Origin of the sequence: Sphingobium wenxiniae (assembly GCF_007830065.1) — a bacterium.
Taxonomy (GTDB): Bacteria; Pseudomonadota; Alphaproteobacteria; order Sphingomonadales; family Sphingomonadaceae; genus Sphingobium; species Sphingobium wenxiniae.
This window is the reverse complement of sequence record NZ_VLKK01000016.1, coordinates 1-57,671: the sequence shown is the minus strand read 5'-3', so window position 1 is coordinate 57,671 and position 57,671 is coordinate 1. Positions and strand designations below refer to the sequence as shown.

At 59.8% G+C, this 57,671-nt stretch carries 51 protein-coding genes (1 of these 51 running past the window's edge); 29 read left to right on the top strand and 22 right to left on the bottom strand.

Going from position 1 to position 57,671, the window contains the following annotated elements:
• Positions 1-669, bottom strand: the 5' portion of a protein-coding gene (locus IQ35_RS16450) for an aromatic ring-hydroxylating oxygenase subunit alpha (protein ID WP_145074957.1). Its footprint begins 216 nt before the window's first position; 669 of the gene's 885 nt are visible here — the first part of the coding sequence; the start codon lies at positions 667-669; the stop codon falls past the left edge of the window.
• Between the two features lie 217 nt (positions 670-886).
• On the opposite strand from IQ35_RS16450, the gene IQ35_RS16445 reads away from it, so the two are divergent.
• On the top strand, positions 887-1,570 hold the full coding sequence (locus IQ35_RS16445; protein WP_081659791.1) for a TetR/AcrR family transcriptional regulator: 684 nt from the start codon (positions 887-889) through the stop codon (positions 1,568-1,570).
• Between the two features lie 35 nt (positions 1,571-1,605).
• Here IQ35_RS16445 and IQ35_RS16440 read toward each other — a convergent pair whose 3' ends face one another.
• A complete protein-coding gene (locus IQ35_RS16440) occupies positions 1,606-2,499 on the bottom strand; it encodes a crotonase/enoyl-CoA hydratase family protein (RefSeq protein WP_145074969.1) in 894 nt (297 codons plus the stop codon).
• Here IQ35_RS16440 and IQ35_RS16435 point away from each other — a divergent pair.
• From IQ35_RS16435 to IQ35_RS16425, 3 genes are all read left to right on the top strand, one after another.
• Complete coding sequence (locus IQ35_RS16435) at positions 2,494-3,417, top strand: enoyl-CoA hydratase/isomerase family protein (RefSeq protein WP_145074954.1); 924 nt, start codon at positions 2,494-2,496, stop codon at positions 3,415-3,417. The genes IQ35_RS16440 and IQ35_RS16435 overlap by 6 nt on opposite strands.
• A gap of 1 nt (position 3,418) precedes the next feature.
• Positions 3,419-4,273: an IclR family transcriptional regulator gene (locus tag IQ35_RS16430; RefSeq protein WP_021246192.1), complete on the top strand. Its 855-nt coding sequence runs from the start codon at positions 3,419-3,421 to the stop codon at positions 4,271-4,273.
• Positions 4,274-4,370: 97 nt separating this feature from the next.
• Positions 4,371-5,405, top strand: a complete 1,035-nt coding sequence (locus tag IQ35_RS16425) for a cyclase family protein (protein WP_145074950.1) — start codon at positions 4,371-4,373, stop codon at positions 5,403-5,405.
• A gap of 157 nt (positions 5,406-5,562) precedes the next feature.
• Here IQ35_RS16425 and IQ35_RS16420 read toward each other — a convergent pair whose 3' ends face one another.
• Positions 5,563-5,787: a hypothetical protein gene (locus IQ35_RS16420; RefSeq protein ID WP_021246194.1), complete on the bottom strand. Its 225-nt coding sequence runs from the start codon at positions 5,785-5,787 to the stop codon at positions 5,563-5,565.
• A gap of 220 nt (positions 5,788-6,007) precedes the next feature.
• On the opposite strand from IQ35_RS16420, the gene IQ35_RS16415 reads away from it, so the two are divergent.
• The 8 genes from IQ35_RS16415 to IQ35_RS16380 are packed head-to-tail and all read left to right on the top strand — an operon-like array spanning position 6,008 to position 15,194.
• Positions 6,008-6,844: an SDR family oxidoreductase gene (locus IQ35_RS16415; RefSeq protein ID WP_021246195.1), complete on the top strand. Its 837-nt coding sequence runs from the start codon at positions 6,008-6,010 to the stop codon at positions 6,842-6,844.
• Between the two features lie 28 nt (positions 6,845-6,872).
• Positions 6,873-7,667 carry an enoyl-CoA hydratase-related protein gene (locus tag IQ35_RS16410; RefSeq protein WP_145074947.1) on the top strand — a complete coding sequence of 265 codons (795 nt, stop codon included), beginning with the start codon at positions 6,873-6,875 and terminating at the stop codon, positions 7,665-7,667.
• A gap of 30 nt (positions 7,668-7,697) precedes the next feature.
• On the top strand, positions 7,698-8,852 hold the full coding sequence (locus IQ35_RS16405) for an acyl-CoA dehydrogenase family protein (protein ID WP_021246197.1): 1,155 nt from the start codon (positions 7,698-7,700) through the stop codon (positions 8,850-8,852).
• Positions 8,852-10,030, top strand: coding sequence for an acetyl-CoA C-acyltransferase (locus IQ35_RS16400; RefSeq protein ID WP_145074966.1), 1,179 nt, complete (start codon positions 8,852-8,854; stop codon positions 10,028-10,030). Before IQ35_RS16405 ends, IQ35_RS16400 begins: the two co-directional genes overlap by 1 nt.
• Positions 10,031-10,062: 32 nt before the next feature.
• Positions 10,063-11,226, top strand: a complete 1,164-nt coding sequence (locus IQ35_RS16395) for an acyl-CoA dehydrogenase family protein (RefSeq protein ID WP_145074944.1) — start codon at positions 10,063-10,065, stop codon at positions 11,224-11,226.
• Positions 11,227-11,237: 11 nt separating this feature from the next.
• On the top strand, positions 11,238-12,179 hold the full coding sequence (locus IQ35_RS16390) for an NAD(P)H-dependent flavin oxidoreductase (RefSeq protein WP_145074941.1): 942 nt from the start codon (positions 11,238-11,240) through the stop codon (positions 12,177-12,179).
• Positions 12,180-12,230: 51 nt separating this feature from the next.
• Positions 12,231-13,832 (top strand): class I adenylate-forming enzyme family protein, encoded by a 1,602-nt coding sequence (locus IQ35_RS16385; protein ID WP_145074938.1) that lies wholly within the window; start codon positions 12,231-12,233, stop codon positions 13,830-13,832.
• Between the two features lie 24 nt (positions 13,833-13,856).
• On the top strand, positions 13,857-15,194 hold the full coding sequence (locus tag IQ35_RS16380; RefSeq protein WP_021246184.1) for an MFS transporter: 1,338 nt from the start codon (positions 13,857-13,859) through the stop codon (positions 15,192-15,194).
• Between the two features lie 184 nt (positions 15,195-15,378).
• On the opposite strand, the gene IQ35_RS16375 is transcribed toward IQ35_RS16380, so the two are convergent.
• Genes IQ35_RS16375 through IQ35_RS16360 form a run of 4 tightly spaced genes read right to left on the bottom strand, consistent with a single transcriptional unit; the run spans position 15,379 to position 19,655 of the window.
• Positions 15,379-16,701, bottom strand: coding sequence for an acyl-CoA dehydrogenase family protein (locus IQ35_RS16375; RefSeq protein WP_242003377.1), 1,323 nt, complete (start codon positions 16,699-16,701; stop codon positions 15,379-15,381).
• Positions 16,595-17,278 carry an SDR family oxidoreductase gene (locus IQ35_RS16370; RefSeq protein WP_158636688.1) on the bottom strand — a complete coding sequence of 228 codons (684 nt, stop codon included), beginning with the start codon at positions 17,276-17,278 and terminating at the stop codon, positions 16,595-16,597. The genes IQ35_RS16375 and IQ35_RS16370 overlap by 107 nt, the downstream gene beginning before the upstream one ends.
• An 8-nt stretch (positions 17,279-17,286) precedes the next feature.
• Positions 17,287-18,840 (bottom strand): AMP-binding protein, encoded by a 1,554-nt coding sequence (locus IQ35_RS16365; protein WP_145074935.1) that lies wholly within the window; start codon positions 18,838-18,840, stop codon positions 17,287-17,289.
• 14 nt (positions 18,841-18,854) lie between these two features.
• Positions 18,855-19,655, bottom strand: coding sequence for an enoyl-CoA hydratase/isomerase family protein (locus tag IQ35_RS16360; protein WP_021246180.1), 801 nt, complete (start codon positions 19,653-19,655; stop codon positions 18,855-18,857).
• Between the two features lie 621 nt (positions 19,656-20,276).
• Here IQ35_RS16360 and IQ35_RS16355 point away from each other — a divergent pair.
• A complete protein-coding gene (locus IQ35_RS16355) occupies positions 20,277-21,617 on the top strand; it encodes an MFS transporter (protein ID WP_021246179.1) in 1,341 nt (446 codons plus the stop codon).
• Positions 21,618-21,828: 211 nt separating this feature from the next.
• Complete coding sequence (locus tag IQ35_RS16350; RefSeq protein ID WP_145074932.1) at positions 21,829-22,587, top strand: TetR/AcrR family transcriptional regulator; 759 nt, start codon at positions 21,829-21,831, stop codon at positions 22,585-22,587.
• Positions 22,588-22,637: 50 nt separating this feature from the next.
• Here the strand turns inward: IQ35_RS16350 and IQ35_RS16345 are convergent, their stop codons facing one another.
• On the bottom strand, positions 22,638-23,771 hold the full coding sequence (locus tag IQ35_RS16345; protein WP_158636687.1) for an acyl-CoA dehydrogenase family protein: 1,134 nt from the start codon (positions 23,769-23,771) through the stop codon (positions 22,638-22,640).
• Between the two features lie 164 nt (positions 23,772-23,935).
• On the opposite strand from IQ35_RS16345, the gene IQ35_RS16340 reads away from it, so the two are divergent.
• From IQ35_RS16340 to IQ35_RS16320, 5 genes are all read left to right on the top strand, one after another.
• Positions 23,936-25,060, top strand: a complete 1,125-nt coding sequence (locus IQ35_RS16340) for a glycerol dehydrogenase (RefSeq protein WP_021246167.1) — start codon at positions 23,936-23,938, stop codon at positions 25,058-25,060.
• Complete coding sequence (locus IQ35_RS16335) at positions 25,053-25,784, top strand: SDR family NAD(P)-dependent oxidoreductase (protein ID WP_021246166.1); 732 nt, start codon at positions 25,053-25,055, stop codon at positions 25,782-25,784. The genes IQ35_RS16340 and IQ35_RS16335 overlap by 8 nt, the downstream gene beginning before the upstream one ends.
• Before the next feature lie 35 nt (positions 25,785-25,819).
• A complete protein-coding gene (locus IQ35_RS16330) occupies positions 25,820-26,335 on the top strand; it encodes a 2,4'-dihydroxyacetophenone dioxygenase family protein (protein WP_206751998.1) in 516 nt (171 codons plus the stop codon).
• A gap of 18 nt (positions 26,336-26,353) precedes the next feature.
• The gene (locus IQ35_RS16325; protein WP_021246164.1) at positions 26,354-27,535 is read left to right on the top strand and encodes an acetyl-CoA C-acyltransferase; all 1,182 of its coding nucleotides are present in this window, start codon (positions 26,354-26,356) and stop codon (positions 27,533-27,535) included.
• Between the two features lie 241 nt (positions 27,536-27,776).
• Positions 27,777-30,197 (top strand): TonB-dependent receptor, encoded by a 2,421-nt coding sequence (locus IQ35_RS16320; protein WP_145074926.1) that lies wholly within the window; start codon positions 27,777-27,779, stop codon positions 30,195-30,197.
• A 12-nt stretch (positions 30,198-30,209) separates the two neighbouring features.
• On the opposite strand, the gene IQ35_RS16315 is transcribed toward IQ35_RS16320, so the two are convergent.
• On the bottom strand, positions 30,210-30,947 hold the full coding sequence (locus IQ35_RS16315) for a TetR/AcrR family transcriptional regulator (RefSeq protein WP_145074923.1): 738 nt from the start codon (positions 30,945-30,947) through the stop codon (positions 30,210-30,212).
• Between the two features lie 217 nt (positions 30,948-31,164).
• Between IQ35_RS16315 and IQ35_RS16310 the strand changes: the two genes are divergently transcribed.
• From IQ35_RS16310 to IQ35_RS16300, 3 genes are all read left to right on the top strand, one after another.
• Positions 31,165-32,436 (top strand): CaiB/BaiF CoA transferase family protein, encoded by a 1,272-nt coding sequence (locus tag IQ35_RS16310; protein WP_338420274.1) that lies wholly within the window; start codon positions 31,165-31,167, stop codon positions 32,434-32,436.
• 169 nt (positions 32,437-32,605) lie between these two features.
• Positions 32,606-33,385, top strand: a complete 780-nt coding sequence (locus IQ35_RS16305) for a FadR/GntR family transcriptional regulator (protein ID WP_021246160.1) — start codon at positions 32,606-32,608, stop codon at positions 33,383-33,385.
• A 119-nt stretch (positions 33,386-33,504) separates the two neighbouring features.
• The gene (locus tag IQ35_RS16300; RefSeq protein WP_081659785.1) at positions 33,505-34,512 is read left to right on the top strand and encodes an enoyl-CoA hydratase/isomerase family protein; all 1,008 of its coding nucleotides are present in this window, start codon (positions 33,505-33,507) and stop codon (positions 34,510-34,512) included.
• A gap of 308 nt (positions 34,513-34,820) precedes the next feature.
• Here IQ35_RS16300 and IQ35_RS16295 read toward each other — a convergent pair whose 3' ends face one another.
• The 6 genes from IQ35_RS16295 to IQ35_RS16270 all read right to left on the bottom strand — a co-directional run bounded on the left by IQ35_RS16295 (position 34,821) and on the right by IQ35_RS16270 (position 40,830).
• A complete protein-coding gene (locus IQ35_RS16295; RefSeq protein WP_145074917.1) occupies positions 34,821-36,599 on the bottom strand; it encodes an acyl-CoA dehydrogenase family protein in 1,779 nt (592 codons plus the stop codon).
• Between the two features lie 36 nt (positions 36,600-36,635).
• A complete protein-coding gene (locus tag IQ35_RS16290) occupies positions 36,636-37,304 on the bottom strand; it encodes a TetR/AcrR family transcriptional regulator (protein WP_021246157.1) in 669 nt (222 codons plus the stop codon).
• Positions 37,301-38,290, bottom strand: a complete 990-nt coding sequence (locus IQ35_RS16285; protein WP_031291804.1) for an NAD(P)H-dependent flavin oxidoreductase — start codon at positions 38,288-38,290, stop codon at positions 37,301-37,303. Before IQ35_RS16285 ends, IQ35_RS16290 begins: the two co-directional genes overlap by 4 nt.
• 159 nt (positions 38,291-38,449) lie before the next feature.
• A complete protein-coding gene (locus IQ35_RS16280; RefSeq protein WP_021246155.1) occupies positions 38,450-39,292 on the bottom strand; it encodes an alpha/beta fold hydrolase in 843 nt (280 codons plus the stop codon).
• Entirely contained in the window at positions 39,289-40,107 is an 819-nt protein-coding gene (locus tag IQ35_RS16275; RefSeq protein ID WP_031291802.1) for an enoyl-CoA hydratase-related protein, read from the bottom strand. Before IQ35_RS16275 ends, IQ35_RS16280 begins: the two co-directional genes overlap by 4 nt.
• Positions 40,108-40,113: 6 nt before the next feature.
• The gene (locus IQ35_RS16270) at positions 40,114-40,830 is read right to left on the bottom strand and encodes an SDR family oxidoreductase (RefSeq protein ID WP_021246153.1); all 717 of its coding nucleotides are present in this window, start codon (positions 40,828-40,830) and stop codon (positions 40,114-40,116) included.
• 141 nt (positions 40,831-40,971) lie between these two features.
• Here IQ35_RS16270 and IQ35_RS16265 point away from each other — a divergent pair, with 141 nt between their 5' ends.
• Complete coding sequence (locus IQ35_RS16265) at positions 40,972-41,295, top strand: 2Fe-2S iron-sulfur cluster-binding protein (RefSeq protein WP_021246152.1); 324 nt, start codon at positions 40,972-40,974, stop codon at positions 41,293-41,295.
• A 16-nt stretch (positions 41,296-41,311) separates the two neighbouring features.
• A complete protein-coding gene (locus tag IQ35_RS16260; protein WP_021246151.1) occupies positions 41,312-42,535 on the top strand; it encodes a cytochrome P450 in 1,224 nt (407 codons plus the stop codon).
• Positions 42,536-42,765: 230 nt separating this feature from the next.
• Here the strand turns inward: IQ35_RS16260 and IQ35_RS16255 are convergent, their stop codons facing one another.
• On the bottom strand, positions 42,766-44,448 hold the full coding sequence (locus IQ35_RS16255; protein ID WP_021246150.1) for a GMC family oxidoreductase: 1,683 nt from the start codon (positions 44,446-44,448) through the stop codon (positions 42,766-42,768).
• 440 nt (positions 44,449-44,888) lie between these two features.
• On the opposite strand from IQ35_RS16255, the gene IQ35_RS16250 reads away from it, so the two are divergent.
• Positions 44,889-45,101, top strand: coding sequence for a hypothetical protein (locus IQ35_RS16250; protein ID WP_145074914.1), 213 nt, complete (start codon positions 44,889-44,891; stop codon positions 45,099-45,101).
• A 165-nt stretch (positions 45,102-45,266) separates the two neighbouring features.
• On the opposite strand, the gene rpoZ is transcribed toward IQ35_RS16250, so the two are convergent.
• The gene (gene rpoZ / locus IQ35_RS16245; RefSeq protein WP_021246147.1) at positions 45,267-45,611 is read right to left on the bottom strand and encodes a DNA-directed RNA polymerase subunit omega; all 345 of its coding nucleotides are present in this window, start codon (positions 45,609-45,611) and stop codon (positions 45,267-45,269) included.
• A gap of 124 nt (positions 45,612-45,735) precedes the next feature.
• Here rpoZ and IQ35_RS16240 point away from each other — a divergent pair, with 124 nt between their 5' ends.
• Positions 45,736-46,938 (top strand): phospholipase D-like domain-containing protein, encoded by a 1,203-nt coding sequence (locus IQ35_RS16240; RefSeq protein WP_145074911.1) that lies wholly within the window; start codon positions 45,736-45,738, stop codon positions 46,936-46,938.
• A 5-nt stretch (positions 46,939-46,943) separates the two neighbouring features.
• Here IQ35_RS16240 and ald read toward each other — a convergent pair whose 3' ends face one another.
• The gene (ald, locus tag IQ35_RS16235; RefSeq protein WP_031291798.1) at positions 46,944-48,059 is read right to left on the bottom strand and encodes an alanine dehydrogenase; all 1,116 of its coding nucleotides are present in this window, start codon (positions 48,057-48,059) and stop codon (positions 46,944-46,946) included.
• Positions 48,060-48,377: 318 nt separating this feature from the next.
• On the opposite strand from ald, the gene IQ35_RS16230 reads away from it, so the two are divergent.
• Both IQ35_RS16230 and IQ35_RS16225 read left to right on the top strand, forming a co-directional pair.
• Positions 48,378-49,478 (top strand): glycosyltransferase family 4 protein, encoded by a 1,101-nt coding sequence (locus IQ35_RS16230; RefSeq protein WP_145074908.1) that lies wholly within the window; start codon positions 48,378-48,380, stop codon positions 49,476-49,478.
• A gap of 9 nt (positions 49,479-49,487) precedes the next feature.
• Positions 49,488-51,704, top strand: coding sequence for an amylo-alpha-1,6-glucosidase (locus IQ35_RS16225; RefSeq protein ID WP_242003376.1), 2,217 nt, complete (start codon positions 49,488-49,490; stop codon positions 51,702-51,704).
• Positions 51,705-51,864: 160 nt separating this feature from the next.
• Here IQ35_RS16225 and IQ35_RS16220 read toward each other — a convergent pair whose 3' ends face one another.
• Positions 51,865-52,551, bottom strand: a complete 687-nt coding sequence (locus IQ35_RS16220) for a LuxR C-terminal-related transcriptional regulator (protein ID WP_145074905.1) — start codon at positions 52,549-52,551, stop codon at positions 51,865-51,867.
• Between the two features lie 352 nt (positions 52,552-52,903).
• On the opposite strand from IQ35_RS16220, the gene IQ35_RS16215 reads away from it, so the two are divergent.
• Entirely contained in the window at positions 52,904-55,186 is a 2,283-nt protein-coding gene (locus tag IQ35_RS16215) for a GumC family protein (RefSeq protein ID WP_145074902.1), read from the top strand.
• 15 nt (positions 55,187-55,201) lie between these two features.
• Here the strand turns inward: IQ35_RS16215 and IQ35_RS16210 are convergent, their stop codons facing one another.
• The 3 genes from IQ35_RS16210 to IQ35_RS16195 form a co-directional block, all read right to left on the bottom strand.
• Positions 55,202-56,602, bottom strand: coding sequence for a lipopolysaccharide biosynthesis protein (locus tag IQ35_RS16210; protein ID WP_145074899.1), 1,401 nt, complete (start codon positions 56,600-56,602; stop codon positions 55,202-55,204).
• Positions 56,603-56,650: 48 nt separating this feature from the next.
• Positions 56,651-57,232 carry a LuxR C-terminal-related transcriptional regulator gene (locus tag IQ35_RS16205; RefSeq protein WP_158636685.1) on the bottom strand — a complete coding sequence of 194 codons (582 nt, stop codon included), beginning with the start codon at positions 57,230-57,232 and terminating at the stop codon, positions 56,651-56,653.
• 261 nt (positions 57,233-57,493) lie between these two features.
• On the bottom strand, positions 57,494-57,671 hold a 178-nt coding region (locus tag IQ35_RS16195), incomplete at its 5' end, for a transposase (RefSeq protein WP_199739975.1).

The following is a 57,671-nucleotide window of genomic DNA, read 5'->3' as shown; positions in this document are numbered from 1 at the left end:
GGTGCTAACCGAGGCTTCATCCAGGAACCCTGCCGTTTGATGGTGGGTCGTGTAAATGTGATAGCTTTCCAAGAAAGGCTCGAGCGCAACTTTCCAATTGGCGGGCAGCATGATTTGCTTATGCCATTTCGTGCGCATCTTCTGGAACTCCAAACAGTCCAGATAGGTCGGCACGGGATCGATGAACTGCGAAAATGGCTCGGGTTCATCGCTCATATTGACATAGATAAAGCCACCCCAGCTTCCGACATGGACTGTTTGCAAATCCATGTCCCCGTCGAACATTCCTGAACACCCTTTCCAATCTTCGGGATCTTTCAGGAATATATTTGCCCCAGCCGTATCCCACTCCCAACCGTGGAAGCTACAATGCAACTTGGTCAGCCTGCCGGCCCCACTGACCAGACGATTGCCACGATGGGGACAAACATTGTGAAAAGCGCGGATGGTGCCGGCCTTATCACGCAACACAACGATGGAGTCGCCCAAGATGTCATAGGTGATATAGCTGCCGGCATTGGGCAGATCTTCCTCGCGGCAGGCCATTTGCCATGTCGCCGGCCACACATATTCTGCTTCGAGACGGGCAAATTCCTTGCCATAATGTTCCTTGGGGACAAAATCGTCCCGAACTGCGGGCAACCCGTCAATCAACTCGTAGAATCCCATCCGATCCACTCCGTGTCCTGGACTGCGCTCTTGCGGCGGTCGCCCGATCTAAATGGCTCATTCGACAGCCTGGTCTGTCTTGAGTGCGGTACGCCGCTGTCGCGCTTGCGCTATTCCGCTGGTCGTCTATATCTGACGGAACACTGTCTCACTTTTCGGGTCACCGCACCAATTTTAGTTAGTCACCCTAATCTAAAACACATATGGGATATTTATCATGAGTGGCGATGCTGGCATCAAGGCGGGTCCGGGCCGGGGTTCCAAGACTGGGGCGGGTTCTTCCCGGCGCGCATCGCGGACTGCTGCTCCAGTCCCAACGAAGAGCGCCCTTCGATCGGAACTGAAGGAATTTACCCGGGAACGGCTGATTCTAGCGGCGCTCACTGCCTTTGCAGAAAATGGGTATCGCCTGACAACGGTGGACAGCATTGTCCAGTTGGCCGGAACGACAACGACGACATTCTATCGTCACTTTGCTAGCAAATATGACCTCATTGAACCGCTTCGCCAGCATCTCCAGGAACATGTGCAGGGCGTTTTGCAATTACTCGATTCACCCGAAGTCTGGACTCGGGAGGGATTACGCAAGTGGCTCGACAGCTATACCGCCATGTGGACGGACAATCAGGGATTGTGCGAAGCCTATTGGGAAGCCACACATGTCGAGCCGGATTTCGCACGGCGAGCCATCCCCGACATGGAAATTATGATAGACAGCCTCACCCACCTACTGGCTCCCCTGTCGAAAACGGAGCGTGAACCCTTTCGCGTAAAGCTGTCTCTGCTTTTGCTGCTTGCCGACCGCGCCGTGTATCTGGCGAAGATCAGCGAAGCGGATCTCGGTGAGGCCATTCTCGATGAATTCGCGCTGATCCTCTTTCGATCCTTTGCGTCCGATTGAAGGCTGGGACGCGGAACGCTCGATCAACCGCGCCTTTAACGGCGATCTGATCGCTCTTTCCACCAAGGATAGAAGGACGGCATGTCCGATGCTTTGGCGCTAAACAGGGCTTCGCGTTTCTCATTAAAGGCCGCAACGCCCTCTTTGCCGTCTCCAACGCTGGTGTAGAACATCGAAAGCGAGTCCACTTCGTGCGCCTGCGCCGGATCGGAAAAGGCCGAATTGCGATAGGTCATCTGCCGGATGAGAGCCAGGGAAACTGGGGAGCGTTTCTCCACCCATTTGCGGGCCAGAGCGCGCGCTGCCGGCAGCAACGCATCAGGTTCGAATATGGCTTTGACCAATCCGCCTTCCCTTGCTTCTTCCGCCGTTAGGATATCGGCGCTGTAAAACCATTCAAGCGCTTGCGGCAGCCCGACAATCCGTGGCAGGAACCATGTTGAACAGGCTTCGGGTGTGATCCCGATCCGCCCGAAGACGAATCCTATGCGCGCCCGGTTGGAGGCGAGGCGAGCATCCATTGCCAGTGTCATTGTGGCGCCGATACCGACCGCTGCGCCATTGATCGCACCAATCACAGGTTTTACGCAGTCATATATGGCGAGAGTCACTCTCCCGCCGGTATCGCGCACGCCCCGCTCGATCTCAGGTCTATGCGGTTGCTCGCGCATGTCTTTCAGCGTTGGATCGAGTTCCTCATTGAGACCAAAGACGTTACCGGCCACGCTGAGGTCCATACCGGCACAAAAAGCCTTGCCGGCGCCGGTCACAATCACGGCCTGCACGGCATCTTCTTCATTTGCCCACCGAAAAACGTCGACCAGTTCGTCGGCCATGGTCACGGTGAAGGCATTCATCTGCTCGGGCCGGTTCAAGGTGATGAGCAGCAGGCCTTCGTCCAGATCAGCGGCAAGTGTTTCGTAATGCATGGAAAACCTCGAAAGAATGCGGTCCAATTTGCTACAAATGCAAACGCGAACACGGTTTGGAAAAATGGCCTACAATCAAGCGAAAAGCGGGGGATCATTGCCTTTTCTGGCGTTCCCGACCAGAAGAGAGAAATGCACTATGATATTTTTCGATGCCTGACCGTTGATATCACGGACGGGTTGGCGATCGTGAGATTGAATCGCCCCAAGCGCCTGAACGCGATCAGCCGTACCTTTTTCGGCGAACTGGAATCGCTTTGGCCTCTCCTTTCGCGCGATCCTTCTGTTGATGCTATCGTCCTCACAGGAAGCGGCAAGGCTTTTTGTGTCGGCGGCGATATTTCGGAGATGGACGCCAGCGAAGGCGGTGCTCCGCTGTTCGATATGAATTCTCCCGCACAGACCAAGCGAGTCCTGCGGGGGATGCTTACAGTCGAGCAACCGCTGATCTGCGCGATCAATGGAGACGCTGTCGGCCTTGGCGCCACCATGGCGCTGGCGTGCGATATCAGCGTCATCGCGGCCGCTGCCCGCATCGGCGACCCTCACACCCGAATGGGCCTGGTGCCCGGCGATGGCAGTATTGCCTTTTGGCCGGCATTGGTTGGTCGTTCCCGCGCCAAGGATTTGCTCATGCGGGGCAGGCTGATCAACGGCGATGAAGCACATGCATTGGGCGCTGCCACGCATTTGGCGGCGGACGGCGATGCAGCTTTGACAAAAGCCATCTCCATTGCACGGGAACTGCTAGCTCTATCAACTGTGGCGATACGCTGGACGAAGTCTCTTATGAACCGTGAAATGCTTGCGGCCTTTGACGCGATCATCGACAGTTCGCAGGCTATGGAAATGCTCAGCACCCAGACGCCAGGACATGCCAAGGCCGTTCAGGACTTTGTGGCGCGCAAGAAAGCCTAGCATGGCGATGCCGACCAAATTATCGGGTGAGGATAGTCGAAGTGAAGGCGAAGGCCGACCGGGTTCCGGCAAAATCGTCGGCGCTACGATCAACACGATGCGTATCCTGCGACATCTCAGTCGTCTGGACCGTCCGGTCGGGGTGAGTTTCATCGCTCGCGACACCAACATCGTGCCGAGCACCTGCTTCAACATCCTCCGTACTTTGGTGAACGAAGGCTATGTGCGCTTTCTCCCTGATACGAAGACCTACATGATTGGCGATGGAGTCATCGGCTTGGCAAACGTGGGCATGGCCCACCATGATTATTTGGCGGCTGTTCAGCCAATGATGGAGCGCATCGCCCATAGCTACTCGGTCACCGTCACGATTTGGCGGCGAGTATCCTATCATCGCATGATTTTGCTTGCTTCGGCAGAGAATCGATCAGCGTTGCGTATCCAGATGAACGTCGGCCATCAGTTACCGCTTCTGATCGGCGGCATGGCGCGTATCATGGCACTCCAAAGCGATCTTAGCGAAGATGAGCGCCAAACTATGTATGGGGGCCTTCGGATACAGCGGCCGCTCGCCTACTGGGATTTCATCGACCAGGCCAAAGAGGCGTTGGATCGAGGCTGGGGTATCGACGACGGCTATTCGACCGCTGGCGTCACGGCTCTCGCAGCTCCCGTACGATTCGACGGCCCGCCGATCACGATGGTGTGCAGCGCGACAATGTTCCGCGATCAACATGATTCTGCAACGCTTACCCGGATTGGGCACGAGTTAATCGAACTGGCGACGTCGGTTGCACAGGTCGTACCTGCATCGGAACAAGCGCCCGTGTTTCCCCGGCCAATGAGTCAACGATAGCCGGCTTAGCGATGCTTTTCATTGAACTCAGCCTTTGATTGACCTCAGAATATTTCGCCCTAAACCTATTTTATCTCGACAATATTCAGGACAGGCAATGCTGGAAGACAAGCCCCGGAGACGATGGATACGACGTCCGGAGGCATCGAATTGGGGAGACTTTGGCGACGACGATCAACTCGGCCGGGTCAACCTCATCGATCGCCGGAAAGTCCTGGAAGGAATAGCCGAGGTCAAGGAAGGTTTGACCTTTTGTCTCAGCCTCCGGCTGGATCAGCCGAGCGCTGGCATTTCGACAGCGCGTAACCCACCCGACATACGACCAATCAGCCACAAGGGACATGCACGGTTCGACATGCTGCTGTCACCGGACTGGAATGATCTGGTGAACGACGACGTGGTGACTTTCTTTCCGCAATATTCAACACAGTGGGATAGCTTCTGCCACATCGGGCAACTCTTCGATGCCGATGGCGACGGTGCAGAAGAACCGCGCTATTATAATGGCTACACACTTGAAGGACTTCGCCCCGATCTTACTGGTGATGATGGTCAGTGGCCGGGAATGGCGCTGCGTCCGCTGGGAATAGAACATCTGGCGTTACACGGCATGCAAGGGCGCGGGGTGCTGGTCGATTGGCATGCACATCATGGCATCGAAAAACAGCGTATATCCTTCGCCCAACTGCGCGAAGTGATGGAACGGGATAAGGTGTCGGTCGAACGCGGCGATATATTATGCCTGCATTTCGGCTTTGCCGGCCTGATCGCCGAGCATGACGGGCAAGTGGATTCATCGGTGTTGCGTGCCACTGGGGCAGGCTTGGACGGGCGCGATCCCGACTTACTGCGGTGGATCGACGAGACCGGGATTGCAGCGATCGTAGCAGATAATTTTTCGGTGGAATATGTTCCGTCTACCGCATCACCGGATGCACATAGATGCGCGGGGCTGCCGCTTCACGAACATTGCCTGTTTAAAAATGGCATTCCGTTGGGCGAACTTTGGTACCTCAGCAAACTCGCGAGCTGGCTGAGGGAGAATGGGCGCTCGCGCTTCCTGCTGACAGCCCCACCGCTACGTCTGCCGGGCGCAGCTGGGTCTGCAGTAACACCCATCGCCACGGTGTAAAAAAGACTCAGCCGGATTCTGCCGGCTTAATGATGTCAGGTCGCGCTTATCCCACATATGGCGCAATCCGCCGTTGAGCGTGAACGTATCGGTGAGTTTGAAATCGGCCTGACCAAAGATTGACTAGCTCTGATTTCCACCCGTAGCTTCGCGATTGTTACGCGGAGCGCCCGAAATAATTGGCGTCACGGCGATCATGCCCGGATTCCTTGAAGAGGAATCCTCCGGGAATATAATGAAGCCGCTCATTTAGTGTATCACCAAGCAGTTGAAGCTCTTCGGTCCGTTGATCGACCGGGATCATGTCGACCGAATTGAGGATCGGGAAAGGCGAGCCATCGGGATCGATCCCTGCGCGGTTGCGAACATGCCGGTGCGCCACGATGTTCTTGCGGGCGGCAAAACCAAGGTCAAAAGTGGTATTGTTCGAGACTGTGCCGGTTTAGGCCCACGTTCTTGGGTCGGCGCATCGCGATTCCATATCACGGTTTTCTCTATAGAGAATATATAATTTCCATAGAGAAAATCGTTTGCAGGCGGATATCGATTAGGGCTAAATGGCCTTTACCCGTCGGTTACGGAGCGGGGGAAAAGAGGATTGCATGAGCCGGCTTCCAACGACGTTTCTCGCTCACAAGCGCATCCTTATAACGGGGGGCGGCTCGGGCCTCGGCCAGCGCATGGCCATTGGCATGGCCTCTCTGGGCGCGAAGATGATCATCTGCGGTCGCCACATGGAAAAGCTCCAGGAAACTGTTGCGCAAATCGAAGCAGCGGGTGGGAAATGCCAGGCATTTGAATGCGATATCCGCCAGCCCGAGATGATTGATGGGCTGTTGGACCAAATCTGGGCAGAAGCTCCGTTGGATGTACTGATAAACAACGCTGCGGGAAATTTCCTGGCACGTACGGAAACATTATCTCCCCGCGCTGTGGAGGCCGTCATTCGCGTGTCTCTGCTGGGCGGATTGTGGATGACGATCGCAGCGGGCAAGCGTTGGATCGACAAGGGACAGAGGGGCGTGGTCTTAAGCGTGCTGGCCTCCGGTGTCGGCAACGGTAGGCCTTTCACCGTGCCGTTGACCATTTCCAAGGCGGCTATGCTGGCGATGACCAAGAGCCTCGCGCAGGAATGGGGGCCCAAGGGCATCAGGCTGGTCGGCCTAGCGCCAGGGCTGTTTCCAACGCCCGCTACCGCTGCGCGCCTCCACCCCGACGTCACCGATCCCGAAGCAGAATTGGCCAAGGATATTCCGCTTCGTCGCGCCGGGCAGACCGATGATCTCGTCGATCTGAGTTCCTTCCTCGTGTCTGACGCCGCCTCTTATATCAGCGGCGAGATGATTTCGATCGACGGCGCAAGCGGCCTCACCGGCCCAAGGGCTGACCGGATGTTCGAGTGGACCGACGCGCAATGGGATACGCTGCGTAAAGGTTGATCCGCCCCGTTGTGCAGTAATTTGAGGGATGGAAAACATGGTCACACAGGTTCGTACATCGGTAGAAGATCGCATAGGCACCGTCCTGCTCGACGGTCCCGACCGGATGAATGCCATTTCTGTCGAGACGACGGACCAACTGCTTTTGACGCTCGAGGAACTTGGCAATTCGCCCGACGTGGGCGTGATCGTCATTACTGGATCGGGTCGGGCGTTCAGTGCCGGAGGCGACGTCAAGGTCATGCATGACATGACCTCGATGACCTATGAAAACTATCTCCACATCATGCAACCGACGCAGAGGCTGCCAGGCCTGATCCGCAGCCTGCCGCGCGTCGTGATCGCGCAGCTCAACGGCGTTGCGGCGGGGGCTGGGCTTGCTATCGCCGCCGCATGCGACATGCGGATTGCTGGCACGTCTGCGCGCTTCACCACGGCATTCGGCAAGGTCGGCTTTAGCGGTGATTGCGGCATTTCCTGGACATTGACCCGGTTGGTCGGCACGGCCAAAGCGCGCGAGATGATGCTTTTGGGCGAAATGCTGGGTGCCGAAGAGGCGCTGAAGCTTGGCCTGATCAATAAGCTGGTCGCCGATGACGCACTCGAGGCCGATACGCGCGCCATTGCCGCGCGTATCGCGAATGGTCCAGTCGTAGCCTACCAATATATGAAGGCCAATCTGCTAGCCGCCGAGACAGAACCGCTCCAGGCAGTGGTCAATCTCGAAGCCATGCACCAGACCCGCGCCTTCATGACTGACGATCATCGCGAAGCGATCGCTGCCTTCGCCGAAAAGCGTGCTCCGTGTTTTGCAGGGCGCTGAGCCTTCACCCCCTATTGCAAGGATAATTACGTGCACTTTGGCCTCACCGAAGAACAGGAGCAGCAGCGGGATGCGACCCGCAGGATTGCGGACAAGCTGTTTGCGCCGAACGAGGCGCTTTGGGAAGAGGACATCAATTACTCTCTCGTCGCTTTGCAGCGTTTGGGAGAAAATGGCCTTTTAGGCCTCAACCTTTCACCAGAATATGGTGGCTTGGGCCTACCCCCTCTCGATGTGGCCATCTGCATAGAAGAGATGGCAAAGGTTAGTCCGCAGGCATCATCCTTGATGGCACTGACAAGCATTGGCCAAGCTTATTATCTCGAGAAATTCGCTGACGAGAGCCTGCGGCAGAAATATCTTCCCGCCATATGTCGCGGCGAAGCCACGGTGAGTATCGGTATCTCGGAACCCGAGGCAGGTACAGCCGCCACCGCGATGAGAACCCGCGCCCATATTCAAAACGGCAAGATCGTTATCAATGGCCGGAAGCATTATGTTTCCAATGCGAAGGACGCCTCGGTCTTCATCATCTACGCGCGGCTCGACGATAAGCCCGGGGCGGGCGCCATCGGGGCGATACTCGTCCCCGCCGATGCGCCGGGCTTCAGGATCGAGCGCCTGAGCAAGAACATGGGCGGTAGCTACCAAGCCGACCTCACCTTTGACGATTGCACGGTTCCGGAAGATCATATCCTGGCAGGCCCCGGCGCTTTTGCGGCCCTTTCGCACATCTATAATCTGGAACGACTAGGCGGTTCAGCAGGCATGTTGGGCATTGCGACAGGTGCCTACGAACGTGCGTTGGACTATGTTCAGACCCGCGAGCAGTTCGGCAAGGCGCTCATCGAATTCCAGGCGGTCCAGCTCAAGATCGCCGATATGGCGACGCAATTGGAGGCAGCACGCCTCATGGTCTATCGCGCCCTCAGCCGAACGCCGGACGGTATGCCCACCGCCTATGACGCCTCCACCACCAAGATCTTCGTGAATGAAGTAGCGCGCAAGGTGACCGACGACGCCATCCAGCTTTTCGGCGGCGCAGGCTATCTTCAAGAAACGGGAATCGAACGGCTCTATCGTTATGTGCGCGGCTATTCGATCGCGGGAGGGACGCTTGATATTCACCGAACGATGGTCGCCGGATGGGTCTCGGGTCGGCATTTCAGCCAATGGAGTCAATGATGCGCGATATTGCCATCGTTTCGACGGCGCGAACGCCAATCGCCAAGGCCTATAAAGGCAGTCTCAACGGTACTCATGGGGCTTCGCTAGGCGCATGCGCGATCGCCAACGCTGTCGAACGGGCCGGTGTCGATCCCGGCGAAATTGACGACGTAGCGATGGGGTGCGCGATGCCCGAAGGTACGACCGGGACCAATATCGCCCGGCAATGCGTGCTGCGTGCTGGGTTCCCTGTGACGGTGACAGCCAGCACGATCGCTCGTGCGTGCGCCTCCAGCCTGTCTGCCATCGCGCAGGCAGCAAATGCAATAGCGATGGGCGACGCGGACATCATGGTGGCGGGCGGACTCGAGTCCATCACTTTGGTGCAGAACAATCATCAAAACGGATACGAAACCAAAGATCCCTGGCTCGAAAAGAACCGGCCCTCCATTTTCATGTCGATGCTCGAAACGGCGGAGATCGTCGCGCGGCGCTACGGAATCAGCCGCCAGACCCAGGACGCCTTTGCTCTGGAAAGTCAGCAGCGGACGGCGCGCGCGCAGGCGGAAGGCGCGTTCGACGCCGAGATCGTGAAAATGACCGTCACACGCCTCATCAAAGGGGTGAATGGCTTGGTCCCGGAATCCTATTTGCTGGAAAAGGACGAATGCAATCGCTCTTCGACTATATTGGACGATCTGCGGCGGCTAAAGCCGGTTCTGGGCGATGATTTAACGATTACCGCGGGCAATAGTTCGCAATTGTCCGATGGTGCTTCTGCATGCGTCCTGATGGATGCAAAGGCAGCGGAAAAACGCGGACTCTCCCCTCTTGGAATATTTCGCGGCCTCGCGACCGGTGGGTGCGATCCCGAGGAGATGGGCATCGCTCCCGTTTTCGCCGTACGCGGACTCTTGGCGCGGCACGGCCTCAAAGTACCGGATATCGATCTTTGGGAACTGAACGAGGCATTCGCCTCGCAGGCTGTTTACTGTCGCGACAGGCTCGAAATCCCAAGCGAGCGACTGAACGTGAATGGCGGCGCGATCGCGCTGGGACATCCTTACGGCATGACGGGATCACGGATGGTAGGACATGCGCTGCTCGAAGGCAAACGACGCAAAGCCCGCTTCGTGGTGGTGACGATGTGTGTCGCTGGCGGACAGGGAGTTGCAGGTCTTTTCGAAATCGCCTGACAGGGTTTGGAACAACGGAAGGATTATAAGACGTGGATTTCTCGGAACCCGAACATATCACAATGATCCGCGATACCGTGCGCAAGTTTGTCGCACGCGAGGCGAATAACGAGATCATCGCCAAATGGGACAAGGCGGATCATTTCCCGATGGAGATTCACCGGAAAATCGGCGATCTGGGCCTGGGCGCGCTCACCGTTCCGGAGGAATATGGCGGCGCTGGCTTCGATCTGATCGCCATGACGGCGGTGATCGAGGAATTGAGCAAGGCAAGCGGTATCCTTGCCGGCATGTATATCCATACCGCCTGCTATGGGGGGATGAACATCACCTCGTCGGGCTCACCTGAACAGAAAGCGCAGCTTCTCCCGCGCGTTGTCGAAGGGTCGATCTTCTTTGCCTACGCCTTGTCGGAGCCTGATGTCGGAGCCGACCTGGCGGCCACGAAGACGACGGCCCAGCGCAAGGGTGACAAGATCATCATCAACGGAGCGAAGCGCTGGTGCTCGGGCGCCACCATCGCTGATTATCTCCTGCTGCTGGTCAAATCCGACCCGGATGGTCCACGCTACAAGAATCTTTCTTTTCTGCTCGTTCCCCCGACGTTGCCTGGCATCAGCATCACGACGGTGGAAACCATGGGTCAGCGCGGTTCGCCGACCTGCGATGTAATATTCGACAATGTCGAGGTCGGACTGGACGCGATACTGGGCGGCGAGGCAATGTGGAACCAAGGGTGGTCGCAGCTCGCTGGTCCGGCGCTTGAGGCGGAAAAGCTGGAGGTTCCAGCGATGGCGCTGGGTGTCGCGGAAGCAGCACTTGCGGAAGCTTGGGAATATAGCCAGCAGCGCTCGCAATTTGGTCAACGAATCTGCTCCTTTCAATCGATACGGCACAAACTGGCAGATGCGAAGACCAAGGTTCAGGCCTGCCGAAACATGCTCTATTGGGCTGCGTGGCTTCTCCAGGAGGGACGGCCAGCCGCTGCCGAAACCGCCATGACCAAGCTCTTCGTCTGCGATACGTGCCGCGACGTAGTCCTCAGTTGTCAGCAGATTTTGGGGGCTTATGGCTACGCCGAGGGCTTCTCGATCGAGCGACACGTCCGCGACGTCCTGGTCTATCCGATCTATGGCGGATCGTCCGCGATTCAATTGAACAATATAGCCAATCGCCTGGGTTTGCCCAAGGCTTGATGGAGAGAGTGATGGCGATACCGGACAAGCTGCTGACCAATCTTGCAATACCGGCCATTGCGGCACCGATGTTCCTCGCATCTGGCCCTGATCTCGTGGTGGAAGTCTGCCGATCAGGCCTGATTGGAACGTTCCCAGCCCTGAATGCCCGCACCACGGGAGCCTTGGCGAACTGGCTGGACGAGATTGCCGAACGGCTTTCGGATTCTCCCGCGCCCGCTGCGTTCGGCATCAATCAGATCGTCCACAAGAGCAATCCGCGACTCGACGCCGATCTCAAAGTCACGGTCGATCACAAGGTGCCGTTGGTCATCACGTCGCTAGGCGCGGCCAAGGAGGTGGTCGACGCTGTCCACAGCTATGGCGGAGTTGTCTTTCATGATGTCATCAACAGCCGGCACGCGGAAAAAGCGGCGACGGCCGGCGTCGATGGCCTCATCGCCGTGGCCGCCGGCGCCGGCGGCCATGCGGGAACGTTGAATCCCTTCGCCCTGATCTCGGAAATCCGCTCCTTCTTTGACGGCACGGTGATCCTGGCAGGCGCTATCACCAATGGGCGGCAGATCGCGGCGGCGCGGTTGATGGATGCAGACATGGGCTATGTCGGCACGCGGTTCATCGCCACCCAGGAAGCGACGGTCCAAACTGATTATAAGGAGATGCTCACCCAGACGGGTGCTGCCGACATAGTCTATACTTCGGGAATATCGGGCGTGAATGCGAGTTTTATGCGGCCTAGCATCATCGCCGCAGGCATGGATCCGGATGATCTCCCGACCGACGCAAAACTCGACATGGGAAACGAAGGGCGTGCCTGGAGGGACATTTGGTCTGCCGGTCATGGTGTAGGCTCGATCCGCGACATTCCCACCGCAGCCCAACTCTGCGCGCGTTTGATCGGCGAATATCGAAAAGCGATGGCCGGAGCTGCGCACGATCCATTCACTCGATGATATTCTCTATCGAAGCCGGGAACCAAAAATAGATGCGGATGGGAGAGGTCGATGAACGCCATCAAAGGTGACTTCGGCTCGTTGGCCGACATACTGCGGAGGAATGCCGCCCACTTCAGCGACGTTCCTGCCGTTCTGTTCGAGGGGAAAGCGCGTTCACACCGCGATTTGCTCAGCCGCGCGCGCTGCATCGGGTCAGCCCTGGCGCAACGCGGCATTGGTCCCGGCGATCGGGTCGCCATCCTCTCTCACAATGCCATGGAATTTACGGAAATCTACGCGGCGACTGAGCTGGCGGGGGTTGTGGCAGTGCCGCTTAATCACCGTCTCGCGCAGCCCGAAATCGGACGCATCCTCCTGGACGCTGAGCCGGCGCTACTATTCTACCAGAGCGGCTTTGCCGACATGGTTGACGAACTGAAACCTGCACTCGGTTCGATTCGCCATTTTGTGCGCATTGCCGAGAACGAAGGTGACGCCGAAGACTACAGCACCCTTGTGAAACAAGGCGATCCCGCCTGGGAGGAACCCCGATTTGCATCGGGCGAGATTGCGCATCTTCTTTATACCAGCGGTACCACCGGCCGACCCAAGGGATGCCTCCAATCGCATCGTTCGAGTGCGTTTGCAGCCAATAATATCAGCGCGGTGATGCAAAGTGATTGCCATGATCGCGGGCTGCTCGTGATGCCAATTTGCCATGCGGGTGGCAAAAGATTCCAGATGGCTACGCACTGGCAAGCAGGATCATTGTACATGTTGCGCGCCTTCGATACCGAAAAAGTGCTGCGGACCATCGCTGAGGAGAAGATCACGATCCTGCATCTGGCGCCCACCATGATTCAAATGCTTCTCGAATATCCCGGCAGCGCGGATTATGATCTCGGGAGTGTCAAGACGGCAGTTTATGGCGCCGCGCCCATGCCTTTGCCGCTGCTCCGGCGCGGCATCGAGCGCTTCGGCCAGATTTTTGTGCAGATGTATGGGCAGACCGAAGGTGACGGCCTGGTTCTGGCCAAGGGATTTCATCAGACCACAGGCGAGAAAGAATCGGTCCGGCGCCTCACATCGATCGGTCATCCCACGCCTGGCGTCGAGCTGCGTGTCGCCGATGAGGACGATAACCCGGTTCCCGACGGAACGGCAGGCGAAATGCTGCTGCGCTCGCCGACCGTCATGGAAGGCTATTGGCGCGATGCCCAAGCTAGCGAGCAGACGCTGAGAGGTGGTTGGTTGCATACCGGCGATATCGTGGTGCGCGATCCGGATGGGTTCATCCATTTGGTCGATCGCAAAAAAGACCTGATCATTTCGGGGGGACTCAACATCAGTTCGCGCGAAGTCGAGGATGCCCTGATGGCACATCCCGATGTGTTGGAGGCGTCCGCGATCGGCGTCCCCGACGATAAATGGGGCGAAGCGGTACTGGCTTTGATCGTCTTGCGACCGGGCGCGGCTTTCGACGCCGCCGCCCTGACAGCTCTCTGTCGTCAGCATATTGCCGGTTACAAAGTGCCCAAGGCGATCCGGGCGGTGACGGAATTGCCACGACTGCCGACTGGCAAGATTAACAAGGTCGAACTACGCAAACGTCATGCAGGTCCGCCCGAAGCCGGAAGCCGGCTGGCGGTCGATCGACAGCGCAAGCCATAAGATTTTCTGGGAGATTGAGAAAAAATGGCGAGCCAATCGGAAGCGACGACGCCCGCTTATCCGGCCGCGCGCATTGGTTGGATGGCGGTCCTCATCTTCTTCCTGCTATACGTTCTATCCTTTCTCGACCGGCAAATCCTCAATTTGCTGGTAGGTCCGATCAAGGCATCGCTGGGGATTACCGATTTTCAGATGAGCCTGTTGCAAGGACCAAGCTTTGCGCTGTTCTACGCTCTGTTCGGTCTTCCCATCGGGTGGTTGGTGGACCGGGTTTCGCGACGGCATGTCATCTTTGCCGGTGTGATGATCTGGGCGGCGGCTGCCAGTCTCTCGGGCCTCGCGAGCCGTTTCTGGCATCTTCTGATTGGCCGGATCGCCGTAGGTGCAGGAGAGGCGGCGCTGGCGCCGGCAGCCTATTCCCTTCTCTCCGACCTTTTCCCGCGTGAGCGGCTTGCCTTCCCCATGTCCGTAATGGGAGCAGGATCCGCTGGCGGTGCCGCACTGTCGCTGTTCCTCGGCGGCATATTGATCGCAGCTATGCCCTCCGGCTTCATTACCGTACCTATACTAGGCACGATCGCCAGTTGGCAGGCGGTGCTTCTGCTGACCGGACTGCCCGGTTTTCTGCTGGCGCCGCTGGTTTTCCTGGTGCCTGATCGTCGCACCCGGAAAAGCTGTTCGAAGTTGAACACCACCTCACCCCAATCCCTCACGCCGCTGTTTCGTCGCTGGAAACTCTATTCGGGGCACTTTATCGGCTTCGGCACGGTTTCACTATGCGGCTATGCGATGGGCGCCTGGTTTCCCACCTTCCTCATTCGTGTCCACGGTTGGGATACCGGGTCCGCGGCCTATGCGGCCGGCCTCGTCCAGTTTGCCGGCGTACCTGGCGGCATGATTCTCGGCTTGTTCGCCGACCGCTGGTTTCGCAAGGGCCGTCACGATGCGCACTTTCGCATCTTTGCGATATGCCTGTTGGTCATGACGGCCCTCGTCACCTTAGCGATGCAGCTCTCCTACATGCCTGCCGTCATCGTCCTCATCTTCCTGCAATATATGCTGGGCGCCTTCACCGGGACCGCCGCAGCGGCGCTGCAGATCGCGACGCTGCCAGACCTGCGGGGCCGCGTGTCGGCGGCCTATCTGCTCGTTTTCAATCTTATCGGCCTTGGCCTAGGGCCGGTCGCTGTCGCCTTTTTCACCGACTATGTGTTCAAGGATGAAATGCGGGTGGGGGCTTCGCTCGCCGCGACTTTTATCAGCTTTGCTCCGCTCGGCGCACTCATGCTTTTGATGGCCGGGCGCGACATGAGGGGGATCATGCGCGAAGCGATTCAAGGCGGCCTTAAGCCGGAGGCCTGACCCAGTCATGCCCGGACCGATGACTCTAGGCATGTGTATGTGTGGACGCCCCCTTTTTGGACAAGGGAGAATTTGACACGCTGATCCGAGCCGGGTCAGGTCAGTCACTATCCACGCGGCGCAAAGGGGCGCCGATCATGATGCTGTCGGCGAAGATCCCCATCACTGCAATGTGTGCAGACAATCAGAGGCCCAAATACTGCTTCGCCAGGATGGTCCGCTGTATCTCGTTTGAACCGCCGTAAATGGTGACAGCACGGCGATATAAGAAATCCGCCAGCACTCCGGGCGCATAATCGGGTCCGAGTGCATCATCGGCGCCGTTCACATGCTTGTCATGAGGATAGACGATGGCGCCATAGTCCCCTAAAGCCTCGACCTGCATCTCTCCGATCTTTTGCTGCAGCTCGGTGCCGCGCACCTTCAGGATCGACCCGACCGGCAGGCTGAGATCGCCGCTTGATTTAGCGGTGAGGGCACGCAGCGTCATCCATTCGAGAGAATCGAGATCTGACTGCAACTGCTCTATCCGGGCGGCGAATGCCGGATCTTCGGCGAACGGGCGTCCCCGATACTTTCGATCCGCGGCAATGCGGCGAAGGAGCGCGAGGTTGCGTTTGTTGCGCGGCACTTCGGCGCTGAACGCGCGCTCATTCTCCAACAGGAACTTGGCGTAGGTCCAGCCCTTCCCCTCCTCCCCCACGAGATTTTCGGCAGGCACACGCACATTATCGAAGAACATTTCGTTGAGGTGATGCCCCTCGCCAAGATCGATGATGGGGCGAATGGTGACGCCCGGCGCATCGGCCTTGATGAGAATCATCGAAATGCCGCGCTGACGTTCTTTGGGGTCCGTTTTGACCAGGCAGAATAGCCAATTCGCCCATTGGGCGCCGCTGGTCCAAAGCTTGCGCCCGTTGACGACATAATGATCGCCGTCCCGGACTGCCGCAGTGGTGAGCCCTGCTAGGTCCGAGCCTGCATTCGGCTCGGAAAAACCCTGACCCCAGCTAATCTCGCCGCGCAGGAAGGGCACATTGAACCGCTCATGCTGTTCCTTGCTTCCGAACGTATAGATAACCGGCCCGATCATCTTGAGTCCGCCCGTTTCCAACAACGGGGCACCGGCGGCGAAACATTCCTGATCGAAGATGAACTGCTGCATGAGCGTCCACCCCGTACCCCCAAATTGCACCGGCCAGCTTGGCGCGGACCAGCCCCGGCCGTGCAGGATCGCAGTCCAGGCGCGTGTGTCCGCCTTGTCGGTATGATAGTTGGTGAGGCCGCGGCGGGCGATATCGGCAGGCAGGTTGTCGCGCACGAACGCCCGCACTTCCTGCCGAAACGCATCGTCCCTTGGGTCGAATTCAAAATCCATTATGGTCTCTCTGTCAGGAAATTCAGATTTTGGCCGGCGGCGTGCCGATCGGATCTTGACGGCGCAAAACCACAATCGGGCCAGAAAATTCGGCAGGCCGTTCAATAATCGCACAGGCGTGGCGGCCAATCTCTTCGGCTTTCAGCCAGGTGTCGTCCGCCTTGTGCCGGGTGCTCTCACCATCGACCATAGCAACAATTTGCAATTCGCGCACGATCCGGCTGGGTTGTTCCTTCGCCATTCCACGATACATCATCCGCAGCGCAGCCTGCCCCATCGAGATATGCACGCTTCCTGCGCGCACGAAATCGGCAGTCCCGCCGCCGATCCCCAGAAACACTCCTTGGGGGTTCAGCACGTCAAGCGCGGCGGTCAGCGCATTAAAATGAGTGATGACATTACCGGCGAACATGCCAAGCAGACCATCGGGCGTCCAATCCGACAAAGGCCGCACATCATTGGGCGCATTAACCGACACGATCACCGCATCAAGGCCGCCCAACTCAGTTCTGCCTGCATCCAGCAAAGCGGCGGCGGCGGCCGGGTCCGCGACGCTTCCAATAACCGGGCGCACTTGCCCGGCAGGATGCGCGGCGATGATCCGCTTCAGCCTGTCGGCGTCACGTCCAGCGGCCGCGACGCTCCAGCCGCGCTCGACCGCCGCATAGACAAGCCCCTGCCCGACATCGCCCGCCGCGCCAATCACGAGTAGCTTCATGCCATCGATCCTTCCGCCGACCAGCGCTGGCGAAGCGACAGCTTGTCAACCTTTCCATTGGCGAGCTTGGGCAAAGCTTCGACAAAGCTCACCCCTGTCGGCTTCTTGAAGGAGGCTAGAAAGAGGCGGCAATGCTCGATGATTTCCGTCTCGCCGAGCGTGGCCCCATCGCGAAGAACAACGACCGCGTGGACTGTTTCGCCCCACTTGGAATGGGGCACGCCGATCACCGCAGCCTCCGCCACCTGCGGATGCCTGAGTAACGCATCTTCCACCTCCCGCGAGGCGACATTTTCGCCGCCCGTAACGATCATGTCCTTTTTGCGATCGACGATATAGAGAAAGCCATCGGCGTCGAAGCGCCCGATATCGCCGGAATGCAGCCAGCCGTCGCGCCATGCCGCCAATGTTGCCACGCTGTCGTTCCAGTAGCCCCGGAACATCGCGCCGCCGCGATAGACGATCTCGCCCGTGCCGCCATGCGTCACATCGCGGCCGGCGTCATCGACGAGCATCACCTCGACTCCGGGATAGGGCTGCCCGACCGATAGCAGACGCGCCTTTTCCTGCTCCGAACCGTTGGGTTTGTGATGGTGGCGCGGCAGGCACGACACGATGCCCTCGGTCTGGCCATAAGCCTGGTGAAAAACCGGACCAAACAGTTCAAGCGCCTTGCGCAGGACCTCGCCAGGCATGGCCGCCGCCGAATAGAGGATCGCGCGCAAGCTCGAAAAATCGGCGGTCGCGGCCAGGGGATGCTCGACCACCATCTGCACCATCGTCGGGGCCAGATGGGCGATGCTGATGCGTTCCGCTTCCACTGTGCGGATGAAGACGGCGGGATCGAAGGAGCGCTGGATATGCACGGCAGCACCGCGCCATTGCCCGGCGCTGCTTACGCCCCGCGCGCCGACATGAAAGAGCGGCATCACAATCAGCAGCCGATCGTCGCTTGTGATACCGAGATCGCTGGCATGTTGCTCCGCCTTGCGGGTCAATTCGCGCGAACCCAGAATACAGCCTTTGGGACGGCCTGTGCTGCCGCTGGTATAGACCAGGTAGGCGATGTCCTCGATGGTCGAGGCGACATCGGGCACTTGACCGGCGGCGGCCGACATCACCTCCTCATATGGCTCCGCCCAGTCCGGCCCGTCGTCGAAGCAAATCCATGTGCCGATCGACGGAAGATCGGCCCGGATCTCCTCGATAAGCGAGGTATAGCTGCTCTCGAAGAATATCGCCGCCGGGGCGCAATCGCGCAACTGGACGCGAAGTTCATGCGCAGACAAACGGAAATTCACGGTCGCGGCGATGAAACCGGTCAACTCGCACGCACCGCATACCTCCATATATTCGATGCGGTTCATGGATAGCAGCGCCACCCGGTCCATTCGGGCGATGCCGCGCGCGCGCAACGCAGCCGCCAGTGCCTCGGCACGCGCCAGATAGGCGGCATGGGTCAGGCCTCTGCCACCTTCGACAAAGGCCAGACCGTCGGCATTCTGCCGCGCATTACGATGGATGATTTCTCCGAACCAGCTATCGGTCATGACGTGCGCCAGTCTTATTCGAAGTTCGGCTTGCGCTTCTCGATAAAGGCGTGGACCGCCTCGGAGAAGGGCTTGTCCTGCATACCGAGCATCTCATAAGCGATCGACACGTCGAAGGTGGCGTTGAAATGGTCCTTCACCGTTTTCTGCGCAGCGAGCTTTGTCCAGCGCACCGCATAGGGGGGCAACGCCGCCAGTTCGTCGGCAATCTTGCGTGCCTCGGCCAGAACCTGGTCCTTGGGAAAAGCGTAACTGCACAGGCCCATGCGCGCAGCTTCAGCGCCCCTGACGATCAAGCCGCGCATCAAAAACTCTTTCGCCTTCATGAAACCAAGCAGGATCGGGAACATCACTGCGCCGCCGTCTCCGGCAACCAAGCCCATCCGCGTATGCGTGTCACCAATCTTCGCATCCTCGGCGATGACCGTGATGTCGGAAAAGACAGCGATGTTGCATCCAAGGCCAAGCGCGTCCCCGTTGATCGCAGCGATGATGGGCTGCTCGACCGCCAGCATCGATTCCCATAGGCGGCGCGTGTGCCCTGCTGCGCGCATCGAATGGGCAAGATTGGCGCCCTCGACCTGAAGGCGCTGGTGCATCGCGTTGATGTCGCCTCCAGCCGAGAAGGCGACGCCCGCTCCAGTGAGGACAACGGCGCGCACTTCATCATCCCGCGCGATCTTGAGCCAGATGTCCTCCAATTCGGTATGGACTTCCAATGTCGCTGCGTTGCGTACTTCCGGGCGGTTGAGCGTGACCGTCGCAACATGCTTCTCGACCGCGACCAATATGTGTTTGTATCCGGTATAATCCATAAACTTCCGACCTTTCCGAAACCCTCTTCACATGACCAGAACAGCAATGCCATCGCGGGTCATCGAGGCCCTTCTTCAATGTAAAGCACTCCGCACCGCCTGCCGCGAACCTGCGCATGGACGCAGCACGTGCCGGCTACTTGGTAAAGACGGCCGGCCAAGATGAATGATAGCGAGGCGAACGGACGAACTGAAGGATATCTGGCTTAAACCGCTTGCCAACCATGCGCTTTCCTCTCAAAAAGACGATCTAATAATTTCTCTTAGAGATTGGGGATAGCGCCAGTGTCCGATCTTGTCACGTGACAATGCAATCAGGAAATTTCTGGCACTTATGTGATGGATATCCGCTTGAAAGGCTGGAGCCATGAATTTTATGCAGGAGATCAAACAATGATTTGGGGGGAGAATTTAAGCTGAATGATTGATAATCAGATGGTTTAGGCGTCGTCGCTAGCTCAGGCGTAGCGGAACGCATTCAATGCGTTCGTCGATTGGTTGCGGGCTGATCCCAGTTGCCGACCAGGGAAAAATATAACCGCTTCGGACTGCCGCGTAATCCGACGGCCCGAATTATAAGCGCCGGATTCTGGTCAGCTTGTATCCAGAGAGGAACCAAAATTGTCGAACAGCGCACACAGAAAAGTCGATCGCCTGACCTTGGCGGCCATCGCCTCGGTTAGTCTGCCGATTGCAACATTGACGGCGCCACTGGTTGTCTATCTGCCTGAATTTTACACCAATGCACTGGGCCTCGACCTTGCATTGGTCGGGACGATTTTTTCTGTCGTTCGGTTGGTCGACATCGCATTGGACCCTGTGCTTGGCAGTTTCATGGATCGGACGCAAAGCCGGTGGGGGCGTTATCGCCCGTGGCTTGCGCTTGGGACGCCCCTCCTCATGCTGTCAGTCGCGATGCTGTTTTTCGCCCGGCCGGGCGTGGGGCCGCTTCATCTGCTAACCTGGTTGATAGGCGCCTATGCAGCTTGGTCAATCATCTCTCTCTCGCAATTGTCTCTGAGCGCCGAGTTGTCCCCGTCGTATGACGAACGCTCCCGCGTCTATGGCTGGGTGCAGAGCGGCTCGATCATAGGCATCCTGCTCGTCCTGTCACTGCCGCTGGTCATCCAGCGAGGTCAATCGGACCAATATGCGACAATGTACATCATGGGCTGGCTTACCATTTGCCTCATGCCCCTGTGTGCGGGCTTTGCACTCATGCGCCTCAGAGGTTCATCGGCGGCAGGCCATTCAGAACATGGTTCATTGATCGAATATCTCAAACTGTTTCGCAACCCCATCGTGTTGCGCCTGCTTGGCGCCGACCTTCTGCTGGGCCTGGCCAGCGGAATGACCTCGGCAGTCAGCATCTTCTTTTTCACGAGAGCGCTCCAGCTTCCTCGCGCGGCCGTCGCATTCATGATTATCGCCCACATGCTCACGGCGTTCGTCATGGCTCCTGTTTGGACCAAGGTCGCACAGCGCTTCGGAAAGCACCGCGCGCTTAGCGTGTCCATCGGCGTTTATGTGCTCGGCCAGCTACTCTATCTTCTGTCGCCGCCGGGATCGATCGCCATGGCCTTCCTGGCTTCGGCGGTGGCCGGCTGTAGCTATTCTGCCTTCGTGATGTTTCCGCGCGCGATGATGGCCGATGTGGGCGACGATGAACTGCTTCGGACAGGGGTCAATCGGACGGCGCTCCTTTACGCTCTTCTGATGGGAACGTGGAAGGTGGGACAAGCCCTCTCCGTCGGCGCGGCCTTCGTCATTCTGTCACTCATGAGCTTCGACCCCCAGCGTAGTGTAATCAACACCGCCGCGGTTCATGGACTCTATCTGATATATGTCGGTGGCCCCGTCATCCTTGCGATGCTGGCGACGCTCGCCATGTACCGCTATCCGCTGACCTCAAGCCGCCATGCCGCGATCAGAGCCGAGCTTGAAGTGCGCACGGACCTGTGATTGCGGCGTCTGCGCGTGCGGCAGCATTGGTGTCGCGGAGTTGGAGCAATGAGGACGGGCTGGATGTTGGCGGGCTTGACAATGCGGCTGAAATTGCCTTGCCCTTTTAGCGGCTGTCAGGGTCCCGAACCACAGGGTTGAAGGGTGCTGCGCTGAAGTTTCCGGCGGCTTGCTTGCCGGATGGGCTGCTTAAACCCTTGCGGGGTCGTTGATGTTTCATCTGACAGATGGTCTTGAGCTTGAACTGTTGGGCCATGGCCTGAACCTGTCCCAGACCAAACGCAGATTGCTATCGGTCGGTGAAGTCATGATGGGAACGTCGGGACTGGACGGCGTCGCGCTCCATCGCATCGCGGCGGAGGCAGGGCAGGCCAATCGCTTTGCGGTCCAATATCATTTTCAGTCGAAAGCGGATTTCGTCAATGCGATATTGGCCACCAGGGTGGCTCAGGTAGAGCGGCGGCGCAGCGCCCTGCTCGCGCGCGCGCAAGACCGTAATCTTGCTGACGACCCGCGCGTGCTGCTGGAGCTTTTATACCTGCCTTATGCAGAGCAGGTGGATTCGACAGGGGCCTGCGTCTACGCATGCTTCTGTACCCAATTGGCCCTGCAACATGCGTTTGGACGCGAGGCCGTCAGGCACCCGCTGATCCATGCCGGCGACAATGTGACCACCGACATATTGCTGCGGATCACGCGCGTGGTCCCCCATCTTCCCGAAGATCTCGTGATCAGCCGGGTGCTGGTCCAGACGCGCCAGATGATGGCCGCCCTCATCGAGCATCATGCGCGAACATCCAACTATTATCGCTGGATACGCTCCCGGGAAGTCGTCCTCCTGGAATGTATCGACATGACCCATGCAGCAATAGCGACCGAAGCACGCCCCGAGGTCATCGCATGCGTCCAGACAGAGCATCGGCGCTGGCTCACCAAAAACCAGCCCGACCCAGAAAATTCCCCCGCATGACAAATCATGTAGGCCACCGCCCTGGGGCAAGGGCCAGCGGTTAGCATCAATTAAGCTGCCCGCTTCAGCTTTGCCATACGGTCGAGGTGAACGCCGACAGTCCCGAAAGCATTGTCGATCATAGTCAGCCGTTTGAAATAATGGCCGACAGAATATTCCTCTGTGATGCCAATGCCACCGTGTAGCTGGATCGCATTGCCGCCAACGAACTTGGCGCTGCGCCCGATCTGAACCTTCAGGGAAGAGATCGCCTGATCCCGCTCGGACGAGACGGCCGACAAGTGCGCCATCGCGCGAAATAGCTGAGACCGGGACATTTCGACCTCTATCAGCATATCCGCCATGCGATGCTGGAGCGCCTGGAAGTTCCCGATAGGTTTGCCGAACTGAACGCGTGTGTTGAGATAATCGCGGGTTATCCACAAGAGCCGCTCCATCGCCCCCACCGCCTCCGCGGCCAAGCCGATCGTAGCGTGAGCATAGGCCTGGGCGAGTATGGGAAACGCTTCCCCTTCCCGGCCCATGAGCGCATCGGCCTCGACGGTGACGTCCGTCAGCACCAGTTCAGAGGCCCAGCTGTTATCCGACAATCGCACGTCTGTGCGCTTTATGCCCTGTGCAGCGGGAGAAAGAACGAACAGGCAAAGCCCCTCCTCGTCACCCGGCAAACCCGATACGCGGGCCGACACGAGGAAATGGCTAGCAAAAGGCGCGCCGGCGACCAGCATCTTGCGGCCATTAATTGCCCAGCAACTGCCCCTGCGTTCGGCCCGCGTTTCCACCCAAGCCAGTTCCCCGAAAGCATCTGCCTCGGCATGAGCGAGCACAGGACGCGCATCGCCAGCGGCCAGCTTTGGCAAGAGTTCGTGCGCGTGGCGGCCGTTGGCCGCTATCAGAACTTGAGCTGCCAGCACAGCTATCGGGAGAAACGGCTCCAATACCAGTCCCTTCCCAAAGGCCTCGCATATGATGGCGTTTTCCATGATGCCGCCGCCGATGCCACCATGATCTTCGGGCAGCCCCGCCATTAACCAGCCCATCTCCGCGAACAAAGCCCAATGTGCCTCGCTCAGGCCAGTTCCAGCCACTAGCCGACGCCGGCTCTCAAAATCATATTCCTTTTCGATAAAACGGTCGACGCTATCCTTCAGCAACTGTTGTTCGTCGTTCAGGGTGAAATCCATGCGTGCCTCTCCTATCCTGCAATCCATCAAGCGACGGACCCTCAATCAGCCGAACCATCACATAGGCGTCGAGATGATGTCGCCTCCGTTGGTCCGTGACAATCGTCGCTCACAGCTTTATCCACCTAATAGATTCTATTAATTTCCTTTTGGGAGGAACGCCCATGGATAGCAAGCCGTTTGCGCCCGGTGTCCGTCTGTTCGCCAGCACACCCCGCTATTACCAGGGGCCAGATGCGCTGGATCGTCTGCCCGGCATTTGCGCACCGCTCGCGCGCAAACCCGCGATCGTCGTCGATGCCGATGTGCTCGCTTTGACCGGCACACGCCTCGCCAAGCTTTTCGGGGAAAGGCCCCATCTCATTCTCCCCTTCAGCGGAGAAGTGACACTTCCGGCCATGATCGATCTTGCGGATACCATGCGATTGGAAGCGGTCGATCTTGTCGTCGGCATGGGCGGCGGCAAGGCGCTCGACGCAGCCAAAGGCGCTGCTATTCGGGCGGACCTTAATTTCGTGACGGTTCCGACCGTCGCGTCGAATGACAGTCCGATTTCCATGGGCTTGGCGGCCTATGACGATCATCATCGGGTTGTCGCTATCGAGACGCACAGCCGCAATCCGGAAGCTGTGATTGTTGATACACGACTGATCGCCGGAGCCCCTGCACGCTTCCTTCTCGCCGGGATTGGCGACGCGGTGGCCAAGAAGTTCGAAGCGGAAGCGTCTCTGCGCGACGGCGGACTGACGGCCCATTTCACGCGCCAACTGCGAACCGCCGGCTATATTGCCGATGGTTGTTACAGCACGATTCGCGAACATGGCGAAGCGGCAATGGCAGCGGCGGGCACAGGCGAGCCGACAGATGCACTGGAGGCCGTGATCGAGGCCAATATTCTGATGGCAGGACTAAGCTTCGAGAATATGGGCCTCGGTTTGGCGCACGCAATGACGCGCGGTCTGGTCCGAACCGCCGTGGTGGATCGGGCGCCTCACGGCTTCCACGTCGCTTATGGCCTCCTGGTCCAACTTGTCGCGGAGGGACGCGCCGAAGCGATGATTGATGATCTGATCGACTTTTACAGGCGGATCGGCCTTCCCCGCAGCCTGATCGAGCTGGGACTTGACGCCATCGAACGGAAAACGCTGGTTCATGTCGCCGCGAATGTGACCCAGGCTCCGGCAGGTGCATATCTTGTCGTCCCCTATACGGCAGACGAGATTGTCGCCGCCATGCAGAATGTTGAAGCACGGTTTGCACCGATAGCAGGAGACGCGATCCATGCGTGACTTCACCAACAAGACCGTCCTGGTAACAGGCGGCACCGGCGGCATCGGCGGCGCGATCGCGATAGCCTTTGCCTCGGCAGGGGCGGACGTCATTGCCGCCGGCTGGGGCAAGGAGGAACTGGCTGCGCGGCGCAATGATCCTGATTTTTCGAATATCCGTATCGTAGAATTGGACGTGACGGACGAAGCCGCCGCCACAGCACTGGCGGCGGCGACGCCGAAGCTGGATGTCTTGGTGAATTGCGCCGGGATCGTGACGCGGCATGGCAACGGCTTTACACCCGAGGCATTTCAGAAAAATTATGACGTGAACATGCTGGGCACGCTGCGCATGTGCACCGCCTTTCTGCCCCAATTGGAAGCAAGCGGAGCGGGCGCGATCGTCAACACGGCATCCATGAACAGCTTTCTGGGCACGCCCACCGCGCCCGGCTATGCGGCAAGTAAAGGCGCGGTCGCGCAAGCAACCAAGAGTATGGCTATTGCCTGGGCGGCGAAAAATATCCGCGTCAATGCCGTGGCACCGGGCTGGATTCTCACTGCCATGGCCGCCGACGCCGCGAGCAACCCGGAGTTCTTCGAGCGGATCGAGAAGCGCACGCCCATGGGACGGTGGGGCGAGCCGCACCATCTTGCAGGCCCGGTGCTGTTCCTTGCATCGCCTGACGCGGCATGGGTTACGGGTGTAATTCTCCCCGTCGACGGCGGTTATCTCGCGGTGTGATTCCGCTATGTAATGGAAGTTTTAGGAGGAATGCGATGACCACATCAATGATCGGCCCCCGTCCCTTATATGCGATGCCGGGCGTGAGCCATGAATATATGGCACCGGAATTGGTAAACGACCTGCCCGAGGATCCTCGTGCATGGGTACCGCGTCCCGGCGGCGGTGAATTCCTGCCGCGCCTGTTCGACACGCTCACCGGCGTCATCGTGAACCTGAATCGCTATCGCAAGCCCGGCGTCCTCGGCCGTCACCTCCATGGTTCGCCCGTCTATGCCTATACAATCGAAGGAACCTGGCGGTACAAGGAGCATGACTGGGTGGCAAAGCCCGGATCCTTCGTGTTCGAGACGCCAGGAGAGGTGCACACGCTTGTCGTCGACGAAGCAACCATGGTTGGCTTTTTTGTCTGGATGGGCGGTTATCAAATCTATGACGAGAACGACAATATCATCGGCGCGCAAAACGTCCTTTCGCTGATTGACGTGTGCGATCAGCATTATCGCGAATGTGGCCTTGGCGCGGACTATGTGCGCCAGTTTATTCGCTGAATTCCGGAGAATAGTGAGATGGTGGACGCTGTAATCGTCTCGACCGCGCGCACGCCAATCGGCAAATCTTATCGCGGATCGTTAAACGCTACGCCGGGTGCGACATTGGGAGGTCATGCCATCGCAGCTGCCGTGGCGCGCAGCGGCTTTGCGCCCGGCGAGATTGACGATGTGCTGATGGGCTGCGCCGCGCAGGAGGCAACCACGTCCAGCAATGTCGCGCGCCAGTCGGCCCTGCGAGCAGGCCTGCCGGTGACGGTTCCAGGGACAACGATCGATCGAAAATGTTCGTCGGGTCTCACTACCATCTGCTTTGCCGCGCATCGCATCCGGTCGGATGGCGACGCAATTTTTGTCGCGGGTGGACTCGAGCAGTGCTCGATGGTGCAAAATAAGCATCGCAACCGCTACCGGAACAGGGATCCCTGGGTCGCGGAACATTATCCCGCGATCTATTGGGGGATGATCGAGACGGCAGAGGTGGTGGCAAAACGTTACGGCATCTCACGCGAGCGACAGGACGAATATTCCCTGCTTAGCCAGGAACGGACAGCAGCAGCCCAGGCCGCTGGCCGCTTCGACGATGAGATCGTACCCATCGCCACCGTACGAGATGTACTCGACAAGGCTGGCGAAATCGTGGGGAGCGAGAGCCTCACCCTGTCCGTCGATGAGTGCAACCGCATCGACACTACCGCGGAGGGCCTCGCCAAGCTGCGCACAGTTAACGCGGATGGTTCGATCACGGCAGGCAATGCGAGCCAGATTTCTGACGGAGCGTCGGCCTGTGTGATAACCAGTTCGCGCATCGCCGAGCAGCGTGGCCTCGAGCCACTCGGCATCTATCGTGGATTCGAGGTTGTCGGTTGCGAACCGGACGAGATGGGCATCGGACCCATCTTCGCCATCCCGAAACTGTTGAAGAAGCACGGGCTCACCGTCGAGGACATCGATCTGTGGGAGCTGAACGAGGCCTTTGCGGTCCAGGTAATCTATTGTTATGAAAAACTCGGCATCCCGCTCGAACGACTGAATGTAAACGGCGGCGCCATTTCCATTGGGCACCCCTGGGGTATGAGCGGCTCGCGCATGACAGGTCACGCGCTCATTGAAGGCAAGCGGCGCGGTGCCAAGCGCGTCGTTGTGACGATGTGCGTCGGCGGCGGCCTGGGAGCGGCGGCGCTGTTCGAGGTCGCCTAAGATTCACGCTGTGGAAACCAACGCTGACAGCGGAAACGCGTGCGCGCTCTCCATTGTTAGCGGTGGCCTGGCAGGGATGTCGGTGACGGCAAGGGCCATGCAAAGATGCATGGCCAAACACCAGCACATATGCGCTGGCCGCCCACCCAAAAGAAAAACTCCTTCATAAAAAAGCGAAGAACCCTCATAAAGCAAGCGCGCTCAAAAGCGTTCAAGAAAAAGTTCTAGGAGGGGAAAAATCATGACTTTAGTCAGATGCATATTGCTGTCCGGCTGCGCCACTTTGGCGCTTCACGGCACAACGGCTTTTGCCCAAACGGGTAACGCCGACACGAAAACGCACGCAAGCGCTGATCAAGCCGCCGAAAATCTCGGCGTTCAGGACATCGTCGTCACGGCGCGTCGCAAGGAAGAGGCGCTTTCGCGTGTTCCGATCGCCGTTTCCGCCTTTTCCTCAGAAACACTCGCCAAAAAATCGATCACGTCGATGGACCAGCTTACCCAATCGACGCCGGGTCTTATCTTTGGAAAATCCGGGGGCACCACCAATCCTCAGATCGTGATACGTGGACAGACGCGCGCAAATGTCGGCGATGCCGCCCAGCCTGTGTTGACTTATTTCGCGGATGTTCCGCTTCCCTATTTCGCTTCGATCCTGCCGGTCTACGATCTCGCCTCCGTCCAGGTTCTCAAAGGTCCGCAAGGCACTTTGTTCGGACGCAATTCCACATCAGGCGCGGTTCTCGTCTATCCCAATGCGCCGACCTATACCTGGGGCGGCTATCTCATGGGCGGCTACGGCAATTATGACAACAGGGAAGTGGAAGGCGCCCTCAACCTCCCCATAATGGAAGATCATATCGCCTTGCGTATCGCCGGACGTCGGCAAATTCGTGATGGCTATACGAAGGTTACACTTCCGGACGGAACCGTCCAGGATCGTGACAATCTTAATGACTATTATTATCGCGCGTCGCTCCTTGTCGAACCGTTTGACGGGCTGAAGAATGTCACTGTTTTCGATTCCGTAAAATGGAACCGCAACGGCGACGGCACCATTTTCGGCAATACTTATCCGACCGGTACGGCGCGCCTTTTCCCGGCCGCTTTCGATTGTGGAACATCGGCAAGTTGCGACATCGATCTTGCGGCTGCGCGCCAGAAGACGCTGGGCGTTCGGCGGGGCTTTGGTGATTTCCCGATCTATACGAATACTCTGGTCACCGGCCTCTCCAACACGACGACCCTGAATCTGGGCAACATCACGCTTAAGAATATCTTGGGACAGCGGCTCTCCAAATATCGCAATCTGACCGACACCGATGGGACGGAAATGTTGCTGACGTCGGTTAACACCGATAATAATATCCATCAGTTCAGCGAGGAATTTCAGGTCCAGGGCGATTTCTTTGATAATCGCGTTCATGCTATCGCCGGTATCTTCTATTTGAAAGTACATCCAGGTCGGCCCCAGTTCCAGACCTATGGCGCTTTCCAGCGACCGGGTGTGTCGCTGCCGACCAGCATCTCTGCCTATCGCCGCTCGACCAGCAAATCAGCATTCGGCCAAGTAACGCTTGACGTGACATCCAAGCTCAAGATTGACTTGGGCATTCGCTACAACAAGGACAAACTCACGGCGTGTAGCGCGGGCTACCAGATCAACGCCCCCTATCTCCCTGATTCCAGCGAGGTTTTGACGGAAGACGGCTGTTATAACGGCCAGAATATTACCAAGACTCAATTCGGCGTTACCTCCACTTCAATCGTCAAGGGCACGGTAGCATCCGCCGCGTCATCGGCAACCACCTGGAACATCGGCGTCAACTATCAGGTCACGCCCGAGCTGTTTGTCTACGCGACTGCACGCAAAGGCTATCGTGCCGGTGGCGTGAACACACCAGTGCTTGGCGGTCTGTTCCTGCCCTATCAGTCTTATGGTCCCGAAACCGTGCGTGATTATGAAGCGGGAGCGAAGTGGAAGTTCAACGTCGGCGGTGTCCCCGGAAATGTGAACTTCGATATCTTCACAGGTAAATACAAGAACTCACAGCGCGGCATCAACGGTTTGGCCGCGAACCAGGATGGCGACGGAGATCCTTTGACTGACCCCGCGCTCAGCACGCTGATCGTCAACGCCGGAACAGCGCGTGTTCGGGGTTTCGATTTCGATGCAACGGTTGAGCCAACAAGAGGCCTGACGCTGACGGGTTTCGTTAGCTACAATGCAGAGGAATATCTCGACAACGGACTTGCGGGAACGCCGTTCATCAACACCAGCGCATTCCCGCTCAATCCAAAGGAAGTCGCGTTCCAATATGCGCCGGAATGGACCTTTGGCGGCAGCATGACCGCGGAAAAGGAGGTTGAAACATTGGGGACGCTGGCTCTCAGCGTGGACGCCTATCACAGCAGCCGGGTCTATTTTACCAACGACAAGAATAATTATATTCTCAGCCAAAAGCCATATACGACCGTGAACGGCCGCCTCGACGTGCGTGAGATATTGGGTTCGAAGATCGACCTCGGTTTCTATGTCCGCAACATTTTCAAAAAAGTCTATAAGACGGGTGCATCCAACTCTGCAATTTCGTCAGGCTATGACTCCGTATTCTACGCCGAACCGCGCATGTACGGTGCCCAGATACGTATAAACTTTTGAACCCTCCCCGGTTCAAATCTTGCGGCGGCTCCTTACGGAGCCGCCGTCTTTCTGATCGGGAGTTTTAACGCGCGCGGGGGACTTTTTGCCGTGCGCGCCCTCGAGCAAACTGGCCCGCGGCTGAAGGAGAAAGGCAAGCACCCGCACTTGCCCTGCCCTGATCGTCGCCACGAGTTCATCTGGAATTTCTTCATGCTGATCGATGGCGACCAAGCGCTCCATCGAAGCGAAAATTACCGTGGCTTCTGCATTGGCGTCCGCAACGCTCAACGCCTCCACCTCTCGCAGGGCCTCAACGAAGAGAGGACGCAACCGGCCGAGCACCGTATCGGACCATGCATGACGGAGATCCTTGCAATCTGGATCGCCGAGATCCGCTTCCATGTCGCGATAGTGCAGAATGGCAGCTTCCTGGCTCCAGAACTCCGCCATCAACATGATATAGTCGCGGGCGTCGCTTTCAATGTTCGCCCGGTCTTGAAAGAAGCTGGACGCTTCAAAGGCCTTCACCATCCGTTCGGTGACCACCTCGGCAAGGGCCAGCAGAAAATCCCTTACATCCTCGAAATAAATGTAGAAAGTCGTGTGCGCCGCACCGGCTTCCTTGGCGATCGAAGCCGTAGTAAGTTCCACGGGAGACAGCGTTCTAAGCAAACGCCGCCCAGCATCCAGAAATCGTCGGCGCGTCTGCTCGCCCTTGCGACCCAGCGGTGTTCCGATTTGTGGCCGCATTGTACCGTCAGATGTCATGGCTGATCATTCTCATTTTCCAAATCGTATCACGGACACAGAGGAGATGTTGCGCTAAGCCACGTAACATACATCATCGCAAGTTCGATTTGTGCGGAGATCATCTCATCAGAGATATGAGACTCCCTTGCAAAAACCCGAAGGAGTGTCATGTTCCTCGGCAACAGGAGCGAGGAGCGCAAGGCATGAAGATAGAGTCCGGTTTAACGGAAACAAATTGTCTACCGGAACCCTCCGCCCATCATCGGAAAGTTTTGCCGTGACACAAGTTATGAAGGGCGTCCGCATCCTCGAAGTCGCGCAATTCGCATTTGTCCCTGTCGCCGCCGCCGTGCTGGCAGACTGGGGAGCGGATGTCATAAAGATAGAGCATCCGATCCGAGGCGACACGCAGCGAGGATTTCTCAAGCTCGAATCCTGCCCGGTCAATCCGGATCGCAATATAATGGTCCAACATCCCAATCGCGGGAAACGCAGCGTTGGCATCGATATCGCAACGGAAGCGGGGCAAAAGCTCATCTACGAGCTTGCTGCGACCTGCGACGTGTTCTTGACCAACTATCTGCCGGATCAGCGCCAAAAGCTGAAAATCGATGTCGAGCACATCCGATCTGCAAATCCCAAGATCATCTATGCGCGCGGCAGCGCGTTGGGCGATAAGGGCGATGAACGCAATAAAGGTGGCTTCGACGCCACGGCCTTCTGGGCCAGAATGGGGTCAGCATCAGCGGTCACTCCGCCTGAGCTGAGCGGTCCACTGACCCAACCCGGACCGGCCTATGGTGACACGATCGGCGGGATGAACATTGCTGGCGGCATTGCCGCTGCGCTGTTCCATCGCAGCCAGACCGGCGAAGCCATCGAGCTAGATGTTTCCCTTCTATCCTCTGGCGCATGGGCCACCGCGATGAGCATCGGCCTGGCTCTTGAAAACGATGCTGTGCCGTTCGAAGCTAAGATGCCGGCATCCGGGAGCGTAAAGGGCAACCCCTTTGTCGGCGTATTTCGCACCGCCGACGGCGAATATATCAACATCACGATCCTCACGCCCGGACCATTGATCGAGGACACTTTCACGCATCTTGGCATAGCTGAAATGGCCAGGGACGACAAATTCAGCACGGCCGAAGCACTCATGACCAACTGGGCGGAGGCGAGCGGCCACATCGTTGCCGCCATCGGATCGAAGCCGTTGAGCTATTGGGTCGAGCATCTCAAAACGTTGCGTGGTCAATGGGCACCATATCAGAACCTGCTTGCAGCCGGCAACGACCCGCAACTGATTGCCAATGAACTCGTCATCGACATTGAAACCGACGATGGCAGACCGCCCATCAAGCTGGTGAGCAGCCCGGTTCAATTTAATCATATGCCCATCGTTACGACACGCGCACCGGAGGCAGGGGAGCACACGGAAACGGTGCTCATGGAACTGGGTATGGAATGGGAAAAGCTTGAAGCGCTTAAGGAAGCAAAGGTGATCTGCTAGGACATCCGCGATCCTCTGAAACAGCCGAAATGCACTCCCGCTCCGACAGCTGAACGGGTCGGAATATAGGAACGTTGCCGCGCCATCCAGCCGGAAACAGCAGCGAATAGACTATGACTGAAATTCGACAGATTGACGCCCGCAGGGGGGAACCTCGTATAGAGGGGCTATGTACGAAAATAACCTTACCCGTTCGACCGCGCGCAAATTGAGGGAGCTTGCCCTTTCTGTTCCGGAAGGTCAGTTTCTCGGCACGGAAAAGGCGCTGCTAACCCAACTCCGCGTCAGCCGTCCGACCTTCCGCGAGGCCGTGCAGCATGTTGAAGCAGAGCGCATCATCATCCGTGTTCGCGGCATTAATGGCGGGTTGTTCAGTTGCCGTCCCGACATGGAAGGCGTGATATCTTCCGCCGCAAGCTATTTGCGATCGCGTGACACGACGCTGGGCGACCTCTTGCTGGCTGCCAATTCAGCCGTTGCCGATGCGGTCGGGGCTGCTGCGGGATGCACCGATGCCGATCTCAGCGTGGAACTGGCCGGTCTGATTGAGGAATCCGCCGCAGCCGAAACAGCCGATCAATCTCTCGCGGACTTCCAAAAAGACGAGCTTCGCGCTACCTATCTTATTTGCAAGATGTGCGGAAATCCAGCGCTTGATCTCATGATTCGCGTTCTCTACCGCGTGGGGGCGGCCGCATTCGCGGAGATTTTCGAAGGTCGCAATGATCTCATGCAACAGCGCCGCACGGCCCGGCTGAACATCTTGCGTGCCATCCAGGCTCATGACCGCGACAAGGCGCTGACCATCTGCCGGAGGAATGGAGATCTCTCGCGTAAACGCATCGCTCCTTTGTTATTGGGCCGGCAGATGCAGACCCTTCCACCGACCGAGTCCGACGATCTGAATGACAGAGCAGCAGATGCCGATAGGATTATGACAAGGGGCTAAGGCTGGTTTTGCGTCCATGGCGGTCGAGTAACGAACGACCATGTCATCGGTGATGTGACCACACACAGTCGAAAAATAGCCGCGCTGCCAGAAACGCTGGATCAAGGAACATTTGTGATATGTTCGAACTCCCGCTCGACTTTAGGCGATGGCCGCCTTTGGCCAGCGCACGAAAATCATTCGTAGCTCATACGCAAAGCCCGAGCCGGTATCCGGCTGAAATCGCGGCCCCTCTTAAATGGCTTCTATTTCACCGTATCATCGCAAGCGCGATGATTAGCTGTCGCATCCAGCCTTCCTGTCGCAATGCTGGCTGCGCGGATGCTAAGCCGACATCAAATCCGAATGGAGTGGTCATGCCCATAGATCTTGCGATGGATGGCAACGTAGCTATCATTACCATCAATCGACCGGAAAAGAAAAATGCGCTCACACTAGACATGCGGATGGAGGTCCAGGCGGTCTTTCAGCGGGTGCAAGATGATCCCGAGGTCAGAGCGATCATTTTTACAGGCGCGGGCGACGATTTTTCCGCCGGCTCGGACGTCTCGGAAATGGGCACCGGCGGCGTGCCCGGTTCGCTCCTCAAGATGCGCCTTCTCCACCGGATGCTGCGCGGGGTCAGCCACACCAACAAGCCGGTGATCGCCGCTGTAAAGGGTGTGTGCATTGGCATGTCCTGGTCGATGGCGTTGGCGTGCGACTTCATCGTCGCAGCAGAGGATGCACGCTTCCAGTTCGCGTTCCGCCATATCGGTCTCGCTCCGGACGGGGGCGCGTCTTTCCTTCTCTCACGCTACGTAAGCATCCAGCGTGCAAAGGAAATCATCTATTCGGGCCGGTTTGTCAGTGGCCGGGAAGCTGCGGATCTCGGCCTCGCACTGGAAGCGCTACCCGCCAACCGGGTTATGGAGCGCGCGCTGGAAATGGCGCGCAACTATGCCGCCGCGCCCACCGTCGCTCTCCAGATGATGAAGCGGCAGTTTGATGCATCAGCGGCGCAGAATCTGGATCAGGCGCTCGATTTCGAGGCGAATATTCAGCCGCTGATGGTGCAGACCGAGGATTTCCGGGAAGGCACCACCAGCTTCAAGGAAAAGCGCAAGCCGATCTTTAAGGGCGCCTGATCATAGTCCCGGCATAAGGGCCTCGCCTGCCGACCTTTGGAAGAACATGTCCACTCCAATTGCACTACGGCCAATTCTCGTCATGTATATAACTGGCGATCGCCGAAACCTGGCATATATGGATCGATAGGTTAGGAGCGGTTCGGTTTCGCAGGTCGCACACGACCTACCTCATCGCTCGAGGAGTTGCCACGGCGGTCGCATGATGGCGCCTCGAGGATGATCTGATCTTGAACCAAACCGACCTTAATCTCTCACATCAACGCCATCCTCCAAGACTGGTTTCCTAGCGCCATGTCGTTCTTGATTCATGCGCTCAATTCCTCATTTGCCAGCGCGAATAATAAATCTCTACCGCTGGCGAGAACAATTCTGGACAAGCTGACTTCCTGCGCCATGACATCCTCTATGAAGAACCGCGCGGTCGCGATCTTGGCGCGCAGGAATGGATCGTCACTGCCATCGGTAAGCCGGCTTGCCGCAATCACGGCCTGGCGAAGCAGAAGATATCCACCCAAGGTCACGGCGAACTGCCGCAGATAGGGGGTAGCCCCTGCTGCCGCTTCAGCCGGGTCGCGTGCCTGAAGGGCCGATGTTGTTTCGCGCAGCCGTCCGATCGCTTCCGTAAGCGGCGCGACAAGCGCAGCGGTTTCCACCCGCGATTGCGCCAGAGGCAAAAAGGACTGCATTTCGTCCAACAAGCGGGAGACAGGTTCCCCGTTGTCGAGACGCAGTTTGCGACCCACCAGGTCCAGCGCCTGGATGCCGTTCGTGCCTTCGTAGATCGGTGCGATACGGATATCGCGCAGCAACTGTGCCACGCCCGTTTCCTCGATATATCCTGTGCCGCCGAACACCTGAATGGCGAGGCTCGCCATCTCCACCCCTATGTCGGTCGCATAGGCCTTCGTAATGGGCGTGAGGAGATCGGCAAGGCCCTTCGCGCGGTGTCGGGCCATCGCGTCCTCCTCGCCCCTAGCACGATCGATTGCGGAAGCATTGAGATAGGTGATCGCGCGGCTTGCCTCCGTCGTTGCGCGAAGCGTCATCAACATGCGGCGCACGTCCATATGATTGATGATCGCCGCCGGCTCCGTGCTACCAATGGGCGTGGACTGGATGCGCTCGCTCGCATAGCGCGTGGCCGCCTGACGGGCGCGGTCGGCTATGCCGATGCCCTGCACGCCCATGCTGACCCGCGCATGATTCATCATCGTGAACATCGCTTTCATGCCGCTGTTTTCGTCGCCGACCATGAAGCCCACGCAAGCGCCTTCGTCGCCGAAGCTCATGGTGCAGGTAGGAGAGGCGTGGATGCCGAGCTTGCGCTCCAGCGAGATGCAGCGCAGGTCATTTTGCGCGCCCAAGGTTCCATCATCATTGGGCAGATATTTCGGAACGACGAAAAGGCTGATCCCTTTGGTTCCCGACGGCGAACCAGGCGTGCGGGCGAGGACCAGATGGACGATATTCTCGGCCAGATCATGGTCGCCCCAGGTGATGAAGATCTTCTGCCCCTTGATCCGCCAACTGCCGTCCGAAGCCGGAGTCGCCATCGTGCGAAGCGCGCCTACATCGGATCCGGCCTGGGGTTCGGTGAGGTTCATCGTGCCGGTCCAGCGCCCCGAAACGAGTTGGGGAAGATAAGATTGCCGGAGCGTTTCAGACCCATGCGCGGATATCGCTTCGATCGCGCCCGCCGTCAGGATCATGCAGAGCGAGAATGCCATGTTCGCGGCGGTCACCTGTTCAGACAAGGCGACGGAGAGAGCGAAGGGGAGGCCCTGTCCGCCATGCTCCGTGCCAACGGCCAGCCCGCCCCAGCCGCCCTCCCTATAGGCGGCATAGGCCTGCGCGAAACCATCCGGCAGGGACACGCCTTCGGGCGACCAGCGGGCGCCTTCGATATCGCCCTTGCGGTTTAGCGGCGCCAGGACTCGCTCGGCTATCTTGGCTCCTTCTTCCAGCACGGCCTCCACGTCGCCCGCGTGAAAATGTTCGAAGGCTTGCAAACCAGTGAGCCCGCCAATGTCCGCTATGGTTTCCAAGACGAACAATTGCTCCTGAACAGGTACGGTATAATCCATGTGCGGGTCCGTTCTATAGAAAGTGAGAGTGCGGGATTACGACCGTCCCAGGGGGAGGCTCCACGCCAGGCAGATCGCGGTGACGGCATCATCGAAGACATTGCCGATCTCGTCCGATGAACCCAGGAGTCCCCGCAGTTCAAGGCTAACGACGCCGTGCATCGTCGCCCAGATCAAGCGGGTGATGCGAGTCTTCTCGACGCTTCGTTCGGGAGGCAGGCAGGCTTCGACAGCTTCCCGCAGGACACCGAAGGATTCGAACGCCTTTCGCCGGCTCGATAGCGGAGCCTCATAGGCCCGGCCCAGATCGCCGAACATGATGTTGTAACGCGTGGGGTGAGCGCAGGCATAATCGCGATAGGCATGACAGACCCGGAGCAGCGACGCGGCAGGTTCGCCAGGATCGATCTGCTCCTGCATAGCCTTGGTGAGATCCGCGAAACTCTGAAGATAGAGGGCATCGAACAGGCCGTCCTTGTTACCGAAGTGAGTATAGACCGCCTTGGTCGATGCATTCACCGCCGCAGCGATGCGCCGTATGGTGAATGCGGCCGGTCCCTCGTCGCGCAGCACGGCGGCCGCCTCGTTCAGGATCGTGGCGCGGATATCGTTTTCAAAAGCCGCCCTTGCGGCTCGTAAATCCGGGGACGATGCCGGAACGCTACCCGCCTCGCCAGCGGGCGGCAACGGCTCGTTTGTTTTCATGCCGCCGTTTGATCCTGGAGCATCCCGACAAGCCGACTGGAAATCAAGGAAGATGCCTCCTCCATGATGCGGTCCAGCAACTGGCCAACCGTTGGAATGTCATGGATCAGGCCGACGACCATACCGCAACTCCAGGCTCCCGCCTCCATATCCCCGTCGCGCATGACGCGGGGATAAACCCCCGCCACTAGTTCACGGATATCGTCGATGGTGAGGGCATCGCCCTTTTCCTGCTCGATCTCCCTCAGCCGCGCCACACCTCCATTGTTGAGGACACGCTCGGTATTTCGCAACGTTCGCATGATGAGGCGGGTATCGAATTCGCCCGCATCCAACAGGGCGCGTTTGACATTGTCATGCACCGGCGCTTCCCGGGTGGCGATGAAGCGTGTACCCATGGCAATGCCGTCCGCACCCAGCGCGAGCGCGGCGACGAGGCTGCGACCATTTGCCATGCCGCCGGACGCCAGGAACGGGACTGTCAGTTCCTCCGCTGCCCGAGGAAGCAGGATCATGTTGGGGACGTCGTCCTCCCCGGGATGCCCGCCGCATTCGAAGCCGTCGACGCTCACCGCGTCACACCCGATCTTCTCTGCTCGCAAGGCATGGCGGACGGACGTGCATTTGTGCAGCACCGTGATGCCGGCCCCCTTGAGCCTGGGCATATAGGCTTCCGGACTGCGGCCAGCCGTTTCGACGATACGGACGCCGCCATCCACGATAGCATCGATATATTCGGCATAAGGCGGATCGGCAAAGGTCGGCAAGAAGGTAAGGTTTACGCCAAACGGCCGATCCGTCATCTCCCGGCAGCGGGCAATTTCCTTCGCAAGGAGTTCCGGGGTCCGTTGCGTGAGGCCGGTGATGATGCCCAGTCCGCCCGCATTGGACACGGCGGCCGCGAGTTCCGCCAGCCCGACAAAATGCATTCCGCCCTGAACGATCGGCCGCTCGATCCCGAACAATTCTGTGATCTTGGTTCGCATCTGCCCTTCGCCCTCCAAAAAAACGATGTTTCCAATGGTTACAATGTTTCCATACACCCGACAAGAGCCTGCGTGTTGATCGCGGCCCCAGCTGCGTGCTTGTCGCCAACCCTTTCTGCACCGGGGGAAGGCGACTGCAATGCCGACTGCAACCTGGTTTCAGGCCAGGCGGGCGATGAAGTCCTCTATATGATCTGCGAAGCTGTCATTCTGATCACCGACCAACATGTGCCCCGCGCCGGCGATAAGAGCGACGTCGAGTTGCGGGACGATGGCGCGGAAGGCTTCAACGCCGTCGTCTGTGACAATTGCACTGCGCTCCCCGCGAGCCAGCAATAATGGGACGTTAGTCCGCCGCGCAGCCTCTTCCATATAGGCAAGCGAGGAGACGGCGTCTGTGCCTTGCTCCTTCGCCCGCATGAAGGCGGGATCCCAGTGCCAATGCCAATGACCCTTTTCGTCCTGCCGCATACTGCGCCGCAGACGTTCGCCGGAACCCGGCACAAATCGCTCTTCCCCGCCCCTGGTGAGGGCCTTTGCGGCTGCATCGAGACTCTCATAGCCCTCCATCGGAGGCCGCATTCCGTCCAGCAGCCGATCCATGGCGGCGACGTTGGTGCGCGGCACGATGTCGATCAGCACCAGCGCCCTGGCTGGCAGATCACAATAGGCCGCCGCGCACATCGCGATCTTGCCGCCGATCGAAGCCCCAACGAGAATCACGGGTTTGGCGAAATGGCGGACAATCGTTTCGACATCCGCCACAAGGCGCGGGTAACCGTAATTACCGTCCAACGACCAGCCGCTCTGCCCATGACCGCGCATGTCCGCAGCGACAACACGCATGTCCTTCGCCACCAGCCGCTCGATCACACGGCGCCAGCTTTGGCGGGTTTGGCCGGCGCCATGGAGGAGCAGGACCAGCGGCCCATTGGCTGGTCCTGTAATCTCCATGACGATTTCCACGCCATCGTGGGCGTGAAGGCGCAATATCTCTGTCATCGTCCCGTGTAGCTGGGCTTGCGCTTTTCGATGACGGCTGCGACGGCTTCGTGCTGGTCGTCGGTCTGCTGGACGATAGCCTGCATGCCCGCCGCGATTTCGAGCGACGCCGGAAGATCAAGCCGGGCCGAATCGCGCAGCAGGCGCGTATTCAGCCGAATGGAATGAGCCGGATGGCAAGTGATGCGCCCCGCAAGGGCAAGCGCCTCGTCCATCAGCGCTTCGGGCGGCACGACCTTGAGGATCAGCCCCAATTCCAGCGCGCGCTGCGCATCGATCGTCTCGCCTGTCAACGCCATTTCAGCGGCCCGCTGCTGGCCGATGGCCCGCGTCAGGAACCATGCCCCGCCCGCTGCTGAGGTGAGGCCCAGCTTGATGAAGCTCTCCGCGAACTTCGCCTTTTCCGACGCGATGCGCAGCGTACACATGGCGGCAAAGTCCATGCCCGCGCCCATGGCAGGGCCGTTGACTGCGGCGATAATCGGCACTTCCAAGTCATGGAGCGCCCGCGCGATGGTCTGAACCCCCGTCAGATAGGTGCGACGAATCTCGGCGGCGTTGCCCGCGAAATGATTGACGCGGGCATACATGTCCTTGAGATTGCCGCCCGCACAGAACACATCGCCCGCCGCCGTCAAGATCGCGCAGCTCACCGACATATCGGCGTTGATCTGCTGGCAGGCCGCCACAAGCTGGCGCGTGAGCGCGGGACTGAGCGCATTGCGGGTCTTGGGGTCGTCGATGGTCAGGATGACGAGCGCGCCTTCCCGTTCGACGCGCAATACGGTCGGCTCCTGGCCGGTTTCAGTCGTCATGATCACTTACCCTTTCGAAGATGGCTGGTCCGGCTGGCCGACCTGTTCGCGGCTCTTGAGCTGGAGAATGGGTCCCGGAAACTGTTCGGGTGCGGCAAGGATGGCGCACACATGGCGGCCGACCTCGTCATCGGTCACCCATTCGGGCTGCGCCTTGTCGCGCTTGCTCGCGCCGTTGACCATGGAAACAATCATCAGTTCACGGATCTGCGCGCCCTCGCCCCGTTCCCGCGCAAAACCGCGATACATCATACGAATTCCCGCCTGCGCGATGGACACCGGCGTCATTTTGGGGATCACGAAATCCGCCGTGCCACCGCCTATGCCGATCAATATACCCTCTGCCGGGAGAAGCGACAGCATGACCTTGGCCGCGTTGAAATGGGTGAGGAGATTGGTAGCCAGCAGGCCCGCCAACTCCTCATCGGTCCATTGCGACAGCGGTGCGATCCTGTTCGGCGCATTGACGGCGACGGCCACCGCATCGACCCGGCCGGCCAGCGTCGCCGCTTCCTTCCACAATGCAAGGGCGCCTTCCTCCGAGCCTATATCCCCCGTACATGTCCGCAACCCCTCGTCCCGCGCCGTCCCAAAGACCGCCTCAAGCTTGCCGGCGTCGCGGCCGGACGCGATGACGCGCCATCCCTCGTCGCGGGCGGCGCGGACGATCCCCTGCCCGACGTCACCTGAAGCGCCTACCACCAACAGCGTCCTATCCGTCATGATCGCTCCTACTTTCTATTCATCGAGCTGGCTTCATGCTCATGCTGCAGCCTAGCCGCCTTCGTCAGACATATGCACTTTCATCTTGACTCGTCCTAGAGCTAACGGCAAAAAATATGTATATGTTTTGGAGCGTCAGGCATGAAAGTTACGTTTGAGTTTTCGGATTCTCCCGAAGTTGTCGCGGAGGTGAATGCTGGCGAAAGCCTGATGCGCGTCGCGCTCGATCACGGAATTCCTGGCATCTACGGGGATTGCGGGGGACAATGCGCTTGCGCGACATGCCATATTTATATCGACGCCGCCTGGATCGACCGCATCGGCACGCCAGAACCCGGTTCGACCGAGGAAGCCTTGCTCGAAGGCGCGCCCGCGGACGTGGAGTCCAATTCCCGCCTGGCCTGTCAGGTCGTGCTAACCGACGACCTGAATGGCCTTGTCGTCCGGGTTCCAGAAGGCCAATAAATTAGGAGAGCGTCAGATGGACGGAATTGCAGAAACCCCCGCCCCGGCCATTGACCCCTTTGATGTGGGTCGCCCGGAACTTTACCATAAAGATGCTTGGCGTCCGGTTTTTGAAAAACTGCGCGCTGACGATCCCGTCTATTATTGCGAAACGGGCCGCAGCGGCCCGTATTGGGCGATAACCCGATATGAGGATATCGTCCGGGTCGACTCCGATCCCGCGACCTTCTCTTCCTCCCATTTGCTGGGCGGCGTCACGCTGGAAGACAAGTCGAATGTTACTTTCATGCAGATGGATCCTCCGCAGCACACGGCAAAGCGCAAGAGCGTAACCCCTATCGTGGCGCCGAAGAGCCTTGCGCAGATGGAAGTCCTGATCCGCGACCGTGCGGCAAAGACGCTCGATGCCTTGCCGCGTGGCGAGGAGTTCGATTGGGTCGATCGGGTGTCCATCGAGCTGACCTCGATGATGCTCGCCACGCTATTCGGGCATCCCATTGAGGATCGGCGGACCCTCGTCCGTTGGTCCGATACCATTACCGCCGACCTCGATGATCCTGACAGTCCGATCCGCACAGAGGCGCAAAGAGGTGAGGTGATGCGCGAATTCTACCTCTCCATGCTCGATATATGGAAACGGCGAAGGGAGGAGGAACCAAGATTCGATATCGTGTCCATCCTTGCGCACGACCCCGACATGCGAAATGCGCCGGTCGAGGAAATCACAGGGCTGTTCGGGCTGTTTCTGGTTGGTGGCAATGACACTACGCGCAACTCCATGTCCGGCGGCATGTGGGGCTTTGCCCAGCATCCCGACGAGTGGCGTAAGCTGAAAGCCGATCCGAAGTTGCTGGGCAACGCCGTGTCGGAGATTATTCGATATCAGACGCCTGTCATCTACGAGCGGCGTACTGCTCTGCGCGATGTTGAAATCGCTGGCAAAACCATTGCCAAGGGCGACCGGGTTGGCATGTGGTACATCTCGGGCAACCGCGATGAGAGTGTTTTCGAAGATGCCGATTCTCTCAAAATCGACCGGCCCAATGCACGGCAGCATCTTTCCTTTGGAATGGGGCCGCACCGTTGCGTGGGATCACGGCTCGCGGAGATGCAGTTGCGCGTGCTTTGGGAAGAAGTGTTGAAGCGCGACCTCGAAATCGAAGTCCTCGAAAAGCCGAGCTATGCCTTCTCCAACCTCGTACGCAGCCCCACGCGACTGCCCGTCCGTATCAAAGCATAAAGCCACCACATACATTGAGGCCCCTATCCAGTTCATGATATTCGACGTGGATAGGGGCCTCAATATATCGCGTGCCAAGAAGCTTCCGATCATCAAAGGGCGCGGCGTCCAACCGGGGAATGCCCATCCTCACCCAAATCTGGCTTCGCTCATATGCGGATCATGAGGTTGGACGCCGATCCGCAGTTAGAACCACGGTCCAAACTCGTCTCCTGCGTCATATCCGCCTTTCAAGCGAGGCAGTGATCGGCCATCTTCTCAGCCATCATCAACACCGCCAGGTTCGTGTTTGCACTGGGTATCGCGGGAAACGCCGAGGCGTCCACCACGCGCAGCTGGCCTATTCCCTTAACGCGGCCATCCGAGTGCAAAACCGCCATATTGTCGTCATCCGCGCCCATTCGGCATGAACAACTTGCGTGCCACAAGCCTGCCACCGAAGATCGCACGAAACTTTCCAACTTGGCGTCGTCCAGCATCAAAGTCGTAAATTTTTCTCCCTCGCTCACGAAATGATCCAGGAAGGACCGACGAACCAAGGCCGGGCCATCCAGAAACAGAGCAGCGATGCGGGTGAGGACATAATTTTTGAGATTGATGGCTCCAATCTGGCGAACTTTCTCACTGTAGCTCGCGGGAAACGGATCGGAGGTGACATTGGCCATCAACGGCGACAATTGAATCGCAGCCATCTTTCGGAAGCCTGCCATCAGTCTGAAAACATCTCGATTGTCGGATAACAGGTTGAGGTCCACCTGCGCCGCAACCCGAGCATCGGGAGAAACCAGCTGCACGCGACCGTCTTCCGATGAGGGGCGATTGATCCAGAAGGCAAGCGTGCCCAATCTTTCGCCAACCGGATGCCAAGCCGCCTTCGTCGAGACCAATCCGGACATATCACCGGCGGGAAAGGAAGACGTGTCGGTGGAAAACCGAAAGCCCAGCATGATATGACGTCGCTCCGCGCGAAGCCTTGCCTGGCGCGACACGAAAGAAGCAATCGCGAGAGAAGGATGATCGGAGAGCCCCCGTCCGACTCCGGGAGAATCGAGGCGCACGGGAATACCCAGCCGCATGAGATCCTCCGCCGGTCCAATGCCGTGCCTCAACAATATTTCCGGCGTAAACAGGGCGCCTGTCGAAACAATGATTTCGGCGCCCCTTATTTGCTCTTCGCCAATCCGAACCCCAACCGCCTTCAGATTGTCAAAGAGCAATCCGTCCACGCGTGTATCCGTCCGGATATGGAGATTGTCGCGCGCGCGCACCGCCGGAGTTAGCCACGCCATTGCCGCTGTTACGCGATGATCGTCGGTATTGGAAATCGGCAGGGGATAATGGCCGTCCGAAAACTCCGCGTTCTGGTCAGCCAGGAAGGGTAGACCAGCTTCCGCCAGGGCATTGGCGAAGGCTTTGGCATGTTCCGGCCACCGGGAATATGGAACGCGGCGAATGGGGAGCGGTCCCTCTCTCCCGTGCAGCGGTCCATCGAAATCGAGATCGGTCTCCAGCTTTTTGAAATAGGGGAGAACGTCTTCCCAGCCCCATCCAACTGCGCCCCTCGTCGCCCATTCGTCATAGTCCCACGGCAAGCCACGGTTAGCGAGCTGGCCGTTGACGGCCGAACTACCGCCAAGCACACGTCCCTGCTCATAGCGCTGTACGGGCAGATCCGCTCCGCTCGCCCTGTTGCCCAAGCGACCTACCGTGACACGGCGGTCATTCCACGTGAAGCGCGCATCCAGATAGGCGCTCCCCGGATAGCTATCGAGTATCGAAGCCGGTTCGGCTCCGGGAACGGTATCGGGTCCCGCTTCCAAAAGCAGCACTTTATTTGCCCGGCGCTCGGACAGTCGGCTTGCCATGACGCAGCCTGCCGAACCTCCGCCGATGACGATATGACTATATTGCACGGCTCAACTCCACGTTGATGCATTTGATTTCCCAGAAGCTTCGCAACCTTTCCAGGTCACGCTCCCGTCCCGCACCGCCCATTTGCCGTAGCCGCCGTCCAAAGCATAGGCCCTCAGCGTGCTCCCGCCGACGTCTACAGTGCCGGGCACGCAGACAGGCCACGTTCACCGCTGCCAAAAATGTCGGTGACAACACCCATAGGTACGTAATGGCGAAACATTGAATGGTCTGCATTCTATGAACTGCTCGTCTAACGGGGATTATCTTGGCTAGCTTGAATTGCCAACATCACTGACCGCCCTGTCGGCATTCCCGAAATCCCGCTGACCCCGTATGCTTTGATCGATTCAGACATCTCCCTCCGTTACCTCCCCTTTCGACGCTAGCAGTGTCTAGCGCAATGTCCGCCTTAAAATATATATATATATGTTCAAGGCGCATGGTTCTGATGCTTGATGCGACCGTAATGACAGGGACCGAACGTGCCATGGCGAAGGAGACGATGTGGGCCTGTTTCCCGGTCGCCATTCCTGCTCAGTGCCTATGTCTGGGCATTCTGATGGCCGCTGCTTCGGGCGGGTGGATGAAGAAGAAATCACGCATCGGTGTGGCCGCTCCAGGCGACAAGCCATTCCACCCATGTGCCCGCTGATCGAGCGATCGCGCAAAGAGAAGCATCATGGGCGCGGCGAACGGGACAGACGCAGCCGCCGTGCAGACGCAGCACCGCGACCCTATCGGCAAATGCCAGAATCATTGAGGCCCGGTCCTGCTTGCGCAGTCCGGGCCTCATTCCCTCTCCAAACCGTTGAACGGATCAGCCGTCGTAGTCGCCGCCGATATTCTGGTTGCGCGGCGGCGCAGCGGCGGTCAGGCGCAGGGCCTCCGCCGACCGGGCGATCGAACCGATTTCATCCGGCGTGTCGTCATCGTCGATCTGCACCTTTTGCAGCGAACCGACGAGAGAATCCTGAAGATCCACGGGCAGGACGGTTTCTTCCGCGATCTCGCGCAGGGCGACGACCGGATTCTTGTCGCGGTCGCGATCAAGGGTCAGTTCCGCGCCCCCGGAAATCTCTCGCGCGCGCTGCGCCGCAAGAAGAACGAGATCGAAACGGTTGGTAACCTTGTCGACGCAATCTTCGACGGTAACTCGGGCCAACAGGGCCTCCTGAACAAGGAATGAGAGTCGTGAGACGGGCGCGTAACAGCCTGTTGTCGCCGAGTCAATGAAAAGGCCGCGTCCCGCTATGGCCAAGCGGGGCAAACAGAGGCATTAACAGGACATGGCAACCCATCGGCCCGCCTCAGCCCCGCCGGAGACGGACGACATCCGCTTCACACTGGACGGCAATGCGCTGCATGTCATCGAAAATGGCCCTGCGCTGCGCGATGCGCTGGTCGAGCTGATCGACGGCGCGCGCGAAAGCCTCAAGCTCTATTATTATATCTTCGCCGCCGACGGGAGCGGGACGCTGGTGCGCGACCGCCTGGTCGCGGCGCGGCGGCGGGGCGTGGCCGTGACGCTGATGATCGACGCCTTCGGATCAAGCGGAACGCCGACGAGCTTCTTCGATCCGCTGGTGGAAGCGGGCGGGCATTTCGGCTGGTTCGGGGCACGGCGCTCCACCCGCTATCTGATCCGCAATCATCAGAAGATGGCGATCGCCGACGATCGGCGGCTGATGATCGGCGGCTTCAACGTGGAGGACAGTTATTTCGGCCTGCCGGAGGATGATTGCTGGCACGATCTGGGCCTGATGATCGACGGGCCGCAGGCCGAGGCGATGACCCTGTGGTATGGGCAGCTATGGCGCTGGGTGTCCACCCGCAAGCAGCGCTTCGGCCTGCTGCGCGCGCTGGTGCGGCATTGGCACAAGCGGTCGCGGTATCAGGACGGATCGCCGTTCCGCTGGCTGATCGGCGGGCCGACGCAGCGGCTCAGCCCCTGGGCCGCGGTGGTGAAGCACGACCTGGAAATGGCGGATCGGGTGGACATGGTCGAAGCCTATTTCTCGCCCGGCCGCGGCATGTTAAAGCGGATCGCCCGCGCCGCGCGGCGCAAGGGCGCGCGGATCGTCCTGCCCGCGCGATCGGACAACGGCGCGACCGTCGCGGCGGCGCGGCTGCTCTATGGGCCGCTGCTGAAGCGGGATGTCGAGATTTTCGAATATCAGCCGTGCAGACTGCACATGAAGCTGATCGTGATCGACGACGCGGTCTATATCGGATCGGCCAATTTCGACATGCGCAGCCTGTTCCTCAATCTGGAAGTCATGCTGAAGATCGAGCACGCCCCCTTCGCGCAGGCGATGCGCGGCTTCATCGCGCGCAGGACGAAGGAGAGCCGCCGCATCGAACTGGAGAGCTACAAGGCCCAGCGCGGCCTGCTGGCGCTGGCGAAGCAATGGGTCAGCTATCTGCTGGTCGGCGTGCTCGACTATACCGTGACGCGGCGGCTCAATTTCCGCAACCCGGACGCCGATTGAGGATTTCAGGCCAGCGCCTCCCGCGCCGGCGTGTAGGGCAGGCCGAGATCTTCGGCGACCGCCTGATAGGTCACCTTGCCGTCCCAGACATTGAGGCCCGCCAGCAGATGCGGGTCGCGGCGCATCGCTTCCTGCCAGCCCAGGTCCGCGATCCGCAGCGCATGGGGCAGCGTCACATTGTTGAGTGCATAGGTGCTGGTGCGCGCCACCGCGCCCGGCATGTTCGCGACGCAATAATGGACGATGCCGTCGACGATATAGGTCGGCGCGGCATGGGTGGTCGCGTGACTGGTTTCGAAGCAGCCGCCCTGGTCGATCGCGACATCGACCAGCACCGCGCCCTTCTTCATGGTTCCGAGCATTTCGGACGTCACCAGCTTGGGCGCGGCCGCGCCGGGGATCAGCACCGCACCGATCACGAGGTCCGCCTCCGCCACGCATTCGGCAAGGTTGGCGCGGTTGGAAAAGCGCGTCTTGGCCCGCGCCTCGAAATACATGCCCAGCCGTTCGAGCGCCTGCGGATCCCGATCGAGGATGGTGACGTCCGCGCCAAGGCCCGCGGCCATCTGCGCCGCGTTGAAGCCGACCACGCCGCCGCCGATCACCGCGACCTTTGCCGGCAGCACGCCGGGCACGCCGCCCAGCAACACGCCGCGCCCGCCATTGGCCTTTTCCAGCGCGGTCGCGCCCGCCTGGATCGACATGCGGCCGGCGACCTGGCTCATGGGCTTGAGCAGGGGAAGCCCGCCGCTGTCGTCGGTCACCGTTTCATAGGCGATGCAGGTCGCGCCGGATGCAATGAGATCGCGGGTCTGTTCGGGATCGGGAGCGAGGTGGAGATAGGTGTAAAGGATCTGGCCGGAGCGCAGCATGGCGCGCTCGTCGGTCTGCGGTTCCTTCACCTTCACGATCATCTCCGCCGTGGCGAAGATGTCGGCGGCGGCAGGGACGATGCGCGCGCCCGCCCGTTCGTACAACGCATCATGGGCGCCGATCCCTTCGCCGGCGCCGCTTTCCACCAGGACTTCATGCCCGTGGGCCGCCAGTTCATGCACGCTCTCCGGCGTGAGGCCGACGCGATATTCATGATTCTTGATTTCCCTGACGGTGCCGACGATCATAACCCTGCTCTCCCGATAGCCTCCCGCGCGCGCGAGGCGCGCCGGAACCATGATGATAGCGCGAAAATCATGGCGATTCTTCCTCATTCGCACGTTCTGCCTCAGCGGAGCGCCATCGCAATCCGCCGCCGGTTTCCATGATGCGTGCATAAGCGGCGGTGTTGATCCAGATCAGTATGAATCCAGGGAACGTCTCCCGCCTCCTGTCGTTCTAGACAGGACTCATTTCGCACTGCGGCAAATAAAGTGGACGGACGCCCCGGACATGCTTTTGCAGTGGGCGAAACGGGCCAGGAATTTCCATATGAGGATTTCTGGATGAAGATTGCCCAGATTGCGCCATTGGCTGAAAGCGTCCCTCCCAAGCTCTATGGGGGAACGGAAAGAATCGTGTCCTACCTTACCGAGGAACTGGTGCGGCAGGGCCATGACGTCACCCTGTTCGCCAGCGGGGATTCGCAGACCAGCGCGGAGCTTGTTCCCGTCACCGAAATGGCATTGCGGCTTAACCCCAAGATCATCGACCCGATCCCCTATCACATGATGCTGCTGGAATCGGTCATGCGGCGCGCCGATGAATTCGACGCGCTGCATTTCCATATCGACATCCTGCACATGCCCATGGTGCGCGATTGCCTGGACAGAACCGTCACGACGCTGCACGGACGGCTGGACCTGCCGGATCTTCCCGTTTTCTATCGAGCCTTCCCGCATCACCCGCTGGTTTCAATCTCCGATCATCAAAGAGCGCCGATGCCGCCGGTCAACTGGGCGCGCACCATCCATCATGGCCTGCCCGCGGACCTGCTGCCGCCGCGTCTGGGCGCGGGCGCGGGCGCGGGCTATCTGGCGTTCCTGGGCCGCATTTCCCCTGAAAAGCGCCCCGACCGGGCCATCCGCATCGCCGCCCGATCGGGCCTGCCGTTGCGTATCGCGGCCAAGATCGATACGGTCGACCGGCTTTACTGGGAGACGGAAATCGCCCCTCTCCTCGATCGTTATCCCAATGTCAGTTTCATCGGCGAGATCAACGAACGGCAGAAAGCGGAATTCCTGGGTCAGGCCAGCGCTCTTCTGTTCCCGATAGACTGGCCCGAGCCGTTCGGCCTGGTGATGATCGAGGCGATGGCCTGCGCCACGCCGGTCATCGCTTTCCGCTGCGGATCGGTTCCCGAAATTATCGACGAGGGCGTGTCGGGCTTCATCGTCGAGAGCGAGGATGAGGCGGTCGCGGCCATAGCAAGATTGAAGGACATCGACCGCCGGCGGGTTCGTGCCGCATTTGATGCACGTTTCACTGCGGAACGCATGGCACGCGACTATATCTCGCTCTATCGTGGGTTGCCGGGGGCGCGAATGGAAGCGGCGCGCCTGCGCCGTCAGCGTGGAGCAGATGCTGACCTGCAAATCGTTGCATAAGGGACAGCCATGGCATCAACCACCCAGTCACAATCCGACATGGCGAAGGCGGGACTGGAGCGGTCCCTTTCGCAGATGAACACACAGTTTTTCATTCCCGCAACCGCTTCGCTGCACGAACGCCGGCCCCGTACGCTGAAACATGGCGACAGCTTCGCCGTTTTCGATCACAGCGGAGACGCCATTTCCGGCCCGGGCAGTCCTGAAGGGCTGTATTATCGGGACACTCGGCACCTTTCCCACCTGTTCCTGACAGTGGACGGGCAGCGTCCCATTCTTTTGAGTTCGGGCCTGCGGGACGACAATACGATGTTGACCTGCGATCTCGCCAATCCGGACTTCATAGGGGCGGACGGCCGCGTCGAGGTGGAACATGACATCATCCACCTTCGCCGGACGCGCTTTTTGTGGAACAGCGCTGTCTATGAACGCATAACCGTGCGCAATTTCGACAAGCAGGCGCGGCGGATGAGCATCGGGATCGGCTTTGACGCCGATTTCCGGGATCTGTTCGAAATCCGGGGATCAACCCGCCCGCGGCGCGGAACGATGATGCCGCCCGAAGTTCTGCCCGACGCCGTGACGCTGCGGTACAGGGGCCTGGACAACAGGGACCGCATGACCCAGATCGAATTCCACCCGATGCCCCAGGAACTGACGGCGACCCAGGCGCGGTTCGAAATCGCCATATCCCCCGGCGAGCGCTGCACGATCTTCATGCGGATCGGCTGCATGGCCGAACCGCCGGGCGACGATCTTCCCAAGCGGTTCCTGAAATCCCTTCGCGAGGCGATGCAGGGATCGCGGCTGGCGCTGGCGCGCGGCGCGACCATCGAATCGTCCAACCAGCTCTTCAACCAGGTGACCCGCCGCGCCGTCGCCGACATAGCCATGCTTTCGACGGAGACGGAATACGGGCCTTATCCCTATGCCGGGATTCCGTGGTTCAGCACGATTTTCGGCCGGGACGCGATCATCACCGCGATGCAGACTCTGTGGCTCGACCCGGCCATCAGCCGGGGCGTGCTGGGCTATCTGGCGGCGCATCAGGCAACGGATTTCGATCCGGCGGCCGATGCCGAACCGGGCAAGATCCTGCATGAGGTGCGCCATGGCGAAATGGCGGAATTGGGCGAGGTGCCCTTCCGCCATTATTATGGAAGCATCGATTCAACGCCGCTGTTCGTGATGCTGGCGGGCGCCTATGTCGAGCGGACGGACGACATCCCCTTTCTCGCGGGGATCAGGGATCATGTCGAGGCGGCGCTGAACTGGATCGACGTCTATGGCGACCGGGACGGCGACGGGTTCGTCGAATATGGCCGCCTGACGGACGCAGGGCTGGTCAACCAGGGATGGAAGGACAGCCACGATTCCGTCTTCCACGCGGATGGCACGATCGCGCGCGGCCCCATCGCGCTGGCCGAAGTGCAGGCTTATGTTTTCGGCGCATGGAACGCCGCCGCCACGATCTATGACCGATTGGGAGAAGAAGACCGGGCAAGACATTATCGGGAGCGCGCCAGCCAGTTGCGTGAGACGTTCGACGCGGCCTTCTTCGACGAGGAGCTGGGAACTTATGTGCTGGCGCTCGACGGGCACAAGCGACCGTGCCGCGTCCGGTCTTCCAACGCCGGCCATGTCCTTTTCGCCGGGCTGGCGCGCGAGGACCGCGCGGCGGCCGTCGTGCGCTCGCTCATGGCCCCGGCGTCCTTTTCCGGATGGGGCATTCGCACCGTCGCATCGACCGAAGCCCGTTACAATCCGATGAGCTATCATAATGGCTCGATCTGGCCGCACGACAATTCGCTGATCGCCGCAGGCTTTTCGCGCTACGGCTACCGGAAGGAGGCGGCGCGGATTTTCGAGGGGCTTTTCGCCGCGGCCACCTATGTCGACCAGATGCGACTGCCGGAATTGTTCTGCGGCTTTCCCCGGAGGCGAGCGCAAGGGCCGACCTTCTATCCCGTCGCATGCAGCCCGCAGGCATGGGCGGCAGCGGCCCCGCTCTTTCTGATCCAGGCAAGCCTGGGGCTGAATTTCGATACCGACGCGCGGCAGGTCCAGTTGATCGAGCCGACCCTGCCCGGCTTTCTCGACACCCTCACCCTTCGCGGCCTTCCGATCGGTGAAGCGAAAATCGACATAGAACTGGCCAATCTGGCGGGCAATGTCGTCGTCAAATCCGCCCACGATTCCCAGGCGCGTGTGCTTATCCTGACGTGATTTGGGCTGCAAACGCCCCGGACGGAGCGGACATTTCCCCCAAATTCGTCATCCCTGTACCTCTAGGAGAGAGATGCCCGCTTTCGCCGGCATGACGAAAGGATGGCAGCAAACCGTCCTCCACCACCATCCAGCGCGGGTTTGCAAGCTACCCAATCCCTTAATATTCGGCGGTCGTCGCGGATTCGTCGTTTTCGGCGATCTTGCCCTGATTTATCGCCCAGATCGCGGCCTGCGTGCGGTTGTCGACCTGAAGCTTGCGCAGGATCGCCTTGACATGGGCCTTCACCGTCGCCTCCGCCACGGCCAGCCGGCTTGCAATATCCTTGTTGGCTTCCCCTGCCGCGAGGCAATGCAGGATCTGGATTTCCCGTTCGGACAATTCGGGCCGGGCATCGCGAGGGTTTTTGTCCCGAAGGATCGATGGGGGCGCATCGGCGACAAGATGCTGGATGATTTCGGACGGCATGACCTTCATTCCCGTCGCGACGAGGCGGACCGCGCATAATAACGGCTCCGCCGCCATGTGCGTGGAGAGCAGGCCGTCGATGCCCATGGAAAAGGCCTGTTTCGCCGTATCCATGTCGCAGGCGTCGCACAGCAGCACGACGCGCGCATTGGGCAAGGCGGCGCGCAGCGCACTGTAGCGCGGCAGGATGGGCGGCACCGAGGGGCTGTCGATAAGGATCAGCCGGTCGGGTCCGTCTTCCCACTCCGAAAAGCGCGCCTCGGCCTCTCCCGACAAGACGCGGTCGATGATGAAATCCGGCTCGGTGAGGATATGGCGCAAACCGAAACTGTCGATTTCGTTGCGCCCCCATATCGAAATGTGGAGTGGGCCGCTCATGACGGCCCTGGTGCGGAGACAGCATTGGGCGGATGTGTTGGCATCTGAGTGTATCAAGGCCGCTATGGTTGGTGGATAGATAGGGTAACCGACCCGGCCCCTCAGTCGTGAGAAGACTTCGGCATTACACCGAATGACAGGGGCTTCGCGGAACGGGAAGCGCGGGATTTTCCCGCCGCCCTCGACCGCGCGGCGCGCAAGGCCCCTTTGCGCGCGCGGGATAATGCCAAGGATGTAGCTCCTATGCGCCGGAGCGTCGGCCCCAATTGCTTTTGAAGCCGGTCCTGTCCCGGCCCACAATGCGCCCCGCAACCATTGCGCCACCCATCCGCCAGATCAGGGGTAGATTATCGTGAGTTCAAGAGCAGACATGACGCTTGCCCTGCCTTCCCCCGACATCAATGCGGGCGCGCGGATACCCAATGGCGGTCCGTTGATGGGGCTGGAACAGATCGCCAACGTCTTTCGGAGACGCCACGCGCTGATATTGGGCATTATCGCGGTCGTGGTCGGGATGACGGCGCTCATCGTCTTCACCCAGACGCCCGTATATGAGGCGAAGGCGACATTGCGGATGGACGTGCCGATCGCAGCCGACGGGAGCGACCGGGTCCAACAGAGCGCGGAAAGCGAAATGCAGATCGAAACGGAAATCCGCGCCCTGGCGTCGCACGATCTGGCTGCCGCGATGGTGCGCGATCTGGAACTGCTCGACAATCCCGCCTTTTCCGGCCGGAAGATGAGCAAGGGCCGCACCGCCCGGGCATCCCAGGGGCGGATAGACAAGGCGGCCGAACAGCTTCAATCCATGGTGACGATCCAGCGGATCGCGCATACCCAGCTCATCACCGTGACCGTCCGGTCCCCCCATCCCAAATTCGCCGCCATGATCGCCAATCGTTATGTGCATGTCCGCCAGATGAACAGCATGGTGGACCGCCTGCAACGGCAGGAGGGCATCGTCGCGGCGCTCGCCAAGCGGACGAAGCGGGCCGGCGAAGAACTGCGCCAGGCGGAGCAGGCCGTCGCCGACTATCGCAACGAACATCGGATGCTGGCGGGGTCCGACGGGACGAGCGACGCGGGCGGTATTAATGCACTGACGGCCGAAGCCGTATCCGCCGCCAGTGCGCGGGCCGCCGCCGCCGCCAAGGCCGCTGGCGTCAGCGCCGCCGCCGCGATACGGCCGGGGCCGGAAAGCGCCACCTCTCCGCTGCTGTCCGCGCAGCAGCAGCGCTATGCCGACCTGATGCAGCGCAAGGCGGAATTGTCGGGCTTCTACGGAAGCGGTCATCCCGCGCTCGCCAATGTGCTGGCCCAGATCGACGAAGTGAAGCGCATCATGGAAGCCGAACAGGCGCGGGTCCGGCAGCGGGCGGCCGCCGACGCGGCGGTGCAGGCGTCGCATGAAAGCACGCTGGCTCGCAGCGACGCGCAGGGCGCCGCCGCGCGCGAAGCCGTGCTTCAAAGCAATCTGGCGGCGCTCACCAGCAAAGCCTATCGCAACAACGAGGCCGGGGTGAAGCTCGCTGAACTGGAACGGGCGGCGGAAACGCAGCGCGGGCTGTATGTGGGCCTGTCCGGGCGGCTTAAGCAATTGGGGGCGGCGCTGGTGTCCGGCACCGGCCTGGTCTTGCAATCGACCGCGCCGATCCCGCAAAATCCGATCAGCCCGACCCCGCGCAAGACATTGATGGCGGCCCTCCTGGGGTCCACCGTCCTGGCGTTCGGCTGCGCCTTCGTGCTGGAGCTGACCGACCGGAAGCTGCGCAGCGCGGAACAGATCTGGCGGCTGTTCGGCCTCGACAGCTACGCCATGGTCCCGATGCTGCGCTCAGGCGTGGAGAAGGAAACGGCGGCAAGGCTCATCGCCGACCGGCCAAGCTCCCTGTTCGTGGAATCCGCCCGGATGCTGCTGGCCGAAGTGATGCGGCAGCGGCGCGGCGGCGGCGGGCAGGTGGTTCTCGTCACCTCTCCGCTGCCGGGGGACGGGAAGACATCGATCGCCTACAGCCTGGGTGCGGCCGCCATCGCGGCGGGCAGCAGGGCGGCGGTCGTGGAGCTGGACCTGTGGCAGCGCGCGGCGGCCGCCAATGACGAGGGCGGGGCGGCGGATCGGGACGGGACCATCGACCTCATCGGCTATCTGCAAGGCGAATCGCGCGTGCGCGGGCTGCTCACGCAGGCGTCCGTCTCAACGCAGAATGCGCTCACGGTCTTCGCTCCCCATGGACAGACGCGCGATCCCAGCATGGTGATCTCCTCGACCCAGCTTGCCTCCCTGTTCGAGGATCTGCGCGCGCGCATGGACCTGATCGTGATCGACGCGCCCCCGGTTCTGGCGGTGCGGGACGCATCCAACATGGCCTGTTTCGCGGATGTGACGCTGCTCGTGGTGCGCTGGGGCCATACCACCGTGGAGGAGGCGGCGGACAGTCTGGTCGCCTTGCGGTCGCCGGTGGACGGCGTCGTCCTGAACGCGGTCGACTATCCCCGCCATGCGCGCGGCCGCTATGGCGATCTGGTGCAATATTTCAACCGCGCCGGCGCTTATTATGAGCGGGATGACGAGCTGATCCAGAAGGGCTTTCTCGGCAAGCTGAGGGACATGATCCGCCGGCCCCGCGCCGCCTGACCCGCAGCCTTTTCGTCAGGCCGGCGCGGCGGGGCGTTCCTCCGCCCGCGCGTGGGAAAAGCGGCGGTGCAAGGTCCGCTCCATCGCGATCGCGCTGCCGACCGCCAGCACGACATGCGCCACATTCGCGCCCATCGCCCCGATCATCGGCACGAACGTCAGCGCGACGATGTGAAAGGCGAGAGTCGCCCATAGGACGATGTGAAGCACCGCCCGCTGCTCGCCCATCGCCAGCAGCGCCGAGCGTAGGGGCGCGGCGTGCATGGTGAAGGCCAGCGCCACCATCTGCACCAGCAGCAGGGGATAGGTGTCGGCGAAGGCATGACCCATGGCCAGCCCGATCAGCCACCGTCCGCCGATCGCCAGCACCGCGATGGCGGCGATGGCGAAGATGTCGAGGATGACCTGCACCTGTACGACCGCGCCGCGAAACCGGGCCAGCGCCCCTTGCGCCCAGAGCCGCGCGACGTCGGGATAGAGCACCGCCTGCACCTGCGCGCAGACCTGCTGCACCACCTTCGCCACCTGTTTCGCGACGAAGTAGAGACCCGCCGAGCGATGGTCCGCAAGCGCGCCGACGATCAGCACGTCCAGCGACATGGAACTGGTGCGGATGCTGGTCGACAGGCTGGACGACCAGGCGAAGCCCATGATGCCGGGGAAACGCCGCGTGATGCCGCGGACCGGCACGCGATGGAGCGAAACAATGCCCTGACGCCTCAGTTCGACCAGGCTGACGAAGAGGAACAGCAGGGAGCTGACGATCTGGCTGATCGTCCAGGCGCAGATGAAGAAGATCAAGCCGCCGTGAAACCACAATCCGGCAGCGCACAGAGCGACGCGGACGATGCTGCCCGTCACCTGCACATAGGCGATGGTGCGGAACCGCCCCGCCAGCCGCAGCACGGCGGTCGGCGTGCCGCTGATGTTGAACAGCAATGTCACGGCGTTGATGCACACCAGCAGGATATGGGTATGATTCATCCCCAGCAGCGGCGCGAAAAGGACCGCGACCAGACTGGCCAGCAGCGCGGCGGCAAGACAGGCCCCGACATCCAGCCATAGGCCGAACGCGAACAGCGCGCGCAGCTGCTCCGCCTGATCCCCACCGTCCTGCGCGACCTGCGCGGCATATTTGATGAGCGGTTGCCAGCTTTCGAAACGCATCAGCCGGTCGAAGACGCGGATGTAGCTGATGACAAGGGCAAGGATACCATATTCGACCGGTCCCAGCGAGCGCGCCGTCATGGCGACGCCGACAAGGGCGATCAGGCCGTTGATTCCGTTTCCGGAAAGCAGGTGGCCGATATTGATGAAGCGCCGCCTGAGCGCGGCATCGCCCCATAGCTGAAGCCGGCCCCGCTTCCGACTTTCAGCAGGGGTGACAGATTGCGCCTGCGCTTCATCGTCCATCATGGGAAAATTCCGCGAATGGCGCTTTTAGGTCAGCGCGAAGCCGGCATGTCAAGCAAAGGCCGCGGCGCGCGGCCGGGATTGCGCGGCGTGCATGTTCGCGATGGCGTGCGCCGCGTCATGAGACACGGGCCGCGCCTTGTCGTCATCATAGGCCACCAGTCCGCGCTGCACCGCCCAGATCGCCGCCTGCGTCCGGTTGGAGACGCGCAGCTTCCGCAAGGCGGCCTTCACATGCACCTTCACCGTGGCCTCGCATATGCCAAGGCGGCGGCCGATGACCTTGTTGGCCGCGCCTGAAATGAGAAGCTGCAGAACCTCTATCTCACGATCCGAAAGGTTGACGTCGGACAGATTGACCGACCATCCCATCGGATAGGGACGCTCCCCGAGGCTCGTCGCCATTTCCGACGGCAGCACTTTCTCGCCCGATGCGACCAGCCGCAGCGCGCCGACGAGGGGTTCGGTCGAGATTTCCTTAATCATGTAGCCGTCGATCCCCCAGCGGAACGCCTGCACAACGGTATCGAAGTCGAAATGATCGGCCAGCAGGACTATCCTGGCGTCAGGATACATCGTCTTGACCTGCTCGCAAAAATCCATCCCTTCGCCGGCAATGCCGTCATCGATCATGACAATGTCATTGGCCTCTGCGCCCGGCAGCGCGAAGCTGATCTGACAAGGATCGCTGGCCGCACATGTCACGGTAAAGCCGTGATCCGTTAACCTCTCTTATTCACGACGCTCGGTTTCGGGTCCGCTCTGGGCATTTGCTGCGGCTGGCTGTATTGCGCGGACGACCGGCATCGCTGGCGTTTGTTTCACCGCATTCGGATTGATGGGCTTTTCGGGTTGAAGGGCTGGGCTCGGAGTTCTGCGGCGCTGCCGCATGGGCTACGTCGGCGCAGGCTTCAGCCGGAGAACGAGGGCGCGGAACAGGTCGGCATCCGGACAGGCGGAAGCGAAGGCAATGCGGATGCGGCTAGCACTTTCTACGACGCGCGCAGCGACCTTGAGCAGCCGCAGGCGCAAGGTGGTAAACTCCGCGCTTGCCAGAGCAGCGGTCCTGGGC

Bases quoted from the DNA above. Each gene is read 5' to 3' on its own strand.
- IQ35_RS16330 (WP_206751998.1), top strand. From the start codon at position 25,820: ATGACCACATCAATGATCGGCCCCCGTCCCTTATATGCGATGCCGGGC.
- IQ35_RS16345 (WP_158636687.1), bottom strand. From the start codon at position 23,771: ATGGATTTCACCCTGAACGACGAACAACAGTTGCTGAAGGATAGCGTC.
- IQ35_RS16410 (WP_145074947.1), top strand. From the start codon at position 6,873: ATGGAAAACATGGTCACACAGGTTCGTACATCGGTAGAAGATCGCATA.
- IQ35_RS16435 (WP_145074954.1), top strand. From the start codon at position 2,494: ATGCATGGAAAACCTCGAAAGAATGCGGTCCAATTTGCTACAAATGCA.
- IQ35_RS16400 (WP_145074966.1), top strand. From the start codon at position 8,852: ATGCGCGATATTGCCATCGTTTCGACGGCGCGAACGCCAATCGCCAAG.
- IQ35_RS16380 (WP_021246184.1), top strand. From the start codon at position 13,857: ATGGCGAGCCAATCGGAAGCGACGACGCCCGCTTATCCGGCCGCGCGC.
- IQ35_RS16425 (WP_145074950.1), top strand. From the start codon at position 4,371: ATGCTGGAAGACAAGCCCCGGAGACGATGGATACGACGTCCGGAGGCA.
- IQ35_RS16320 (WP_145074926.1), top strand. From the start codon at position 27,777: ATGACTTTAGTCAGATGCATATTGCTGTCCGGCTGCGCCACTTTGGCG.
- IQ35_RS16430 (WP_021246192.1), top strand. From the start codon at position 3,419: ATGGCGATGCCGACCAAATTATCGGGTGAGGATAGTCGAAGTGAAGGC.
- IQ35_RS16385 (WP_145074938.1), top strand. From the start codon at position 12,231: ATGAACGCCATCAAAGGTGACTTCGGCTCGTTGGCCGACATACTGCGG.
- IQ35_RS16340 (WP_021246167.1), top strand. From the start codon at position 23,936: ATGGATAGCAAGCCGTTTGCGCCCGGTGTCCGTCTGTTCGCCAGCACA.
- IQ35_RS16300 (WP_081659785.1), top strand. From the start codon at position 33,505: ATGTTCGAACTCCCGCTCGACTTTAGGCGATGGCCGCCTTTGGCCAGC.
- IQ35_RS16305 (WP_021246160.1), top strand. From the start codon at position 32,606: ATGTACGAAAATAACCTTACCCGTTCGACCGCGCGCAAATTGAGGGAG.
- IQ35_RS16325 (WP_021246164.1), top strand. From the start codon at position 26,354: ATGGTGGACGCTGTAATCGTCTCGACCGCGCGCACGCCAATCGGCAAA.
- IQ35_RS16335 (WP_021246166.1), top strand. From the start codon at position 25,053: ATGCGTGACTTCACCAACAAGACCGTCCTGGTAACAGGCGGCACCGGC.
- IQ35_RS16415 (WP_021246195.1), top strand. From the start codon at position 6,008: ATGAGCCGGCTTCCAACGACGTTTCTCGCTCACAAGCGCATCCTTATA.
- IQ35_RS16220 (WP_145074905.1), bottom strand. From the start codon at position 52,551: ATGAGCGGCCCACTCCACATTTCGATATGGGGGCGCAACGAAATCGAC.
- IQ35_RS16225 (WP_242003376.1), top strand. From the start codon at position 49,488: ATGGCATCAACCACCCAGTCACAATCCGACATGGCGAAGGCGGGACTG.
- IQ35_RS16390 (WP_145074941.1), top strand. From the start codon at position 11,238: ATGGCGATACCGGACAAGCTGCTGACCAATCTTGCAATACCGGCCATT.
- IQ35_RS16350 (WP_145074932.1), top strand. From the start codon at position 21,829: ATGTTTCATCTGACAGATGGTCTTGAGCTTGAACTGTTGGGCCATGGC.
- IQ35_RS16290 (WP_021246157.1), bottom strand. From the start codon at position 37,304: ATGAAAACAAACGAGCCGTTGCCGCCCGCTGGCGAGGCGGGTAGCGTT.
- IQ35_RS16210 (WP_145074899.1), bottom strand. From the start codon at position 56,602: ATGATGGACGATGAAGCGCAGGCGCAATCTGTCACCCCTGCTGAAAGT.
- IQ35_RS16365 (WP_145074935.1), bottom strand. From the start codon at position 18,840: ATGACCGATAGCTGGTTCGGAGAAATCATCCATCGTAATGCGCGGCAG.
- IQ35_RS16250 (WP_145074914.1), top strand. From the start codon at position 44,889: ATGGTTCTGATGCTTGATGCGACCGTAATGACAGGGACCGAACGTGCC.
- IQ35_RS16445 (WP_081659791.1), top strand. From the start codon at position 887: ATGAGTGGCGATGCTGGCATCAAGGCGGGTCCGGGCCGGGGTTCCAAG.
- IQ35_RS16205 (WP_158636685.1), bottom strand. From the start codon at position 57,232: ATGATCGATGACGGCATTGCCGGCGAAGGGATGGATTTTTGCGAGCAG.
- IQ35_RS16280 (WP_021246155.1), bottom strand. From the start codon at position 39,292: ATGACAGAGATATTGCGCCTTCACGCCCACGATGGCGTGGAAATCGTC.
- IQ35_RS16285 (WP_031291804.1), bottom strand. From the start codon at position 38,290: ATGCGAACCAAGATCACAGAATTGTTCGGGATCGAGCGGCCGATCGTT.
- IQ35_RS16265 (WP_021246152.1), top strand. From the start codon at position 40,972: ATGAAAGTTACGTTTGAGTTTTCGGATTCTCCCGAAGTTGTCGCGGAG.
- IQ35_RS16260 (WP_021246151.1), top strand. From the start codon at position 41,312: ATGGACGGAATTGCAGAAACCCCCGCCCCGGCCATTGACCCCTTTGAT.
- IQ35_RS16295 (WP_145074917.1), bottom strand. From the start codon at position 36,599: ATGGATTATACCGTACCTGTTCAGGAGCAATTGTTCGTCTTGGAAACC.
- ald (WP_031291798.1), bottom strand. From the start codon at position 48,059: ATGATCGTCGGCACCGTCAGGGAAATCAAGAATCATGAATATCGCGTC.
- IQ35_RS16240 (WP_145074911.1), top strand. From the start codon at position 45,736: ATGGCAACCCATCGGCCCGCCTCAGCCCCGCCGGAGACGGACGACATC.
- IQ35_RS16270 (WP_021246153.1), bottom strand. From the start codon at position 40,830: ATGACGGATAGGACGCTGTTGGTGGTAGGCGCTTCAGGTGACGTCGGG.
- IQ35_RS16315 (WP_145074923.1), bottom strand. From the start codon at position 30,947: ATGACATCTGACGGTACAATGCGGCCACAAATCGGAACACCGCTGGGT.
- IQ35_RS16275 (WP_031291802.1), bottom strand. From the start codon at position 40,107: ATGACGACTGAAACCGGCCAGGAGCCGACCGTATTGCGCGTCGAACGG.
- IQ35_RS16230 (WP_145074908.1), top strand. From the start codon at position 48,378: ATGAAGATTGCCCAGATTGCGCCATTGGCTGAAAGCGTCCCTCCCAAG.
- IQ35_RS16360 (WP_021246180.1), bottom strand. From the start codon at position 19,655: ATGGATTATACCGGATACAAACACATATTGGTCGCGGTCGAGAAGCAT.
- IQ35_RS16440 (WP_145074969.1), bottom strand. From the start codon at position 2,499: ATGCATTACGAAACACTTGCCGCTGATCTGGACGAAGGCCTGCTGCTC.